General features: G+C 48.3%; 55 protein-coding genes (1 of these 55 only partly in view). 36 read left to right on the top strand and 19 right to left on the bottom strand.

Going from position 1 to position 57,671, the window contains the following annotated elements; all coding sequences use genetic code 11:
* The 3 genes in view from H6F51_25760 to H6F51_25750 are tightly spaced (at most 25 nt apart) and all read left to right on the top strand, a layout consistent with a single transcriptional unit that may run on beyond the window.
* Positions 1-33: the final stretch of a PAS domain S-box protein gene (locus H6F51_25760; protein ID MBD1825883.1), read on the top strand. 2,952 nt of this gene lie to the left of the window's left edge; the window shows 33 of its 2,985 coding nt (coding positions 2,953-2,985); its start codon lies off the left edge, out of view; its stop codon occupies positions 31-33.
* 25 nt (positions 34-58) lie between these two features.
* Positions 59-1,189: a response regulator gene (locus H6F51_25755; GenBank protein ID MBD1825882.1), complete on the top strand. Its 1,131-nt coding sequence runs from the start codon at positions 59-61 to the stop codon at positions 1,187-1,189.
* Entirely contained in the window at positions 1,167-1,892 is a 726-nt protein-coding gene (locus tag H6F51_25750) for a response regulator (GenBank protein ID MBD1825881.1), read from the top strand. Before H6F51_25755 ends, H6F51_25750 begins: the two co-directional genes overlap by 23 nt.
* A gap of 74 nt (positions 1,893-1,966) precedes the next feature.
* Here H6F51_25750 and H6F51_25745 read toward each other — a convergent pair whose 3' ends face one another.
* Positions 1,967-2,662, bottom strand: coding sequence for a ribulose-phosphate 3-epimerase (locus H6F51_25745; protein MBD1825880.1), 696 nt, complete (start codon positions 2,660-2,662; stop codon positions 1,967-1,969).
* Between the two features lie 128 nt (positions 2,663-2,790).
* Here H6F51_25745 and H6F51_25740 point away from each other — a divergent pair, with 128 nt between their 5' ends.
* Complete coding sequence (locus H6F51_25740) at positions 2,791-4,392, top strand: S8 family serine peptidase (GenBank protein MBD1825879.1); 1,602 nt, start codon at positions 2,791-2,793, stop codon at positions 4,390-4,392.
* A 145-nt stretch (positions 4,393-4,537) separates the two neighbouring features.
* Positions 4,538-5,836 (top strand): serpin family protein, encoded by a 1,299-nt coding sequence (locus H6F51_25735; protein MBD1825878.1) that lies wholly within the window; start codon positions 4,538-4,540, stop codon positions 5,834-5,836.
* 164 nt (positions 5,837-6,000) lie between these two features.
* Here the strand turns inward: H6F51_25735 and pntB are convergent, their stop codons facing one another.
* Positions 6,001-7,389, bottom strand: coding sequence for a Re/Si-specific NAD(P)(+) transhydrogenase subunit beta (pntB, locus tag H6F51_25730; GenBank protein ID MBD1825877.1), 1,389 nt, complete (start codon positions 7,387-7,389; stop codon positions 6,001-6,003).
* Positions 7,390-7,398: 9 nt separating this feature from the next.
* Positions 7,399-9,003, bottom strand: coding sequence for a Re/Si-specific NAD(P)(+) transhydrogenase subunit alpha (gene pntA, locus H6F51_25725; protein MBD1825876.1), 1,605 nt, complete (start codon positions 9,001-9,003; stop codon positions 7,399-7,401).
* Between the two features lie 555 nt (positions 9,004-9,558).
* On the opposite strand from pntA, the gene H6F51_25720 reads away from it, so the two are divergent.
* From H6F51_25720 to H6F51_25675, 10 genes are all read left to right on the top strand, one after another.
* Positions 9,559-10,071, top strand: a complete 513-nt coding sequence (locus tag H6F51_25720) for a DUF2808 domain-containing protein (protein ID MBD1825875.1) — start codon at positions 9,559-9,561, stop codon at positions 10,069-10,071.
* Between the two features lie 87 nt (positions 10,072-10,158).
* Complete coding sequence (rpmH, locus tag H6F51_25715) at positions 10,159-10,305, top strand: 50S ribosomal protein L34 (protein MBD1825874.1); 147 nt, start codon at positions 10,159-10,161, stop codon at positions 10,303-10,305.
* An 8-nt stretch (positions 10,306-10,313) separates the two neighbouring features.
* The gene (locus tag H6F51_25710) at positions 10,314-10,661 is read left to right on the top strand and encodes a ribonuclease P protein component (protein ID MBD1825873.1); all 348 of its coding nucleotides are present in this window, start codon (positions 10,314-10,316) and stop codon (positions 10,659-10,661) included.
* The gene (locus H6F51_25705) at positions 10,651-11,049 is read left to right on the top strand and encodes a PH domain-containing protein (protein MBD1825872.1); all 399 of its coding nucleotides are present in this window, start codon (positions 10,651-10,653) and stop codon (positions 11,047-11,049) included. Before H6F51_25710 ends, H6F51_25705 begins: the two co-directional genes overlap by 11 nt.
* A 91-nt stretch (positions 11,050-11,140) precedes the next feature.
* Positions 11,141-12,295, top strand: coding sequence for a membrane protein insertase YidC (yidC, locus tag H6F51_25700; protein MBD1825871.1), 1,155 nt, complete (start codon positions 11,141-11,143; stop codon positions 12,293-12,295).
* 9 nt (positions 12,296-12,304) lie between these two features.
* Positions 12,305-12,808, top strand: a complete 504-nt coding sequence (locus H6F51_25695; protein ID MBD1825870.1) for an RNA-binding protein — start codon at positions 12,305-12,307, stop codon at positions 12,806-12,808.
* A 110-nt stretch (positions 12,809-12,918) separates the two neighbouring features.
* Positions 12,919-13,419, top strand: coding sequence for a DUF177 domain-containing protein (locus H6F51_25690; protein MBD1825869.1), 501 nt, complete (start codon positions 12,919-12,921; stop codon positions 13,417-13,419).
* A 47-nt stretch (positions 13,420-13,466) separates the two neighbouring features.
* Positions 13,467-14,990 carry an AAA family ATPase gene (locus H6F51_25685; protein MBD1825868.1) on the top strand — a complete coding sequence of 508 codons (1,524 nt, stop codon included), beginning with the start codon at positions 13,467-13,469 and terminating at the stop codon, positions 14,988-14,990.
* 3 nt (positions 14,991-14,993) lie between these two features.
* The gene (locus H6F51_25680) at positions 14,994-15,440 is read left to right on the top strand and encodes a DUF29 domain-containing protein (GenBank protein MBD1825867.1); all 447 of its coding nucleotides are present in this window, start codon (positions 14,994-14,996) and stop codon (positions 15,438-15,440) included.
* An 81-nt stretch (positions 15,441-15,521) separates the two neighbouring features.
* Complete coding sequence (locus tag H6F51_25675) at positions 15,522-16,850, top strand: ATP-binding protein (protein ID MBD1825866.1); 1,329 nt, start codon at positions 15,522-15,524, stop codon at positions 16,848-16,850.
* A gap of 65 nt (positions 16,851-16,915) precedes the next feature.
* On the opposite strand, the gene H6F51_25670 is transcribed toward H6F51_25675, so the two are convergent.
* The 4 genes from H6F51_25670 to def all read right to left on the bottom strand — a co-directional run bounded on the left by H6F51_25670 (position 16,916) and on the right by def (position 20,402).
* Positions 16,916-17,926 (bottom strand): hypothetical protein, encoded by a 1,011-nt coding sequence (locus H6F51_25670; GenBank protein ID MBD1825865.1) that lies wholly within the window; start codon positions 17,924-17,926, stop codon positions 16,916-16,918.
* A 151-nt stretch (positions 17,927-18,077) separates the two neighbouring features.
* Positions 18,078-19,424 carry a PrsW family intramembrane metalloprotease gene (locus H6F51_25665; protein MBD1825864.1) on the bottom strand — a complete coding sequence of 449 codons (1,347 nt, stop codon included), beginning with the start codon at positions 19,422-19,424 and terminating at the stop codon, positions 18,078-18,080.
* Positions 19,425-19,575: 151 nt separating this feature from the next.
* A complete protein-coding gene (locus H6F51_25660) occupies positions 19,576-19,779 on the bottom strand; it encodes a hypothetical protein (protein MBD1825863.1) in 204 nt (67 codons plus the stop codon).
* A 59-nt stretch (positions 19,780-19,838) separates the two neighbouring features.
* On the bottom strand, positions 19,839-20,402 hold the full coding sequence (gene def / locus H6F51_25655; protein ID MBD1825862.1) for a peptide deformylase: 564 nt from the start codon (positions 20,400-20,402) through the stop codon (positions 19,839-19,841).
* A 164-nt stretch (positions 20,403-20,566) separates the two neighbouring features.
* Here def and H6F51_25650 point away from each other — a divergent pair, with 164 nt between their 5' ends.
* On the top strand, positions 20,567-21,466 hold the full coding sequence (locus H6F51_25650) for an ABC transporter permease (GenBank protein ID MBD1825861.1): 900 nt from the start codon (positions 20,567-20,569) through the stop codon (positions 21,464-21,466).
* An 8-nt stretch (positions 21,467-21,474) separates the two neighbouring features.
* On the opposite strand, the gene H6F51_25645 is transcribed toward H6F51_25650, so the two are convergent.
* A complete protein-coding gene (locus tag H6F51_25645; protein ID MBD1825860.1) occupies positions 21,475-21,612 on the bottom strand; it encodes a hypothetical protein in 138 nt (45 codons plus the stop codon).
* Positions 21,613-21,773: 161 nt separating this feature from the next.
* On the opposite strand from H6F51_25645, the gene H6F51_25640 reads away from it, so the two are divergent.
* Genes H6F51_25640 through H6F51_25630 form a run of 3 tightly spaced genes read left to right on the top strand, consistent with a single transcriptional unit; the run spans position 21,774 to position 25,169 of the window.
* On the top strand, positions 21,774-22,745 hold the full coding sequence (locus tag H6F51_25640; protein ID MBD1825859.1) for an ABC transporter ATP-binding protein: 972 nt from the start codon (positions 21,774-21,776) through the stop codon (positions 22,743-22,745).
* The gene (locus H6F51_25635) at positions 22,742-23,542 is read left to right on the top strand and encodes an ABC transporter permease (GenBank protein MBD1825858.1); all 801 of its coding nucleotides are present in this window, start codon (positions 22,742-22,744) and stop codon (positions 23,540-23,542) included. Before H6F51_25640 ends, H6F51_25635 begins: the two co-directional genes overlap by 4 nt.
* A gap of 4 nt (positions 23,543-23,546) precedes the next feature.
* Complete coding sequence (locus H6F51_25630; protein ID MBD1825857.1) at positions 23,547-25,169, top strand: Gldg family protein; 1,623 nt, start codon at positions 23,547-23,549, stop codon at positions 25,167-25,169.
* Positions 25,170-25,220: 51 nt separating this feature from the next.
* On the opposite strand, the gene H6F51_25625 is transcribed toward H6F51_25630, so the two are convergent.
* From H6F51_25625 to H6F51_25615, 3 genes are all read right to left on the bottom strand, one after another.
* Entirely contained in the window at positions 25,221-25,361 is a 141-nt protein-coding gene (locus H6F51_25625) for a high light inducible protein (GenBank protein ID MBD1825856.1), read from the bottom strand.
* A gap of 189 nt (positions 25,362-25,550) precedes the next feature.
* Positions 25,551-26,078 (bottom strand): FKBP-type peptidyl-prolyl cis-trans isomerase, encoded by a 528-nt coding sequence (locus H6F51_25620; GenBank protein ID MBD1825855.1) that lies wholly within the window; start codon positions 26,076-26,078, stop codon positions 25,551-25,553.
* A gap of 37 nt (positions 26,079-26,115) precedes the next feature.
* Positions 26,116-26,439, bottom strand: a complete 324-nt coding sequence (locus H6F51_25615) for a phasin family protein (protein MBD1825854.1) — start codon at positions 26,437-26,439, stop codon at positions 26,116-26,118.
* 142 nt (positions 26,440-26,581) lie between these two features.
* On the opposite strand from H6F51_25615, the gene H6F51_25610 reads away from it, so the two are divergent.
* Both H6F51_25610 and H6F51_25605 read left to right on the top strand, forming a co-directional pair.
* Complete coding sequence (locus H6F51_25610; protein ID MBD1825853.1) at positions 26,582-27,763, top strand: methyltransferase domain-containing protein; 1,182 nt, start codon at positions 26,582-26,584, stop codon at positions 27,761-27,763.
* A 622-nt stretch (positions 27,764-28,385) separates the two neighbouring features.
* Positions 28,386-31,094, top strand: a complete 2,709-nt coding sequence (locus tag H6F51_25605) for a GAF domain-containing protein (GenBank protein ID MBD1825852.1) — start codon at positions 28,386-28,388, stop codon at positions 31,092-31,094.
* Between the two features lie 101 nt (positions 31,095-31,195).
* On the opposite strand, the gene H6F51_25600 is transcribed toward H6F51_25605, so the two are convergent.
* A complete protein-coding gene (locus H6F51_25600; GenBank protein ID MBD1825851.1) occupies positions 31,196-32,089 on the bottom strand; it encodes a hypothetical protein in 894 nt (297 codons plus the stop codon).
* Positions 32,090-32,179: 90 nt separating this feature from the next.
* Positions 32,180-32,821: a repressor LexA gene (gene lexA / locus H6F51_25595; GenBank protein MBD1825850.1), complete on the bottom strand. Its 642-nt coding sequence runs from the start codon at positions 32,819-32,821 to the stop codon at positions 32,180-32,182.
* A gap of 129 nt (positions 32,822-32,950) precedes the next feature.
* On the opposite strand from lexA, the gene mnmG reads away from it, so the two are divergent.
* Positions 32,951-34,855: a tRNA uridine-5-carboxymethylaminomethyl(34) synthesis enzyme MnmG gene (gene mnmG, locus H6F51_25590; GenBank protein MBD1825849.1), complete on the top strand. Its 1,905-nt coding sequence runs from the start codon at positions 32,951-32,953 to the stop codon at positions 34,853-34,855.
* Positions 34,856-35,514: 659 nt separating this feature from the next.
* On the opposite strand, the gene H6F51_25585 is transcribed toward mnmG, so the two are convergent.
* Positions 35,515-35,775 (bottom strand): hypothetical protein, encoded by a 261-nt coding sequence (locus H6F51_25585; protein MBD1825848.1) that lies wholly within the window; start codon positions 35,773-35,775, stop codon positions 35,515-35,517.
* Positions 35,776-35,925: 150 nt separating this feature from the next.
* Here H6F51_25585 and H6F51_25580 point away from each other — a divergent pair, with 150 nt between their 5' ends.
* From H6F51_25580 to H6F51_25540, 9 genes are all read left to right on the top strand, one after another.
* On the top strand, positions 35,926-38,295 hold the full coding sequence (locus H6F51_25580; GenBank protein MBD1825847.1) for an NACHT domain-containing NTPase: 2,370 nt from the start codon (positions 35,926-35,928) through the stop codon (positions 38,293-38,295).
* 41 nt (positions 38,296-38,336) lie between these two features.
* Positions 38,337-38,537 (top strand): type II toxin-antitoxin system VapB family antitoxin, encoded by a 201-nt coding sequence (locus H6F51_25575; GenBank protein ID MBD1825846.1) that lies wholly within the window; start codon positions 38,337-38,339, stop codon positions 38,535-38,537.
* On the top strand, positions 38,534-38,929 hold the full coding sequence (locus tag H6F51_25570; GenBank protein MBD1825845.1) for a PIN domain-containing protein: 396 nt from the start codon (positions 38,534-38,536) through the stop codon (positions 38,927-38,929). Before H6F51_25575 ends, H6F51_25570 begins: the two co-directional genes overlap by 4 nt.
* Before the next feature lie 316 nt (positions 38,930-39,245).
* Positions 39,246-39,896 (top strand): uracil phosphoribosyltransferase, encoded by a 651-nt coding sequence (gene upp, locus H6F51_25565; protein MBD1825844.1) that lies wholly within the window; start codon positions 39,246-39,248, stop codon positions 39,894-39,896.
* A 47-nt stretch (positions 39,897-39,943) separates the two neighbouring features.
* Complete coding sequence (locus H6F51_25560; protein ID MBD1825843.1) at positions 39,944-40,273, top strand: hypothetical protein; 330 nt, start codon at positions 39,944-39,946, stop codon at positions 40,271-40,273.
* A 97-nt stretch (positions 40,274-40,370) separates the two neighbouring features.
* Positions 40,371-40,670: a YggT family protein gene (locus tag H6F51_25555; GenBank protein MBD1825842.1), complete on the top strand. Its 300-nt coding sequence runs from the start codon at positions 40,371-40,373 to the stop codon at positions 40,668-40,670.
* Between the two features lie 108 nt (positions 40,671-40,778).
* The gene (locus H6F51_25550; GenBank protein MBD1825841.1) at positions 40,779-42,299 is read left to right on the top strand and encodes a DASH family cryptochrome; all 1,521 of its coding nucleotides are present in this window, start codon (positions 40,779-40,781) and stop codon (positions 42,297-42,299) included.
* Between the two features lie 273 nt (positions 42,300-42,572).
* On the top strand, positions 42,573-43,922 hold the full coding sequence (locus H6F51_25545; protein MBD1825840.1) for an FAD-binding oxidoreductase: 1,350 nt from the start codon (positions 42,573-42,575) through the stop codon (positions 43,920-43,922).
* 306 nt (positions 43,923-44,228) lie between these two features.
* Complete coding sequence (locus H6F51_25540; protein ID MBD1825839.1) at positions 44,229-45,350, top strand: geranylgeranyl reductase family protein; 1,122 nt, start codon at positions 44,229-44,231, stop codon at positions 45,348-45,350.
* A gap of 44 nt (positions 45,351-45,394) precedes the next feature.
* Here H6F51_25540 and H6F51_25535 read toward each other — a convergent pair whose 3' ends face one another.
* Both H6F51_25535 and H6F51_25530 read right to left on the bottom strand, forming a co-directional pair.
* Positions 45,395-45,775, bottom strand: coding sequence for a hypothetical protein (locus tag H6F51_25535; GenBank protein MBD1825838.1), 381 nt, complete (start codon positions 45,773-45,775; stop codon positions 45,395-45,397).
* Positions 45,776-46,107: 332 nt separating this feature from the next.
* Complete coding sequence (locus H6F51_25530) at positions 46,108-46,707, bottom strand: peroxiredoxin (protein MBD1825837.1); 600 nt, start codon at positions 46,705-46,707, stop codon at positions 46,108-46,110.
* Positions 46,708-46,802: 95 nt separating this feature from the next.
* Between H6F51_25530 and H6F51_25525 the strand changes: the two genes are divergently transcribed.
* A complete protein-coding gene (locus H6F51_25525) occupies positions 46,803-48,374 on the top strand; it encodes an aldehyde dehydrogenase family protein (protein MBD1825836.1) in 1,572 nt (523 codons plus the stop codon).
* 2 nt (positions 48,375-48,376) lie between these two features.
* On the top strand, positions 48,377-48,700 hold the full coding sequence (locus tag H6F51_25520) for a cupin domain-containing protein (protein MBD1825835.1): 324 nt from the start codon (positions 48,377-48,379) through the stop codon (positions 48,698-48,700).
* Between the two features lie 3 nt (positions 48,701-48,703).
* Here H6F51_25520 and H6F51_25515 read toward each other — a convergent pair whose 3' ends face one another.
* Complete coding sequence (locus H6F51_25515; GenBank protein ID MBD1825834.1) at positions 48,704-50,032, bottom strand: HlyC/CorC family transporter; 1,329 nt, start codon at positions 50,030-50,032, stop codon at positions 48,704-48,706.
* Positions 50,033-50,175: 143 nt separating this feature from the next.
* Between H6F51_25515 and mfd the strand changes: the two genes are divergently transcribed.
* The 3 genes from mfd to H6F51_25500 all read left to right on the top strand — a co-directional run bounded on the left by mfd (position 50,176) and on the right by H6F51_25500 (position 55,430).
* The gene (mfd, locus tag H6F51_25510) at positions 50,176-53,622 is read left to right on the top strand and encodes a transcription-repair coupling factor (GenBank protein MBD1825833.1); all 3,447 of its coding nucleotides are present in this window, start codon (positions 50,176-50,178) and stop codon (positions 53,620-53,622) included.
* Positions 53,623-53,819: 197 nt separating this feature from the next.
* Positions 53,820-54,824 carry a hypothetical protein gene (locus tag H6F51_25505; protein ID MBD1825832.1) on the top strand — a complete coding sequence of 335 codons (1,005 nt, stop codon included), beginning with the start codon at positions 53,820-53,822 and terminating at the stop codon, positions 54,822-54,824.
* A gap of 39 nt (positions 54,825-54,863) precedes the next feature.
* Positions 54,864-55,430, top strand: coding sequence for a YtxH domain-containing protein (locus tag H6F51_25500; protein ID MBD1825831.1), 567 nt, complete (start codon positions 54,864-54,866; stop codon positions 55,428-55,430).
* A gap of 124 nt (positions 55,431-55,554) precedes the next feature.
* Here H6F51_25500 and H6F51_25495 read toward each other — a convergent pair whose 3' ends face one another.
* Positions 55,555-55,770 carry a hypothetical protein gene (locus tag H6F51_25495; GenBank protein MBD1825830.1) on the bottom strand — a complete coding sequence of 72 codons (216 nt, stop codon included), beginning with the start codon at positions 55,768-55,770 and terminating at the stop codon, positions 55,555-55,557.
* Entirely contained in the window at positions 55,767-57,602 is a 1,836-nt protein-coding gene (locus H6F51_25490; protein ID MBD1825829.1) for a S8 family serine peptidase, read from the bottom strand. Before H6F51_25490 ends, H6F51_25495 begins: the two co-directional genes overlap by 4 nt.
* Between the last annotated feature and the right edge of the window lie 69 nt (positions 57,603-57,671).

Here is a 57,671-nt window from a genome sequence, read left to right as displayed (position 1 = left end):
ATCTCTTTTACAGAACAAAAGCTCAAGGTTTAATCAAGATTCAATTCAGGGCTGAATTATGTCTACTGCTAAAATACTCATCGTTGAGGATGAAAGTATTATCGCCTTGGATATCCAAACAAGCTTACAGAATGCCGGATATCAAGTCGTTTCGATCGCAACCACCGCAGAAGAAGCGCTGAGTGATATCACTCACCTGCAACCCGACTTGGTATTAATGGATGTTCGCTTATCGGGTGAAATGGATGGAGTCGAGACAGCAGAGAAAATCCGTAAAAATTGGCAGTTGCCTGTAGTTTTTTTGACGGCTCATGCCGATGAACCAACCTTAGCGCGAGCTAAAAATGTTCAGCCTTTCGGCTATATTCTAAAGCCCTTTGAAGACCGAGAATTAGTCACAGCGGTTGAGATTGCTTTGTCGCGGCACAAAGCAGAGAGGATGATTCAATCTGCGCTGAAAAAAGAGAAAGAAATCAGCGAACTAAAATCGAGATTTGTGTCAGTTGTATCGCATGAATTTCGCAATCCATTGAATACAATTTTGTTTTCAACGGAACTGTTGCAACGCTACGGAACTCAAATTACTGAGCAAAAAAAGGCAACGTATCTCGAACGCATTCAAGACTCTGTTAAACGAATGCACCAGCTTTTGACGGATGTGTTAACGGTCGGAGAAACCGAGGCAGGAAAGCTACAGTTTATCCCGCAGTCGTTGGATCTCATTCGATTCTGTAAAGAGCTTGTTGACGAATTTCACCTCACCGACAAGCGCAAAAGTTCGATCGCGTTTTCTTACAATGAGACGAATGGGAGCCATTCCCGCCTTGATGAGCGGTTATTGCGCCACATTTTGACCAATTTATTATCGAATGCAGTGAAATACTCCCCTAGCGGTGAGTTGATTGACTTTAGATTGGAGCTGAGCGATCGTAGCGCTGTGTTTCAGATTCGCGATCGTGGCATTGGCATTCCAAAATCGGAGCAAACGGATTTGTTTCAATCGTTTCATCGTGCTAGCAATGCAAAATCGATTCCAGGGACGGGCTTAGGCTTGTCGATCGTGAAACAATGCGTTGATCTGCACGGCGGCACGATTACCGTTGAGAGCGAGGAAAATCAGGGAACTCTAGTTACAGTAACGCTACCGATAAATAGACAGTCCACGTATGAAAACGATCCTCGTGATTGAAGACGAACAAACCGTTCGAGAGTCGATTTTAGATTTGCTGGAAGCTGAGGGATTTCGGGGAATTGGCGGCGAGAATGGTCAGATTGGGGTGCAACTGGCACATGATCATCATCCAGATTTGATCTTGTGTGACGTGACGATGCCCGACTGTGATGGCTTCTCTGTGCTGACTCAACTCCGCACCTCGCCCGATACGTCTGGAATTCCGTTTATTTTTCTCTCTGCTCGCAGCGCCAAAACTGACCAGCGCCAAGGCATGGAACTCGGTGCGGACGACTATCTGACCAAGCCCTGCACGGCGACGGATTTGCTAGGGGCGGTCGTCGGTCGCTTGGCAAAATATGAGGCGTTAGCGGAGTGCTATTCGCGCCAGGTTAAGCCCGCCAAGCCAGAAAAAGCGAAAAGTCAGCCCGTTTCTTTGCCTGTAACTGCGCCACAGGTTTCTGGAACACGCGATGGTTTGCTGAACCATTTCTATCAGGAGCTTCGCAATCCGCTTTCTAATATCAATATGGCGCTGCATTTATTGAGATTAGGGCGAGTTGGACAGGAATCAGCGATCGACATCTTAGAGCGCGACTACGGACGGGAGTTGGCGGTGCTGCAAGCGGTGTATCAGCTTCAGGAGCATCTGATTCCAGAGAGCGCTGAACTGCTGCGGAACTGTAATTTAGCTCAAATTATGAGCGAAGACTCAGTTTGATCGAGGGATGGAATGCAAAAAAGCCGATCGCACTACTGCGATCGGCTTTTTTGGCTTAATCGAAATTGAATCAATTAAACGGTTGCAAGTTCCGGTGCGGGGCGCTTGCTGTTGCGAATGCCTTCGATCGCGGCTGCATAATCGGGAGCATTAAATACCGCAGAACCCGCAACGATCGCGTTTGCACCGGCTTCGATCACTTGCCAGGTGTTGTTCGCTTTTAAGCCACCATCGACTTCGATCCAAGGATCGAGTCCGCGCTCATCGCACATCTGACGCAGCTTACGAATTTTCGGCAACACACCGGGAATAAAGCTTTGTCCACCAAATCCAGGGTTAACGCTCATAATCAGAACCAGATCGCAGAGTTCCAGAACATAGTCGATCAGCTCCAAGGGGCTACCCGGATTGAGCACAACTCCTGCTTTCTTGCCGTACTCTTTGATCTGTCCCAGAGTGCGGTGCAGGTGCGGCGAGGCGTTGTGTTCCGCGTGAACGTAGATGTGATCCGCTCCAGCTTTAGCAAAATCACCAACGTATTTTTCTGGCTCTACAATCATCAAGTGGACATCCAGCGGCTTTTGGGTCACAGGACGGATTGCTTCAACGATCAGGGGGCCGATCGTAATGTTCGGCACAAACCGACCATCCATCACATCAACGTGAATCCAGTCGGCTCCGGCGGCATCAACCGCACGAATTTCGTCGCCTAACCGACTAAAATCAGCAGAGAGAATCGAAGGTGCAATGACGATCGGTTTATTGGACATGACGGTGTGTTCCCCTTGGAGAGCATGATTTTGTGATCAGTTTAACAAATTGTGAAGGCTTTCTCTCAGATTTTGGTCAGGGTTTGCACAAATCTTAGGAATAAATACTCAAAAACGGAGCGTGAAGGATGAAGTGGCTGGTGGGACTTGGTGGAATGTGGATTGCAGTTGCCGCACAAGCGATGCCTATAGCAGAAAGCTCGATCGGTGCCTCTGGCATTGATGCACTCCGGCTTCAGCAGGCTCCCTACAATCTCACTGGAAAGAAGATTGCGATCGGGCAAGTAGAAATCGGACGACCTCCTCGATTTGGTGTGGATAAGGCCAGTACAACGAATCAGACGATCGGCTTAACGCGAGTGTTTTTCCGCAATCAGCCCGCAAAAACGAATACAAACTTAGATACTCATGCGGCTCAGGTTGCGAGTGTGATGATCGGGGATAGTAAAGCGGTGCGAGGAGTTGCGCCAGAGGCTCGGCTTTATTCTTCTGCCGCAGCCACTCCACAGCGCAGCGGACAAGCCGAGGAATGTCTTTCAGCTCAGCAGGTCACCTTGCAGAATGGGGGGGATGTGAGAGCAATTAACTTTAGCTTTGGGGAAGCATTGCAGCAAGATCCGCGCCCGAATGCTCGATTAGACGGAAATGCACTTCTAACCCAATGTATTGATTGGTTATCACTGAAGCATAATTCTTTGTTCATTGTGGCAGGGAATCAAGGAAAAGGCGGCATTCCGATTCCAACGGATAGCTATAACGGCATGACAGTTTCGTTCACACGGCGAGTCGGAGCGGAGTATGCAAAAATTGATTTTTCAAATATTGGAGATACTTATCCGCGCATTTTTAAGCGCAACGATGGCGTTGAGACGAGCTTAGGAGGTCGTCGATCGCTCTCGCTCACGGCTCCCGGAAGTAAGATCAACGTCGCGAATCTCAGAGGCAAACAAACGACTGCCGTTGGTTCAAGCTTTGCGGCTCCGCACGTGACTGCAACAGTCGCATTGTTGCAGGAATTCGGCGATCGACAACTCCGCGCTGGTTGTAAAGGGGGCTGTAAATTACCTTGGACAACGGATGCTCGTCGTCATGAAGTGATGAAAGCGGTACTGATGAATTCTGCTGACAAAATCAAAGACAAAGGCGATGGGCGATTGCTCGGAATGACGCGCACGATCGTAGAGAAAGACAATAAAACTTGGCTAGATTCTGATGCGTATAAAGACCGCAAAATTCCCTTAAACATTCAGATGGGCGCGGGACAATTGAATGCGTTTCGAGCGTATCAGCAGTTTAGTGCCGGACAATGGGCACCGAATCGAGCAGTACCCGCGATCGGCTGGAACTACGGCAAAATCGAAACAAAGAAGTCAGTACAAGACTATCTGATTGAGAAGCCTTTGCTGCAAGGAAGCTATGTTTCTGCAACCTTAGCCTGGAATCGATTGGTGGAGCTAAACGATCGCAATCGCAACGGTGAATTTGAGATTGGGGAGAGCTTTCGCGATCGGGGACTGAATAGGCTGGATCTTTACCTGATGCGGGCGGAAGACAATGATATTCGTCGGGCTATCTGGTCATCGGTCAGCGACATTGATAGTGTGCAGCATATTTTCTATCCAGTGCCAGCAACCGGACGTTATAAAATTCGGGTCGTTTTCCGTCAACAAGTGAATCAGCCCGTACAATCCTATGCGTTGGCATGGTGGACGGCTCCGTCTCAAAAATAGTAACGCGCTCTCTACGCAATTGTGGAATTGGTTAATGTAGCCATAGATAGCGGATTCATCGAGGCGCTACACAATTAAGGTCTACACAATTGAGGTCTATTGGAATTGGTCGATCGATCAATTCCAAATTTTCTTGGAGAGGAGTATGGTCATCACTCAACGCTTGAAATCTCTTAAAGTTGGAGTTGCACTGATCGCTACACTGATTGCGATTAGCGCGATTTCTTGTTCTGGTTCAGCAAGCTCACAAAATCCTAAACTAGAGATTAGTCAGGGTACGCGAGCACGTACCCGTGTAGCAGAGCTATCGAAACCCGTTCAAGCAGTCAATCCGAAAATTGTGGAAGCCAATACAAAGTTTGGGTTTAAGTTGTTTTCTGAGGTTCTGAAGCAAGATCGCAACAAGAATGTGTTTGTCTCGCCTTCGAGTGTGGCGATCGCGCTTTCGATGGCGTACAACGGTGCTAACGGTGAAACAAAAGCAGCAATGGCAAAAGCGCTAGAGTTTCAAGGCATGACGCTTGAACAAGTTAACCAGGCGCATCGTGATTTAAGAGCGGCTCTCGAAAAAGCTGATCCAAAAGTTCAACTGTCGATCGCGAATTCACTTTGGGCAAAACAAGGAGTTGCCTTTAATTCAAGCTTCTTAGAGAGAAATGCAAAATTCTACGATGCGAAGGTTAAATCTTTAGATTTCGATCAGCCTAGTGCGTCTGATGAGATTAATGGCTGGGTGAAGGAAAGTACACGCGGCAAAATTCCGAAGATTATCGATCGCATTAATCCAAATGATGTGATGTTTTTGATCAATGCGATTTACTTCAAAGGTCAATGGACAGATGAGTTTGATAAAAGCAATACACAAACCCGACCCTTTTCGCTAACGAATGGCTCAAAAAAACAAGTGCCTTTGATGAAGCGGCAAGGCAAGTATCGCTATGCTGAAACAGATCAATTTCAGGCGATTAGCTTACCTTACGGCGATCGACGCTTAAGCATGTATGTATTTCTGCCCAAGTCGAACTTAGCTGAATTTCAGAAGACTTTAACGGTTCAGAATTGGCAAACTTGGATGAGGCAATTTAGCAGCCGTGATGGAGAGATTCAACTGCCCCGCTTCAAGATGGATTATGAGGTCGAGCTAAAAACGGCGCTATCAGCGATCGGCATGGGTGTTGCGTTTGATGATGCTGCGGATTTCTCTGGTCTAAGTAAAGCAACCACTAAAATTGACCAAGTCAAACATAAGACGTTTGTTGAAGTGAACGAGGAAGGAACGGAGGCGGCCGCAGTGACTTCGATTGGGATTGTTACAACTTCGCTTCCGATCGAACAAGCGCCGTTTAAGATGACTGTCGATCGACCATTCTTCTGTGCAATTCGGGACAATCGAACCGGTGAAATTTTGTTTATGGGGTCGATCGTCAATCCAGAGTCCAAGTAGTTGAACGTGCGATCGTGATTCAAAGAGGAATAGCGATCGCTTTGCAACCCATTGCAAACAAAAAATCGCCCATTGAATGACTCCAATGAGGCGATTACCATGACGTTTGACCTTGAAAAGACGTAGAAGCGCTAAGCTTCTACGGTTGCGAGCTGCAACGGGGTTTAGGCGACGACCAATGCGTTAAGTTGATTCAGAATCGCATCCGTGTTCTTCTTCGCATCGCCAAAAAGCATATGAGTGTTTTCCTTGTAAAACAGTGGGTTCTCAACGCCTGCATATCCACTTCCAAGACTGCGCTTCAGCACGATCGTAGTCTTCGCCTTCCATACTTCTAGAACGGGCATTCCTGCGATCGAGCAGCTTGGATCTTCCACAGCGCTAGGGTTGACGGTATCATTCGCGCCAATCACTAGCACAACATCCGTTTCAGCAAAATCATCATTGATCTCATCCATTTCTAGAACAATGTCATAGGGTACTTTCGCCTCAGCAAGTAACACATTCATGTGTCCTGGAAGCCTTCCGGCGACGGGATGAATGCCGAATCGAACATGAATACCACGACTTCGCAAGATTTTTGTAATCTCAGAAATCGGGTGCTGTGCTTGCGCCACCGCCATGCCGTAGCCTGGAACAATGATCACACTGTTAGCATTCTCTAATTGCTCAACGGCTTCCTCAATTGAAATCGATTTAGCTTCTCCGGTGATCTCCCTAGCGTTAGAACGATTGCCTGTTCCAAATCCACCTAAAATTACACTGATAAACGATCGATTCATCGCCTTACACATGATGTAGCTCAGAATCGCACCACTACTTCCGACTAATGCACCGGTGATGATCAAGAGATCATTCGACAACATAAATCCAGCCGCCGCCGCAGCCCAGCCAGAGTAGCTATTCAACATGGAAATCACAACGGGCATATCTGCACCGCCGATCGCCATAACTAGATGCACACCCAAAACACCCGCCAGTACACACATGATTAACAGTGCTGTGATTGATTGATGAGCTAAGAACTGTGCTCCTAATCCTACACAAGCCGCTAACAATCCAATGTTTAATAGATGCCGGCCTGGAAGCAATAGCGACTGAGTGCTGATTAATCCTCGCAGCTTTCCAAACGCTACGATCGATCCCGTAAATGTTACCGCTCCAATAAACGCACCGATAAAAATTTCAGCTTGATGAATGGTTGCTTCTGCCCCAATTAAAGTTTGCGGTTGTAGATGGTTAGCAATTCCCACCAGTACCGCAGCCATTCCAACAAAGCTATGCAGCATTGCAACTAGCTCAGGCATCTCAGTCATGGCAACTCGACTCGCCAATATTGCACCAATGATTGCACCCGGTAGAATGACGGCTGCCAAAACTCCGTATCCGGTCACATCACTGCGAAGCACGGTTGCGAGAAATGCGATCGACATTCCTGCAATCCCATACCAATTTCCTTTGGTTGCGGTTTCTTGATTGGAAAGCCCGCTCAAGCTTAAAATAAACAATGCGCTGGCGGCAATGTAAGCCACATTAGAAAGACTGTCAAACATTGCACACCTCTATTGTTTTTGAAACATCTTAAGCATTCGCTGAGTTACTAAAAAGCCTCCAGCAATGTTAATCGTGCCGATCAGAACTGCGATCGCGCCTAAAATTGTTGTGGCGGAAGTTGGAGTTCCCGAAATTTGCAGCATTCCACCCAGGATGATGATGCCGCTAATGGCATTCGTCACACTCATCAAAGGAGTATGCAATGCAGGTTTCACATTCCAGATCACCTGCCATCCCACAAAGCAAGCTAAGACAAACACGGTGAAGTGACTGAGAAATGTGGAAGGCGCGATCGTTCCAATCCCCAGCAGTCCTACTCCTAAAAGCATTGTCCAAATCCAAGAGGGGATCGATCTCTGTTGAACAGTTGAAGCTTCAGCGGTGGGCGCTTCAGGCTTCTGTGATACAGGCGTAACCACTTTCGGTAAGGGCGCAACCGTTTCGCCCTGATGCAGCACCAATGCCCCTCGAATCACTTCATCTTCTAAATCAACGCGATAGTTATCATTTCTACCCATATCATCGAGCAGATGGCACAGATTCTTGCCATAAAGCTGGCTTGCCTGCGCTGCCATTCGACTGGGTAAATCCGTTAGACCAATGACAGTTACGCCGTGATGTTGAGCAATCTCTCCAGGGTGTGTCACCTCACAGTTGCCGCCTTGCTCTGCTGCTAGATCGACAATGACAGAACCTTGTTTCATGCTCTCAACCATTGCTTTAGTGATTAAAGTTGGAGCCTTCTTACCTGGAATCAATGCCGTCGTAATGATGATATCGACTTCTTTCGCCTGAGCGGCGAAGAGTTCCAGTTCGGCTTTGATGAACTCAGGACTCATGGTTTTTGCATAGCCACCCTGCCCCGTACCGTCCTCCTCAAACGCTAACTCTAAGAACTCGGCTCCCAAGCTTTGCACCTGCTCTTTTACCGCCGGACGAGTATCAAATGCGCGAACAATTGCACCGAGCGATCGTGCGGTTCCCACTGCCGCCAGTCCTGCAACTCCAGCCCCAATCACCAGCACTTTCGCAGGGGGAACCTTGCCCGCTGCGGTGATTTGTCCTGTAAAAAACCGTCCAAACTGATGCGCTGCCTCGATCACGGCTCGATATCCAGCGATATTTGCCATCGAACTCAAAGCATCTAATTTCTGAGCGCGACTAATTCGAGGAACAGCATCCATCGCTAATACAGTCGCCTTACGATTCGCTAGATGTTCGACTAATTCTGGATGCTGTGCTGCCCAGATAAAACTAATCAGCGTCGTGCCTTCGTGTAACAAATCCGCTTCATGTTTGTTAAGGTGCGAATTCCAGATGGGGGGTCGAACTTTTAGAATTAAATCGGCATGAGACCAAAGCGTTTCAGTATCGACAATGATTCGACATCCAGCTTGTAAATAGGCTTCATCTGAAAAATTTGCAGCTTCTCCGGCTCCAGATTCAATCAATATCTCAAAGCCGTATTTTTGCAAAATTTTTACAGTGTCCGGCGTGGCAGCAACTCGACATTCTCCAGCATAAATTTCTTTTGGAATTCCAATTTTTCTATAAAGAGCGGGAGACTGTTCAGGTTGTCCCGCCTCTGATTCCTTGTCGATCGCGATCGTCATGCTGTCTCCTCATTATGGCGTTTTGTAACAGCGATTCACTACGGTCTAAGCTTTTCTCAGTCATACTCGAAAACACAAGACAACAAACCCCTTGTGTTTCAAAAAGTAATCAAACAAGCAGATTTTCAAAAATTATAGATTCAGGAAATATCAATGAAATAAAGATTTTTGTAAGTTTAGTTTCTCAAAGATTTAGTTAAAAAATGCTATGAAAATCGACAGATTTTATAATTTGAAATCTAAATTCAATCTGTTTAACATTCTTGCGAATCTTAATAGAACAAAGGCTCTGTTAAACTTGACTTGAATTGATCGGTACAGAACCCGCTGTGACCTAAGCGCTCCAAAAGCTACACTTCTGGCTGGCGGCACCCTTCCTTTACCACTGCTCGGTTTATTAGAAATTGACCCGGAGCAAATTTCTTAATCAGGAACAAAATGATCGACGATCGCGTCTTCACACCGTATCCCCCCTATGCAGGTTCCTGCTACTCTCAGTATTAATTCACTTAACCCTTACTCATCTTTTTCTTTATGCTACTGAAAAGAAATTCAATGCGTCGCGCCGTTTCAGCCCTTGCGATCGCAGGTAGCCTCCTCGCAAGTGTACCCTTGGGTGCGATCGCTCAAGGTTTACCGGGTCTGACGCTCTTCAGTGGCGTTGGAGCAGGCAAGCAACTCAACTATCGACTCGACTTTGGCGGAAACACAGGCTCCTGGGATCGGTACCGCTTCCGGGTTCCCCGTGACAAAGTGAAAGTCGCGATCGCACAGTTCTCGATCGACTATCCCAACTACTTCAAAGGCACATTCGACCCGAAAGAAGTCGAACTGTTAGTCAACGACAAAAAAGTTGCGATTCAAGAAGTGAAGTGGGAAAAAGACAACTATGTGATCGAAATTTTCCCCCAAGAACCGGTTCCGGCGGGTTCTAACGTTGAAATGATTTTCTCAAACGTTCGCAACCCCAACAGCGGCGGTATGTTCTACTTCAACTGTCGCGTTCTGTCGCCTGGAGATGTCCCCTTGCTGCGTGACATCGGCACCTGGATTGTGACGATTCAGTAACCGAAAATCGTGATACGCTAGTAGACTGTGACTTTTCCCACGGTCTACTTATTTTTTGCTTGGGATTAATTTACTGGAGCCACAACTATGACAAAGCGCACTTTAGGCGGAACAAGCCGCAAGCGGAGACGGGTATCAGGATTTCGCGCCCGGATGCGGACGAAAAATGGACAAAAAGTGATTCAAGCACGCCGTAAAAAAGGACGCTTGCGCCTCTCTGTTTCAAGTTCCTGATCCCGGTTTTGCTGCCCCAAGAAAATCGCCTGAAACATCGACGAGATTTTGATGCCGTTTATCAGCGAGGATTTCGTCGAGGTTCACGTTGTTTCACCCTAAGAGCGCTGAAATGCCCTGAACAGCCGACCCGTATCGGTATCTCAATTAGTAAAAAGGTGAGTAAACGCGCAGTGATTCGCAACCGGATTAAACGCCAGGTTCGATCGATTTTGCGAAGTTTTCTCCCTCGTACGAAACCGGGATATGCGATCGTCATCGGCGTGCGAATCGAAGCGACCGAGTGTGATTATTCTCAATATCTGCAAGAATTAGAGCAGCTATTGGTTAAAGCTGAGGTGCTGAATGGCAATTAAAGAAGAAGTCTTCTACGAAGGTGGGCCGCATATTGGGGACTTGATTATCAACGTTCTTCTAGGTTTTACCGTGATTTGTTTGCCGCTCACGGTCGGTTCGATCGTCCGGGCGCTTTGGTTGCGCTATCGCATTACTAATCGCCGCATTAGTGTCGTTGGTGGCTGGCAAGGGCGCGATCGGGCGGATGTTATTTATTCAGAAATCACGAAAGTCGTCACTGTCCCGCGCGGGATTGGAGCGTATGGCGATATGGTGTTAACTCTCCGCGACGGAAGCCGCATCGAATTACGAGCGATTCCCAAGTTCCGGGAAGTGTATGACTTTATCAACGAGCGGCTTTCAGACCGAGCCAAAAAAGTTAGTGGCAGTCTCGGAAGTCAACCTTAAAGTTGCCGCCCTGAGCGCTACACTGGATTTGGCATTTTTGATTCTGAAATGCCTTGATCACTTTAGACCCTATTAGGTAGACGTAAAGCGAATGGACTTTGGTGTAGGCTTCTTATCCAATAACGTGATGCTACCGATCCTGGATTTTTTCTACGGGATCGTACCGAGCTATGGGTTGGCGATCGTAGCGTTGACTCTAGTCATTCGCTTTGCCCTCTATCCGCTTAGCGCAGGTTCAATCCGCAGTATGCGCCGCATGAAGGTGACTCAACCTGTGATGCAAAAGCGCGTTAAAGAAATTCAGGAACGATATAAAAATGATCCTGCAAAACAGCAGGAAGAAATGAGCGCAATCTACAAGGAGTTTGGCAATCCGTTAGCGGGGTGCTTCCCGGTAGTCTTGCAGATGCCAATTCTGTTTGCGCTGTTTGCGACGCTCAGAGGCTCACCCTTTTCAGATGTGCCTTACACGGTGAACTTCCAGATTGCGCCTCAAGCTCAAGTTGAGCAAGTTGCACCCCAAGCGTTTGTCACTCCGCCACAAAACATTTACGTGGCAGATGGTATTCACGCGAAAATTAGCGCGATCGCGCCGAGTGGTACGAAGTTGGCTGTCGGTGAGAAAACCAAGATTGAATTTCAAACTTTAGACGGCAAGCCATTTACGGAACTGGAAGCGCAATATAGCAGCAGCCTAACGCCGAGACTGAAAGCTACGACTGGCGCTGAGCGCATCAAGATTAACGAAGACGGCACGATCGAAGCGCTTCAGCCGGGAGATGCGACGGTTCAGGCATTTATCCCTGGATTGGCTGCGGACAAAGGCTTCTTGTTTATCGATCAGCTTGGGCGAGTCGGTGCAGTTGATCCAGATGGCACCTTCCACTGGGACATCATCGGTATGGTGGTTTTCTTTGGGCTCAGCCTTTATATCAGCCAGTTGATTTCGGGACAGGGTTCGACAGGCAATCCTCAGCAAGACACCATCAACAAAGTTACGCCTGTGATTTTCTCTGGAATGTTCTTGTTCTTCCCCTTGCCCGCAGGTGTGCTGATGTACATGGTAATCGCGAACATTTTCCAGACGGCTCAAACCTTCCTTCTGTCGCGTGAACCGTTACCTGAAAATCTTCAGAAGTTAGTCGAAGCGGAAGCTGGGGCAACTGCGAAAGCTAGCGGTGGAAGTGCAAAGTCGGATGGCGATGATCCGCTCCCGTTTGAACCTGGCCGTAAGAAGAAGGCATAGTGGGGACGTATGGCTGAAACTCAATTGCAGCAGCGGGGACAGCAGTGGCTCGAAACTTTTCTGAAGCTGGCTGCTTTTCCCGCAACCGTAACCCCGGAAGTGCGAAATACCTTTGCTGAGAAAAGTTGCTGGTTGACGATCGACCATACTTCCCTGCAGCCTGCTCAGATCGAAGCGCTACTCGGTAGCAATGGCGCGGTTCTTGATTCGATTCAATATTTGGCAAGTGCGATTCTGAATATTGGGCAAGAAGAGCAGATTGCTTACACGATCGAAATCGATGGCTATCGTGATCGGCGACTGAAGGAACTGACTGCGATCGCTGAATCTGCCGCGAATCAAGTGCGAGAAACCGGTGAAGAGTACGAAATTAAAGCGCTTTCTTCAGCCGAGCGTCGTCAGGTGCATTCGATTCTTCAAAGCAGCGATGACATTGAAACTTACAGTCGGGGTCAAGAACCCGATCGGCGATTGGTGGTTCGTCTCGCTGGCTCTGGTTCAGACGAAGTATAGTTCGGATAAAATTCGTTAGACTAAGAAAGCGGGGGATTTGTACAAGCAAGTTTTCCGCTTTTTCCTTGTGGATCGCTCATTTGCGATCGTTCCCTTCAGCATTAAGCCGTATGGAAGCTATTCATATTCCCCGCCTGATTCATTGCCCTGAGCACACGCAGACGATCGAGTTCAAGACACTCCTCGAAAATCTGAAAACTCTGACTCCGGTTCAAGGCTGGATTAAAATTACGCATCAAGGCAATTTTCTCGAGGTTTCCGCCAAAGCAGAAACGATCGTCACTTTGACCTGTCATCGCTGTTTGCAGCAGTTTAATCATCGATTAGCGATCGAGTCGAGCGAGATGATTTGGCTCGATGAGACGGCTGATCAACTGGAGGAATTGCCGCTCGATCGCGATCTTTCAATGGACGATCTGGTTGAAACGCTGCCGCCGAACGGTTACTTTGATCCAGAAGCTTGGCTGTATGAGCAGCTTTCGCTCGAAATTCCCCAGCGCCAACTCTGTGAGCAAGACTGTAAGGGCATTGAAGTAGTGGACGAGATTAAAAATCCAGGGATTGATAGCCGTTGGGCAGCCTTACAAACGTTGAAGGGTCATCTCAATTAGCCTGATGTTGTACGGTAGAAGAAAGACCGTACAACATCAAGCTATTTATGAGTTTTAGCGACGAATTCAACCTGCTAATCCGGGCGCGGTATCCGATTATCTATATTCCAACTCGTGAGGAAGAACGAGTCGAAGCCGCGATCGCTCAAACTGCGAAAGCACAGGGCGATCGTGCCGTCTATATCTGGGATTTTGTCGATGGCTATCAAGGCAATCCCAACGATGTCGGATTTGGAAAACGCAATCCCCTGCAAGCGCTTGAATTTGTTGAAAAACTGCCGATGAGTGCGCCCGCAGTTTTCATTTTGCGGGACTTTCACCGATTTTTAGAAGATATTTCGATTTCGCGGAAACTGAGAAATCTAGCTCGATTGCTGAAATCTCAGCCCAAAAATCTGGTGCTGTTATCGTCTCAAATTTCGATTCCTGATGATTTGAGCGAAGTGCTGACCGTGTTAGAGTTTCCGCTTCCGGGTGCAACGGAGATCAAAACTGAGATTGAACGGCTTCTCAGTGCAACAGGTCAGCGACTTGAGAATAAGACATTGGATGAATTGGTGCGATCGTGCCAGGGATTGTCGATCGAGCGAATTCGGCGCGTTCTGGCACGGGCGTTCGCGCTCCACGGTGAACTGCGCCCGGATGATGTTGAACTGATTCTTGAGGAAAAGCGCCAAACCATCCGCCAAACTCAAATTCTCGATTTCTATCCAGCCAAAGAAGATATTTCAGATATTGGAGGATTGGATAACTTAAAAGATTGGCTACTCAGACGAGGCGGATCATTTAGCGATCGCGCTCGACAATACGGTCTGCCGCATCCGAAAGGCTTGATGCTAGTTGGAATTCAGGGAACGGGCAAATCGCTGACGGCAAAAGCGATCGCGCATCATTGGCATTTACCGTTACTGCGCTTAGATGTAGGACGATTGTTCGGTGGCTTGGTTGGGGAGTCAGAATCGCGCACTCGCCAAATGATTCAGCTTGCCGAAGCGCTTGCCCCCTGTGTGCTGTGGATCGATGAAATTGATAAAGCCTTTTCTGGCGTGGATGGTCGCAGCGATTCTGGTACGACCAGCCGAGTGTTCGGAACTTTTATTACCTGGATGGCGGAGAAGAAATCGCCGGTGTTCGTGGTTGCAACCGCCAACAATATTCAAGCGCTTCCGCCAGAGATGCTAAGAAAAGGGCGATTTGATGAGATTTTCTTTGTGGGACTGCCGACGCAGGAAGAACGCCGATCGATCTTTTCCGTTCATCTTTCTCGCCTGCGTCCGCACAATTTGAAGCAATATGATCTCGATCGACTAGCCTACGAAACACCAGATTTCTCAGGAGCTGAAATCGAGCAGACTTTAATCGAAGCGATGCACATTGGCTTTAGTCAGAATCGCGACTTTATGACCGATGACATTCTGGAAGCGGCAAGTCAGATCGTGCCACTAGCACGGACTGCCAAAGAACAGATTGATTTCCTGCAAGACTGGGCAGCCGCTGGAAAAGCACGGCTTGCTTCAAAGCATAGTCAGTTAAGCGATCGTATTCAACGCCAACTTCAACAACCGGAATAGATTATGACTCAGGCAACACAACGGCTGCTTTATGAAACAGATTACGTACAGTGGATTGAGACGACCGTTGAACGTCTGCGAAATGGCGACTATGACAGTGTTGATTGGGAGAACTTGCTCGATGAGATTGAAGACATGGCGCGAAGTCAGCGACGCAGTTTGAAAAGCAATTTAATTGTTGTGTTGCTGCATCTGCTGAAATGGCAGTATCAGTCTGAGAAACGCAGTGGTTGCTGGGAATCAAGCTTGTTAGAACATCGACATCGGCTTCAAGATGACATTCAAGACTCTCCCAGTCTCAAGCCTTATCTTGAAACGATTCTTGCCGAGTCGTACATCAGAGCAACAAAACAGGCAAAAGCTGAAACAGGTTTACCATTACAAACCTTTCCTAGTGAATGCCCTTATGATGTTGCCTCGATTCTTGATGATGATTTTTTGCCCAATTGAATCCAGAGGAGCATTAGGACAAGGTTCATCGATCGTAAGCTTTAGTGCTACTCTAAGACTCTGAATTCCTATCCTAGTCTTATGTCTCAGCCTAAACTTACAAAGCGTGTTTCAACTGCCTTAGTCAATGCTCTAAGTGCAGGCGTTGTGCCGCGAGTGGGTTTAGAGCATATTGCTGTGGGACGCGAAAAGGAAATTGCCGCAATTCGCCAAGATTTTGAGCATATCGCGAATGGCGGTGCGGCGTTTCGATTTGTGATTGGGCGGTATGGAGCCGGGAAAAGTTTCACGCTGCAACTGATTCGCAATTTGGCGATGGAAAGCGGATTTGTGGTTGCAGATGCGGACATCACACCTGATCGACGCTTAACGGGAAGCCAAGGGGCAGGAGTCGCAACTTACCGTGAACTGATGCGAAATTTGGCGACTAAAAGCCGTCCTGAAGGCGGGGCATTGACGATTATTCTGGAACGCTGGATTGCGGCAATTCAAGCGCAAGTGGCACAAGAAACCGGAATGAAGCCGAATGAAGAAGGCTTTGATCAGCAAGTCGAAGCGCGGATTCGATTGGTGACTCAGGATGTTGCGGATTTAGTCAATGGGTTTGATTTCGCGACGGTGATTATTGCGTATTGGACGGGATATCGATCGGATGATGACACGAAAAAAGAATCGGCACTGCGTTGGCTACGAGGAGAGTTTTCAACCAAAACCGAAGCAAAAGCAGCGTTAGGGGTTCGGGTAATCATTGATGACGATTCTTGGTATGACTACATTAAATTAATCGCTCGATTTGCGGCAGATATTGATTACAAAGGCTTGATTGTGATTCTTGATGAAGTGGTGCATTTATCGAAGATTCCAACTGCGATCGCACGTCAAAACAATTACGATAAGCTCCTTGCAATGTTCAACGATGCGATGCAAGGTAAAGTCAGCCACTTAGGAACGTTGATTGGTGGAACACCGCAGTTTTTAGAAGATCCGCGACGGGGATTGTATAGCGATCCGGCTTGGCAGCGTCGAACGGCGCAAAGTCGCGTGGTGCAATCGGATGCGATCGACACTAGTGCTCCAGTGATTCATCTTGACCCGCTGAATGATTCTGAACTTCAGGGGTTATTGCAGCGAATTGCGATCGTCTTTTTTACTCACTATGAGTTGAACAAGCAGTTAACTTCGGATGAAATTTCTCGATTTATCGCAGCAGTACGGAGTGGCAGAGTCGGAACTGAAACGCGACTCACTCCAGGCGAAATTATTCGCGATTTTATGACCGCATTGAATCTGATACAACAAAATCCGCAGCTCAAATTCAATGAACTAATTAATACTCAGCAATACCAATCTGCAACAGTCAGAACAACACAACCCGCAACAGATGACGAATTTGCTGAATTCACGCTTTAAATAAAAAATTCGCTCTCTAAATTTTAAGGAAAATCTAGAGAGCGATCGAGCATTAACCTTTGCGACTAGAAGCCTGCAAAGTTATAGCCAATTCCCAGAAGAACGCCCACTGCGGCTTGACCCGTCACAGAAGCATTCACCGAAGCCGTTGCCGTAAATTGCGACGAAATGGGCACATCAATTCCACCTGTCAGCAGCAGACCGACATCACCGCCGCGACCTGTCGAAATGGCTGCACCAATTCCCAAAAAGGGAGCCGCCGTAAATCCTAAATCACCTGTTACACTTTCACCGAAGCTAAAGTCATAAGTGATAGGCAGAAGAATCGCCACATCGTCAGCAAACAACACAGATGGGCGAACCGAGAAATTCCGCGTTAAGCCGATTTTGCTTAATAACGCAAAGCTGCCTTCACCTAGAGCAATGTCGCCGTCGCCAATTCCAATGTTGCCGCCGACTCCGACGTAGCTAGAACCGGAACGGGTCGCACGACCAGGCGCAAACTCGCTAGCTGGCGTCGTTCCAGGGGTCGTGCCCGGCGTTGTGGTGTCAGGCGTGGTGGTCGTGCCCGGCGTTGTCGGTGTACCAGAAGGCGTGGTGGTCGTGCCAGAAGGCGTTGTTTCAGGCGTGGTGGTCGTGCCGCCCGGTGTTGTGGTCGTACCAGAAGGCGTGGTGGCGGGTGCAACGGGTGTTGCATCTTGTGTCGTGCTCGGAGTGGTATTGCTCGGTGTCGTATCTGCGGGGTTTGTCGGATTGCCCGCAGGAGTGTTTCCCGGAACCGATCGACCCGGAGCAATTTCGCTCGGTGTAGAAGGTGTTGTTTGTGCCACCGTAAAGCGAGCGTCAGCGGCAAATCCTTGGTTTACAGGAGGCTGATTGATGCTGATCGCAGGTTGACCCAATGATGCTGCACCATTTGAAGCAACAGAACGGGTAGCAGCTTTAACTGTGCTGGGTTCTTGTGCATTCGCCTTGAGTTCACCTGCAACGAGCGCGATTGAAATAAGTGACAGCGGTAAAAAGAGTTTTAGCGCTGCTTTTGGCGCACTTGCGCCAAGGCGTGGATTCAAAGTCATAGTCGAATGATTATCGTTTGAGTTTAATGGCGATGCAGGCGTGGAAATACCTGTAATTCGAGCCTAATGCTCAAACTTGTAAACAACTTCTTACTTAAGTTCAAGTCAGAAGTTGTTCGGTGTATATCGCAGGATAGAGTTTTTCGTCGCGCTAGGATTTTAGGCGAGTAGCGAAGTTCTGCGATCGCGTGGGTGATATGCTCCGGGCTTTAAGGATTGCGGCAGCCAGAAAGGCGTAAGACACCATTCCCACTAATGCCAAAAGAATTTCGCTGACGCTTCCCATAACGTTCCAGAGAGCGTGAAGTCCAGACGCGGTTAAATAACCGATCAACAGGATCAGCCAGCTTTGGCGCGATTTTAGGACTGCCAGCCCTATGAAGTATCCAAAGTAACCGCTATACGCCATGTGTCCTGCAGTTGCGCCTAATAACCGCGGGATCAGCACTTGTAAGCCACGCAGTTGATCCCATCCGGTTCCGAGTTGCAGCGATGTTGTTTGAATCATGTCGGGAACGTATTGCCCCAAAGTTTCTATTAGGGTAAAGCCAACGGCGGATGCTGCTCCTAGAAGGATGCCGTCCAGAGGTTCCCGGATGCCGACACGATCGTTCCACGGAGCAGGCAGAACGCGCCCAATTAGAAACAACGCACCTAACGGCAGTGCTTTTAGCAGTTCTTCCATGAGTCCCGCGCCAAAGAACATCCGAATGAATAACATCAACGGATTGATTGGTTCTCCGGGGGTTGGAACTTGTCCAGGCAGCACTTCTCGAAACAGTGCGACAAATAGCGGTAAGACGGGACTCCGGAGTAAGAAATAGGTTCCCATGGCCGAGAGAGCCATTACCCACCAGGGCTTGCGCTTTCCGCACAGTCGATAGACGAAGTAAAATCCGACTAGGGCAATGTAACCTGCTAATAGACGGTTAAATAATAAAGGCTGTCCGACCGCAACGAATAAGCCCACGACAAAGACGATCGTCACCACGCTCGGAACGAGGAAGGCTTTGTGCGTCAGTTCTCGTCCGGTGGAAACGATCGGAAACAGTTGCGTCAAGGTGACGGGATCGGCTGGAGTTAGAGACGGAGAAATTGCTTCTTGCTGAGTCGCCACGGCGACCTCGCGATTGAACTCTACCAGATACTCAAAAATATATTCAGGTCCATCATTGCCCAAAGACACGCGATCGCCCGGCTGCAAAAGCTGACATCCTCGCAATTGCTGTCCATTTAGATAGGTGCCATTAGAACTGTTGAGGTCACAAATCCACCAGGCTGGGCGTTCTCCGGCATTTGGTTCACTGGGTCGCACTTCAGCATGACGACGCGAAACCGAGGCAAACCGCAGCGGATCGACGACAATTTGACAGCGAGGATCACGCCCGATCGCGATTACTGCGTCGATGGGTAGGGAATGTACCAGTAATTTGGGATTTGCAGGATCGTCGATCGACAGTTGCCGCAGGCAAGCGATCGGACTAATTTCGCCCGTCATGGAAGAAGTTCAAGCAGTGAGCGTTTGCTAGAACCATACAGTAAAACCAGGGAAATGATGATAATTTCCAGCACGTTATTGAAGATAGGGCTTCAGTCTTCCGATCGCGCTTGAGCTTGAGCAATCGGCAGGTTCTAGGTTTTTTATCGGCTTATTGATTATTGGCTCTTGCATCGGCAACTGCGGCAATAAAGCTAACGATCGTCAACGGGGCGCTAATCGCCAAAATCGCTCCGGTGACTACAGTTCCATATTCAGGATTTCCGGATGTGAGTTCAAACACGCACCCGACTGCGGCGATCGCGGCAACACAGGACACGCCCAGAAATAAACCGCTTTTCGGTGTCATTATCATAATTCTTGCCTCTAAGACTGAAAAACCGTCAGGGGTGCTGACGGTTTGTTTAGTCTTTATTATCCGACGGGACGGACATCATTTGCTGAGAAGCCGCGTTTTTTCAGTTCTTGGTTCAGTGCCAGTTTGTTTTCGACGCGATCGACGAACAAAACACCATTCAGGTGATCGATTTCGTGCTGAATACAGCGCGACAATAATCCATCAGCCGCCAAGGTTCTCATCCGTCCGGTTTCGTCTTTGAAAGAAACTTCAATTTCTTCTGGGCGCTCGACATCGAGATATACACCGGGAATGCTGAGGCAGCCTTCTTGGCCGCTACAGGTTGTCGTGCCTGATTTTTTAATCACGGGATTAATCAGCACCAGCGGCGAAACTTCGGGTTTATCTGGCTCGATGTCTACGACGATGATTTGCTTGTGGATGCCGACTTGAGGAGCCGCAAGCCCGATGCCGTCTTCGCTGTACATGGTTTGCAGCATTTGCCGGACGATTTCGCGCACTTCATCATCCACCTTCGCCACTCGTTTTGCAGGCTGACGCAACACGCGATCGCCCATGTGGTGCATCTGTAACGGTGGATTGTCTAATTTCTTCTTCTCAACCAAAACTGAGGAGGGCATGGGATGTGTCACCTAAAACTGAGGTTCAAAGGTCGGAGTGATTCCGTGTTGGTTCTATTTTAGCGAATGGGTGACGAATTCAGTGGGTAATCCGGATGCTGGTTTTAATTCTGAATGTTACAAGGGGGGTCGCACTGTGAAAATTGTTTTGTGGGAGGAGGAGGATGTTTCGGTTCTTCACCAAGTTCGATTATTTGTGGCGTGAGACGTGGCTGGGCTTGCGGCGTGGCGGCTGGATGAATTGGGCAGCGGTGAGTATGGTGACGGTGCTGCTGTTTTTGTTTGGCATGAGTTTACAGGCTTCTTGGCAGTTGGAGAGCTTGCTGACTCAGTTTGGCAGTCAGCTTGAGGTTTCTGCTTATTTAGAAACTGGGGTGGCGGCGGATGTGCTGCGATCTGTGGTGGAAAAATTGCCGGAAGTGGCTTCGGTGCAGGATGTTTCTAAAGAGCAAGCCTGGAGTGGTTTGGTGCAAGAGTTGGGTTTGTCAAACTTAAAAGATGCAACGCAGCAGCTTCAAGGCAATCCGCTGGTGGATGAGTTACGGGTGAAGGCGCGATCGTCGGAGGCGGTTCCGGCTTTAGCGGAGAAATTAAAGAACATTCGCGGGGTCGAAGAGGTTCAGTATGTGAGCGAAGCGGTTCAGAGAATGGCTCAACTGAGTCGGGGATTTAATTCGATGAGCACCGCCATTATTGGGTTGCTGACGGCAACGGCGATCGCGGTGATCAATACGACGATTCGATTGATTGTGTTGGCGCGTCGCAAAGAGATTGAAGTGATGCAGCTTGTCGGCGCAACTCGAAGCTGGATCTATTTGCCGTTTCTGACTCAGGGTGTGGTGTTTGGGATTGCAGGATCGGCGATCGCTTTTATGCTGATTCAGGCGATCGGAAAATTTATCCGGCATCAATTGAGCGGACAAGCGGAGTTTGTGCAGTTTTTGACGACTGGGGCAGTTAGACCAATCGAGGCGATCGCGCTGCCGTTGATTCTATTGGCGTTTGGCGCAATGGTTGGATTTGTGGGTAGTGTGTTGGCAGTGCGGCGATTTGCCAGGATTTGAGAAGAAGTTTAGGAAGGAGCGCGAGCACTGAAATAGCGATCGTGAGCACTGAAATAGCTCTCCGGAGCGCTGAAATAGCGATCGTGAGCACTGAAATAGCTCTCCGGATCACTGGAATTGCGATCGCGACCACTAAAACAGTGCATCCGATCACTGCAATAGAGATCGCACTCATCGCCTGCTCGCTGTTCTCAAGTTAAAGCTGAGAAAGGCTGGGAGCAAATCGTATCGGTTTGCGTCAAAATGCAGGCAGTCGCGGCAAAACTTTGCTACTCTACGAGACTGCGACCCTAGTTCTCTCAGGTTTATGATCGAAGTTGAGCATCTCAGCAAAGTTTATGGTTCAACCGCAGCGATCGAGGATGTAACTTTTTCGGTCGCGGCAGGCGAAATTCTCGGTTTTTTAGGGCCTAACGGTGCTGGAAAAACCACCACGATGCGAATTCTGTCGGGCTATCTGCCAGCGAGCCGAGGAACGGCAAAAGTTGCAGGGTTTGAGGTGCATGAGAATTTGATGGCGGTGCGGCAGAAGATCGGATATTTGCCGGAAACGCCGCCGCTTTACCCTGAGATGACAGTTCAGGGATTTCTCAACTTTGTCGCGCAGATTAAGGGCGTGAGTGCGGGCGATCGTCCGACTCGAATTCAAACCGCATTGGAAAAAACCGGATTAGTAGACAAACGCAAAACGCTGATTCGTAAGCTGTCTAAAGGGTACCGGCAACGGGTCGGAATTGCTCAAGCGATCGTGCATGATCCCCCTGTAATTATTCTCGACGAACCCACGGTCGGACTTGATCCACGCCAAATTATCGAAGTGCGGAATTTAATCAAGCAACTCGCGGGCGATCACACCGTTATTCTCTCAACGCACATTCTCCCAGAAGTGAGTATGACCTGCGATCGCGTCACGATTATTAATCGCGGTCAAGTCGTCGCAACCAATACGCCGGATCAGTTAATGGCGCAACTCAATCGCGGTTTGGGCTACGAGTTAGATGTGGAGGGCAATTGGAACGCGATCGAGCAGTGCTTAAACTTAGTTGAAAATGTGCAATCGATCGAGCAACTCTCAGGTTCAGATCAACGTTATCGCATTCGTGTAATATCGCAATCCGAAACAGAACCAGGACGGGAGATTGCCGGTGTCTTAGTGCGAAATGGGGTTGGACTGTATGAGATGCGACGAATGCAAGCCAGCTTAGAAGATGTGTTTTTAGAGCTAACGACCGAAGAGAAACCTGTAGAAGACGCGATTGAGGGAGAGCCAGAAGCATGAAGACAGTTCTATTCAACACTTTGGCGATCTATCGGCGAGAATTGCTCAGCTACTTCACGTCGCCCTTAGCGTATACGATCGCAGCCGTGTTCTGGCTGATTTCTGGCTTTCTGTTTACAGTAACGCTCGATGGAGTGATCCAACAGGCAGCCCAGTACGATCAAGCCGCCGCCGCAGGAATTAGAACGGCTCCGATCGACATCCCTTATGAATTCATCCGCACGATCTTAGGAGTGATTGGTTCACTATCACTGTTTGTATTACCCGTTCTATCGATGGGGCTATATGCAGAAGAGCGCAAGCGCGGCACCTTAGAATTGCTAGCGACATCACCCTTAACGAATTGGGCGGTTGCAGTGGGGAAATTACTGGGTGTGATGACGTTTTTCTTTACGATGTCATTACCGTTACTGCTATATGAAGCGATCGCGCTCTCAAATATTAATCCACCGATTCAACTTAATGTTCTATTGCTGGGTCATGCTGGGTTGCTTCTACTGGCTGGAGCAGTCTTGTCGTTAGGAATGTTTATGTCATCTTTAACAGATAGTACGATCGTTGCTGCAATTTTCACATTCGCGTTAGTCATGGCGTTGTGGGTTGTGGATTTAGTGGCAAAAAATTTTGGGGGTGCGATTGGAGAAGCGATCGGACATTTATCCTTACTAAAACACTATACAAACCTGATCCAAGGCATTGTTGATACCAGTAGTCTTGTGGTGTTTGCAAGCTACATTTTTCTTGGAATTTTTCTGACGGCTCAATCGATCGATACCTTCCGTTTCCAGCGTTCCTAGTGTTATGAAAAGACGCTTAAATTTCGTAAAATTTCTGATTCTACCGGGCGCAATGCTAATTCTTGCAGGCATTTCCGCTGGGATTATCTCTGGAGCTTGGGGAGCGATTCCAACCGGATTGATCATCGCAGGAATTGTAGTAATCGGCTTGTGGATGTTACTAATTGGACGCTTCAAAGATCCATTAGAGCCAAGCTTTTGGAGAAGACGATCGACGCAAGCCAGCACCAATGCGATCGTGAGTACGATCGCGGTTCTCGTGATTCTTGGTTTGATTAACTTCCTCGCAGTCCGATCGGCACAACGAATTGATTTAACCGAATCTCGACTGTTCACGCTGTCGCCCGAATCTCAGCAAGTTTTGCGAGAAATGCAGCAAGGCGTAAAAGTTTGGGTGTTCTCCAGCGATCGCAATCCTCAAGATGTCGATTTACTGGAAAACTATCAGCGCAGAACGCCGAAATTTACCTTTGAGTACATTGATCCTCAGACAAATCCAGGTCTAGCGCAAGCGTTTGGGATTAAGAATGCAGGCGATAATCGCGATGTGTTTATCGAACTGCAATCGAGCAAGCGCCGCCAATTTCTGCAAAGCATTTCCTCGCAAGCTAGACTTTCTGAAAATCGTGTCACGAATGGAATTTTGCAGATTACCAGCGATCGACGGTCTAAAGCCTATTTCCTTCAAGGTCACGGAGAAAAATCGCTCACCGATGGAGAAGGGGCAATTTCTAACTCGGTCAAAGCTTTAGAAGAAAAGAACTTTACCAGCGCACCGCTCAATCTGGCTCAACTGGGGAAAGTGCCAGCGGATGCTTCTGTGGTTCTCGTTGTCGGTGCGACTCGCGCCCTGGCAGAAGGTGAAGTGAAAGCCCTCCAAGATTACTCAAATCAGGGTGGAAATTTGCTCATTGCGATCGACCCCAACATTAAATCGGGTCTCGATGCGCTGCTTGGAACTTGGGGAGTCAAACTCGACGATCGCATTGCCATTAACGCACCCGATCAGCGATTAACCAACGCAGGCCCTGCTGTGTCTGTCGTCACGCAATACGGTGCTCACCCTATCACCAAAGACTTTGGCAACGGTATTTCGTTCTACCCGATCGCACGTCCGATCGACATTACGCAAACCCCAGGCATTCAAGCGACCCCACTTCTGCTAACCGATCCCCAAAGCTGGGCAGAATCCAACATCAAGCAGCAACCCCTTAAGCTAGACGGCGGCGATCGACCAGGACCTTTAGCGATTGGAGTTGCTTTAGAGCGCATCGTTACGCCGACTGTTTCCCCGTCTCCCTCCCCTAGTCCAAGCCCGACTGCCTCCCCTTCTCCAAGCCCCACAGCCTCACCTGCCAAACCCGCGAGAATGATCATTTTCGGCAATTCCACCTTTGTCGTCAACGGCTTTTTCAATCAGCAGCTTAATGGCGATGTTTTTCTCAATTCCGTTACCTGGCTGAGTCAAGACCAACTCCAGCCGCTCTCCATTCGTCCCAAAGAAGTGAGAAATCGCCGCATTGTTCTCACCAATGAACAAGCTGTGCTGATTGGATTTTTAGCGTTAGGACTTGTGCCCTTATTCGGCTTTGTGAGTGCTGGTGTGGTTTGGTGGCAAAGGCGCTAAAAAACCTGGGGTAACGTTACCCCAGGCGCATAACGATAAACCCAGTGAGAATTACATCAAGCCCAACTGAGCGAGAATGCCTTTTCCGGTCATTAGCTCAGTCGCAAGACCGATCGCCAAGCCAAGCATAGCCAAGCGACCATTCCAGCTTTCAGCGAAATTGGTAAACCCAAACTTTGCCTTTTTCTCCATGTCCATTCCCTCTTTCAAAAGAAAGATTACGATACATAAGTTAACACTTCTTAAAAGATTTGACCATCATCAGATGTGAAGACGAACGATTAAAGCGCTTCGATGGCTCTGTGTCATCAAGCATTTCGCCATAAAAATAAGCCCTCCAGCACTAACACTGAAGAGCCTGAAAAATCACTAAATTGCGACTTAGCCAACCTTAAGCAATTCCACATCAAAGAGCAGCGTCGCATTCGGTGGAATCGGGCCAATGCCGCGACTGCCATAACCTAAGTCTGGTGGAATCTCCAGCATTCTTCGTCCGCCGACTTTCATCGTGCCGACTCCTTCATCCCAGCCCTTGATCACCTGACCTACGCCGATTTTGAACTTAAACGGCTGACCCCGATCGCGAGAGCTATCAAACTTCGTACCGTCGGTTAACGTGCCCGTATAATGCACCGTTACGACTTGGCCTTCTTGGGGCGTTGCGCCCGTTCCTTCAACAACCTCGGTGTATTTCAGTCCAGAAGCTGTTGTGACCGTTTCTTTATTCTCTGCGTTAGGAGTTGTCATAGGTTTAAGATCAGCAGCTTGAGCCACTTGAACAACAGGAGCAGTCTCGGTTTCGGTTAGGTTTGCCGCGATCGCACTGTCCCGCGAACCCGTTACTTGTGCCACAATCAGCAGCACTACGCAAACCACCATTACACCAAAACTGATCAAAATCTCTCTCATCGATCAGTCCTCTCGAATGTGCTTTCTAATTCTGACACTATTTCCAGAGCTTATTTTCTAAATCGCGCAGTTGGCGTTCTAAGCGATCGAGTCGTCCCCGCAATTCATCCATCTCGGCTTGACGCGGTACACCGAGATCCATCAGCATATTGCGAAGCTGACGCTGCATCTGAGCTTCAAATCCGCCCTGCTCGGTTTTCAATTGAGTCATCAAATCATCAACAAAGCCCTTTGCTTGCTCAGGGTCTAGCTTGCCGTCTTTTACCCACTGATCACCCACTTGTTTGAGTCTTTCGGTAACCAGAGAAGTTGTCCCCACACCCAACATCAGAAGCTGCGTGATCCAATTATTGTTATCCATGATTTTTTGTGTAGCCTGATCGGTTCCGCTTACGTCCATTGTGGCAAATCTCGATCGATTCGCAACAGGACGGTTTCCCGTCACAGGGGCGCATCGAATGAGAGACTAGATCTATATCGGCTTGCTGTGATTTTTCCTAACTATGTCAGACTCTCAAACGATTAGTGCTGCGGTTGCTGCGCTTTATAATACGTATCCTTTTCCCCCAGAGCCTTTATTAGATGAGCCACCGCCCGGATATAACTGGCGCTGGAATTGGCTTGCTGCTTACAGTTTTTGCACCGGACAAAAACCAACTCGCCAAGATGTCCGAATTTTAGACGCAGGCTGTGGAACAGGTGTAGGGACTGAATATCTCGTTCACTTAAATCCCCAGGCTCATGTCACTGGAATTGATCTGAGTTCGGGAGCTTTGTCGGTTGCACAAGAACGCTGTCAACGATCGGGAGCCGATCGTGTCGAGTTCCATCACCTCAGCCTTTACGATGCGGATCAATTGTCAGGACAGTTTGACTTAATCAACTGCGTTGGAGTTCTGCACCATTTACCCGATCCGATTCGGGGGATTCGATCGCTCTCTGCCAAACTTGCGCCCGGTGGATTGATGCACATCTTTGTGTATTCAGAATTGGGACGACATGAAATTCAACTAATGCAAGAAGCGATCGCGCTGTTGCAGTCTGATCGCTCGAATTACCGGGAAGGAGTCGCGATCGGGCGACAACTTTTCGCGTCGTTGCCTCCGAATAATCGTCTGGTGCGCCGGGAGCAGGAGCGCTGGTCGATGGAAAACACGCGAGATGAATGTTTTGCCGATATGTATGTGCATCCGCAAGAAGTCGATTACAACATTCATACATTGTTTGAGTTGATTGATGCTTCGGGCTTAGAATTCCTGGGCTTTTCTAATCCGCGTCAGTGGGAAGCGTCGCGATTGTTCAATCATCCCGAATTATTAGAACGGGCAGAACACCTGAGCGATCGAGAACGATACCGCTTGATTGAACTGCTCGATCCAGAGTCCGTGACTCACTATGAATTCTTTCTGAGTAAAGGAGAGTTACCGCGATCGGACTGGAGTTCCGACGAAGCGCTGTTGAATGCTATTCCTGAGCGGAGCCCTTGTATGGATGGTTGGGAAAGTCGCTGTTTGTTTAACTACGACTACCAAATCATTAACTTGTCCGAGGATGAGTTTGCATTTCTCAAGGCTTGCGACGGCAATCAAACGCGATCTGTGAAAGACATTCTCTCTGAAGTTTCGCTTTCATTGGAGTTGGTACGATCGCTGCAATCACAGCAATTGATCTTACTCAGTCCATAAGATGCTTTGATCCGGGTGAAGCTAAGTAGACAAGCCTCACTAAACTTGACACTCCCTACCGCATGGCGGACTACGGTGTATACACATCTTCTTCTCACTTCGTTGTCATCGGCCTCAGCCCCCTAAATCCCCCATTCTGGGGGACTTCGATCCGAAGCTTTGACTTCAAAGCCCCCCACGAGTGGGGGATTTAGGGAGCTGACTCAAACGCAGCGAGAAAGAGATGTGTATACACCGTAGCGGGAGAAGGGTTGGGAATGAGGGCAAATCGGTTAGAACGCAGATGAGAAAATCATTTGAGGAGAATGAAACAGGTCTGCTGGGGAGAAGGGAGCTAGACTCCTGTTTCCCCCTCCTGCAGGAGAGAGCTAGGGTGAGGGTAGATCCAGGGTTTGTTTAATCTGCGATCCCAAGACGATCGAAGTCGCATAACAGTTTTTTTCTAAATTGTCTATAGAGTGAAGTTGGAAAAAGAATGCGCTAAAAACTCTCGACAGAGTAAGGCATTAGTGACACAATCTCTGCTAACGAATGGAAACCGTAGAAATACTGAATTCAATTCGTCACTTCAGACCCCAGCGTGGATTCTGTTCCTGAATTCGTTCTAAGGAATGCCTGTACTATGTTCAAAATTGATTCGCTCCAGCGCTTTGTTCCTGCTGCGTCAGCTGATGCAGCAGAAGGAACTGCCCAATCCTCAAAGTCATCCAACCCGCTGTCATCCCGCTTTAGCCCCCTGAGCTTTAGACATCAAGTCGCTGCGATCGCGATCGCGCTTGGAATGCTGCCGACTTTAGCGGTGGGGGTTGTGAGCTATCGATTAAACGATCATGCTGTCAATCAAGCGATCGAGCTTCAGCAACTCAGCGCCAGAATGACGAGCGATGCCGTCCGATACTATATTAAGCAGCGACAGGCAGAAATTAGCACGATCGCAACGCTTCCCATGCTGAATGATGCGAAAGTTTGGGATAGCTTGCTTCCCGCCGATCGCGCCATTGCGCTCGATCGAGCAACTCAGGCTTATAGCGCTTATAGCAACATTGTGATATTCGATCTAAACGGAACTGCTCTGCTGCAAACTCAGCCGCAGATCATCCCTAACCAAGCGCAAGAGTCTTACTTTCAGGCAGCACTCAAAGCGAATCGAGTGAGCGTGAGTGCTGCGACCGAAAATGAAAACCAGACGGTGCTGTATTTCAGCCAACCTATCCAAGAGAGTACGACCGGAAAAACTATTGCGATCGTCCGAGCCACTCTACCCACTCGTAACCTTGCAGACCTCGTTTCCATAGCGCCGCAGTCCTATAGCATTGCTGATGGTGCCAATCGCTTTGTAATTGCTTCCAACTCAAATTCAAGCGCCCTAAACAGCTTTGCCGATTCACGCACTCTACAAAGTAAGTTCTGGACAAACGACCAAACACAGCGCCGTTTGTTTCTGACTCAAGCCCCGATCGCCCCAATCGAGCAGCTACCGGAGCTGAACTGGCGCATTATTCTCAGCGCTCCTGCCGAGCAGATTTCGGAACCTTCGCGCCTGTGGGTGTTGCTCATGAGTAGCGGAACCGCGATCGCCTCTGGATTCATCGCCATCCTGCTTGCCAATGCTTTAACTCGTCGCATCAGTCTGATGAAAAATCGGGTGCGGAAACTTTCAGACGGCGATTTCAGCACCCGACTAAATGTCAAAGGCAGCGACGAGATTGCAGCGTTTGGTCAAGTGATTGATCACATGGCAGAAACGATCGAACACTCGATGCGCGAACAATCGAAAAACGTAGATCAGCTACAGCAGCTTAATCAGGCCGCCTTCAACATTCGCAAATCGATTGATTTTGATCAGATTGTCCAAACCGGAGTTCAAGAGGTTCGGTATCTGCTGAATGTCGATCGTGCGATCGTCTACCTCTTTGACGAGAACTGGCAAGGCAGCGTGATTGCTGAATCGGTCGCAATGCAGTTTCCAGCAGCGCTCGGCGCGAGAATTGCTGATCCTTGTTTTGCAGAACACTATGTCGAAAAGTATCGCGCCGGTCGGGTTCATGCAATTCCAAACATTGCTGAAGCGGATCTTGATCCATGTTACCGGGGACAGTTAGAACCCTTCGAGGTGAAAGCGAATATCGTTGCGCCAATGGTGGTGGAAGGCAACTTAATCGGATTGCTGGTCGTGCATCAATGCAGCGCGCCGCGTCAGTGGCAACCCTCGGAGATCAGTTTATTTATGCAAATTGCTTTGCATCTGGCATACGCGATCGAGCAAGTCAAGTTAGCGGCTGAGCGTGAAGCAGCGCAAGCCCAAGCCGCTCTAGCTCAAGACCGTCAAGCGCAGCGAGAAGTTTTGCAAGCGCAACTGCTCGAACTGATGCAGCAAGCAGAACAAGCGGCACACGGCGATTTAACCGTCCGGGCAACCGTGAGCGGTGCAGAGATTGGTACCGTGGCCGACTTTTTTAATACGATCGTCGAAAGCCTCCAACGCATTGTGAAACAAGTCAAACATAGTGCTTTAGAAGTCAATGCTTCGTTGAGCCAGCATGAGGTTGCGGTGCGATCGCTGTCTGAAGATGCGCTCAAGCAAGCGGAAGAAACTCAAGTGACGCTGAGATGTCTTGATCAGATGGTGCGATCGATTCACACGGTTGCAGAACGCGCCAAGCAGGCTGCCGAAGTGAGTCATACCGCAGCGCTGACGGCACAAGCGGGTAAGTTCGCCGTGAATCAAACGGCTGAGAGCATGGACGAGCTAAAGCAATCGATTAGCGAAGCGGCGAAAAAGGTGAAACGGCTGGGAGAATCTGCTCAGCAAATCTCAAAAGCTGTGTTGTTAATCAATCAGATCGAAACGCAGACGAATGTGTTGGCGGTAAATGCTGGAATTGAAGCGAGCCGTACCGAGGAACATCAGGGATTTGCCACGATCGCAGAAGAAGTGAGCGCTCTTGCGGGTCGGGCTTCTGCGGCAACGCATGAGATTTCGCAGTTGGTGACGACGATTCAGCAAGAAACGGTCGAGATGGTAAACGCGATGGAGAAGAGTACCGCTCAGGTGTTGACGGGGAGTCATTCCGTGGAATCGGCGAAACAGAGCTTAGAGCAGATTATGCAGGTGTCGCAACAGATTGATCAGATTGTGCAATCGATTTCGGAAGCAACCGTGTCACAGGTAAGTACCTCAGATACGGTGTCGCAGTTGATGACTACGATCGCTCAAGTGGCGAAACATACCTCAAGTTCATCGCTTGACGTTTCAAGTTCACTCAGAGAAACGGTCAGCGTTGCGAAATCACTGGAACAATCGGTGCAAATGTTTAAGGTGAGCACTTGAATTTGCAGCTAGTAATGTTTGGGTAAAAAATGCGATCGCATCAATTCCGATGCGATCGCACAAGGGCACTTCAAGAAAGGCAGAGATTAACGCCAGCTCGATTAATCGCGAAGCCGTGCTGCTTCTGGGAGCGGTCTTCCTTTCGGCTCTGGCAAGGAAGGACGGCGCTCATACGGTAGCGGAATGTATTGCACCGAAGGGCGACCGCCTTGAGGCTGCGGATACAGTTCCATCAGATCGTAGATTTCGCGATCGAGTCCGACGGTGATCGGCAATCCAAGCTCTGAAGCCTCTTCCACGGTAATCGGATAATCGTGTGTAACTCTTCCGGTGGTGAGCGCATCGATCACCGCTTCTACCTTCTCAGACGCAATCTTTGGATTCGGAACTGTGTCGTTAAGTAAGGTACGAACAAAGCGCTGAACTTGCGCGATCGCTTTGCGCGACAAGTCCGCCATGATTAACGTTTGATCGTCGATGTCTCCGATCGGCTTATCTTCTACAACTTTCAAAACGCTGGCTGCGGGGAAGTTGCCCAACTGCGGATCAACGGGGCCTAACACCGCATTAGCATCCATCACAATTTCGTCTGCTGCCAACGCTAACATCGTTCCACCGCTCATTGCATAGTGCGGCACGTACACGGTGACTTTTGCAGGGTGGCGAATCAGAGCGCGTGCGATCTGTTCGGTTGCAAGTACCAGTCCACCGGGCGTATGCAGAATCAGATCGATCGGTACATCCGCCGGCGTGAGGCGAATTGCCCGCAGGATTTGTTCAGAGTCTTCGATCGTGATGTAGCGAGAGAGCGGAATTCCCAACAGGCTAATCGACTCTTGACGATGCACCAGCAGAATCACACGGCTATTGCGCTTACGTTCGATGTCTTTGAGCGTGTTGTACCGTCTCGTTTCAGTTTGCCGCCGTTGCCATAGCGGTTGCAGTGAAGAAAAAATGAAGAATACCCAGATTAAATCAAAGAAACTGAAAGTCATAGAATTCACTTTGAGACAGATGGTTCTATTGTTTCAGTTTCAAATTAGGGGAATCTCTACCCTGGGGGCTAAACAGAAGGTGATTTCCAGTTAAACCAAACCGCGTACCAAGCCGACGAATACGCCTTCGATCGTCACTTCGTCCGCTTGTTTCTCAATGACGGGATAGCTTGGATTTGCAGGTTGCAAGAAGATCTGATCACCGCTCCAAAACAAATGCTTTAAGGTCGTTTGTGTTTCAAATCGGGCTGCGACAATATCGCCGTTTTTGATTGTGCGGGGTTCCGGTTCTTTTCTCAGAATTACCACATCGTTATCTGCGATCGCGGCTCCGATCATGCTGTCTCCTCGAACCCGTAGCGCAAAATACTGACTCATCTGCTGCCGGCGTTTTCCAGCGAAATGCGGCAAGGTAGAAACATCGACATATTCTTCAATTTCTGACTCTGCAAAAGTTTCGACCAGTCCGCCTGCTGCAATTACACCCAGAATCGGAATGTTGCGCGATCGTGGCTTGCAAATGATCAGTGACTTTACGGCTCCTTCTCTCCAAGCCACGTAGCCTGCATCTCTCAAATCCGCTAGATGGTAGCGGATTGTGTCTTTTGACTTGTAGCCTAATGCGACTGCCATTTCATCGTAAGACGGTACAGAGTGATAGCGATCGATGTGGTCTTCGAGCCAATCTAACAGCTTCTGTTTAGGAGGAGAGAGGTCAGCCATCATATTCATAGGACGCTTGTACTTATACGGTATCTTATTTTTATGCCTAATTCTAGATTTCCCTAAGATTTCCGGTATCCTGCTTGAGTTTCAACTTGCCCTCTAGAATAGAGATTGCACCGATCGTCCGAGAGAGTTATGAGCGTAGAGTTTCTTGATGCGTATGATGTTGTCGTTGTGGGAGCCGGACACGCGGGCTGCGAGGCGGCGCTTGCGACTGCACGCTTAGGCTGTCGGACATTGCTGCTCACTTTGAATCTCGACAAAATCGCTTGGCAACCTTGTAATCCAGCAGTTGGCGGCCCGGCAAAATCTCAGCTTGTCCATGAAGCAGATGCCCTCGGCGGCGAGATTGGCAAAATCGCCGATCGCACGTATCTGCAAAAGCGAATTCTCAATTCGTCGCGTGGCCCTGCGGTGTGGGCATTACGAGCGCAAACCGACAAGCGCGAATATGCCTCCGTGATGAAGAATATCGTTGAGAATGAGGAAAATCTGACGATCCGAGAAGGCATGGCGACGGATCTGGTATTGAACGCAAACGATGAAGTGATCGGCGTTGAGACTTACTTCGGTGTGGCGTTTGAGTGCAAAGCGGTTGTGCTGACGACCGGAACGTTTCTCGGCGGCAAGATTTGGGTCGGCAACAAGTCGATGGACGCGGGACGTGCGGGAGAGTTTGCGGCGATCGGCTTAACCGAGACGCTGAATCGCTTCGGCTTTGAAACCGGACGGTTAAAAACAGGCACACCTGCGCGGGTCGATCGCCGATCGGTAAACTTCGATGTCCTAGAACGCCAACCGAGCGATCCAGAAGTGCGCTGGTTTAGCTTCGATCCAGAAGTTTGGGTCGAACGCGAACCGATGGATTGTCATTTGACGCGCACCACTGCCGAAACTCACCGGATTATCCGCGAGAATTTGCATCTATCACCTGTGTATGGAGGTTGGGTGGATGCGAAGGGGCCTCGATACTGTCCCAGTATTGAAGATAAGATCGTGCGATTTGCCGACAAAGAGAGCCATCAAATCTTTATCGAGCCAGAAGGACGCGACATTCCAGAACTGTATATTCAAGGCTTTTCAACCGGACTGCCTGAGAAAATTCAACTGCAAATGCTGCGATCGCTCCCCGGTTTAGAAAACTGCGCGATGCTGCGTCCTGCTTATGCAGTGGAGTATGACTATCTTCCAGCAACGCAGTGTTACCCAACTTTGATGACGAAGAAGATCAACGGTCTATTTTGTGCAGGTCAAATCAACGGCACAACGGGTTATGAAGAGGCAGCGACTCAAGGGTTAGTGGCTGGAATTAATGCCGCACGATTCTGCCGCAATCAAGAAATGGTGATCTTCCCGCGTGAACAGAGCTATATCGGAACCCTGATCGATGATCTTTGCACCAAGGATCTGCGTGAGCCTTATCGGATGTTGACTTCCCGATCGGAGTATCGATTGATCTTACGCTCAGACAACGCCGATCAACGCCTAACCCCGTTAGGGCGCGAAATAGGATTAATCGACGATCGACGCTGGGCATTGTTTACTCAAAAGCAAGAAAACATCGCCGCAGAGAAAGAGCGATTGCACGAAACGCGAGTCAAAGAACATGACGAAATCGGGAAAGCGATCGCACAAAATACACAACAAGCAATTAAAGGATCAATCACGCTTGCCGATCTTTTGCGTCGTCCTGGGTTTCACTATGCTGATCTCCATCGTTATGGTTTAGGGAATGCGAACTTAAACGAGTTTGAGAAAGAAGGCGCTGAAATTGATATCAAATATTCAGGCTATATTCAACGCCAGCAACATCAGATCGAACAAATCAGCCGACAAGAAAATCGCAAACTTCCAGAAACGCTAAATTACAACGAGATTGAAACGCTTTCCAAGGAGGCGCGAGAAAAGCTGTCTAAAGTGCGCCCTCTGACGATCGGGCAAGCCTCCCGAATTGGAGGCGTGAATCCGGCTGATGTGAATGCCCTGCTTGTTTATCTGGAAGTGCAAGCGCGTCGATCGGCTGAGGTCGTAACGGGCTAGAAGCGTCAGGATGAGAGCGAGAGTTAAGTAATGAGAGAGGTTCTCACTTTTTGTCCTGGACTCAGTAATGCTTCACATTGTTCAAGACATCGATTTGTCATTGCCGCAACATCTCATCCCTCTTTCCTCCGCGAAGCAGCTACCGTGTACACACAAGTTGATTGATCTGTTACCGCAGAAATCCTCTGCCCCCTAAATCCCCCATGAATGGGGGACTTCGATCCAAAACTCCGAGCTCAAAGTCCCCCATTTTGGGGGATTTAGGGGGCTAAAGCCGACTCAAACGAAGCGAGTTACGACTTGTGTGTACACGGTAGCCGCGAAGCAGGGAGGGGATTTCCGTCTCATCCGTTAACACCTGCCGCCGTAATGGGATTCAAGGCTCGAATACAGATTTTCTAACTAATTTGTGCTGTTGTCCATCGCCGCAACAGTTCTATTTCTAAAACGGATCAGGATTTCAGAATCTCTCAAACCTGTCTCCTGATCGTGCGGCTAGAGTAGCGGCTCATCTCACAAACTGATTAACAATTCGACTCCAATTCCTGGAAACTAAGCGCTATTCGCCCTTCGTCTCTTGTTCATAGATAAAAAATCGGACGCAAAACTCATCGTTCTTGCGCCCGTCGATCCTCTAGAGAGGAGGGTACACAGCCCTACTAAGAATGTGATTCATCTGCTTCATCCCCATCTGTCTCAAGTTTTGGGTTGAGTAATGTCGGTGTTTGACTGCCAAGAAGCCCAAAAATTGTGCCGATGCCAATCTTCCAGGTGGTATCAAGCGTTTCGAGAATACGAGATTGTTCTGGAGTGAGTTCGGATTGACTTGCGAGGCTAATCGCTCCACCACCGGATAGCAGCGTGAATGCAACGACGGTGAAGAAGACCTGTTGAAAGAGAGAAGGTGTCGATTTGTGCATAACCATCAGGCTGTAATTGACACTCTTACTATCAGGGAGATGAAGCTAAAGTTCAGGCTCTACAAGGGTTCTCACCTGGATGAGTTTGGGTTGACTTGGGGATAACTTTGAATGAGATGGTAAAATTGGGCATTGTGCTGGTCAGAGAGTATGGCAAGTCGATCGCTGCAAGCGTGTTGCGTGGGCGTTGAGCAAATTGCTCATGCACTGACTCATCAAAAATTAAGTCAAGAAGAATTGGGCGGCGATATTTGTCAACCAGCAACGTCAAAGAAGTTTTGCCGAGGAGAAAAGGTTGATCGACGGATTTTCGTCAAACTTTGCGAGAAGCTTGGCTTAAATTGGGAAGAAATTACAGGAATCGCTGCTCAATCGATTGCTCCAGATGGAATGAGCGACACTTCAATGGGTATGGTTCAGAAGTTTCGCGATCACATCAGACCACATTTGCAAAAGCGTTGTGGCACGATGCGCGTATTGGATATGTCGCAACCGATCGGTTTGGATGACATTTATACGAACGTTAACATCCTGGAGAAAATCACTGGACGCAGACGGTTAGAGCTATCAGAACTGTTGCAAACTGTCTCAGCCGAGAACGTAGAAAGGTTTAGCTTGGGAGCAGTGAAAGGTAAACCAATTCCGGGGTTAAAAGCGGTTGAGCAATATAGCAAACTGATGATTTTAGGAAAGCCTGGGGCGGGCAAAACTACGTTTCTCAAACATCTGGCAATTCAGTGTATCGGTGGAAGGTTTCAACCGCAGCAAGTCCCAATCTTCATCACCTTAAAAGAGTTTGCTGAGATTGAAGAACGTCCTGATCTCCTTAAATATATTGGTTTGTATCTCGAATGTGATGAGCCAGAGACAATTCGTGAATTGCTCGATCGTGGAAATGCGCTGATTCTTCTTGATGGCTTGGATGAGGTTCGAGAAACTGATGTTTCTCATGTTCTGCGACAGATTCAGAGGCTTTCAGAGCGTTACCATCGCAATCAATTTGTTGTGACTTGTCGAATTGCTGCCCGTGAATATACGTTTGAGCAATTTACAGAAATCGAAGTGGCTGATTTTGATAATGAGCAGATTGCATATTTTACTAATAGATGGTTTCAGACTAGAGAAGATGAGGTGAAAGCAGACCGCTTTCTTGAGCAGCTAAAAGCTCATCCACCAATCCAGGAACTCGCTACCAGCCCACTCTTGTTAACACTTTTGTGCTTAGTATTTGAAGATTCAGGAGATTTTTCAGCGAATCGATCAGAACTTTATCAAGACGGCGTAGACGTTTTGATGAAAAAATGGGATGTCAAGCGCAACATTGAACGGAAGCAAGTCTATAAGAAATTATCCTTACATGTTAAGCAGAATCTTCTGGGTGAGATTGCACTAAAAGCCTTCGAGAAGAAGGAGTATTTTCTTAAGAAGAAGACAATTGAGGCATACATTGCAAGTTTCATTCGTAACTTACCAAACGCTGCCGATAATGAGGAGATGTTGCGCTTGGATAGTGAAGTGGTTTTAAATTCAATTGAAGCGCAGCATGGTTTATTAATAGAGCGAGCGAAAGGAATTTATTCTTTCTCGCACCTCACATTTCAAGAGTATTTTGCTGCAAGGGAAATCAAAGAGAAAACTGCCTATTCAAAATTAGTTGATCATGTTTTTGATCGACGTTGGAGAGAAGTATTTTTGTTAACCGCAGGGATGATACGGCAGGCAGATGAATTGCTCCTGATGATGAAGAAAAAGATTGATACAAGCGCATCTAAAGATGAAAAGCTTCAACAATTTTTAGCTTGGGTTGCACAAAAAGCTAACTCAGTGGCAGCACCATACAAACTGCCAGCTATTCGCGCCTTCTATTTCGCACTTGGTGATGCGGAGCTTCACTCCATTGATCGATTGCTTTCTATCGCTATGGATGAAAACATCCTCGAAATTGGAAGACTTATTGACCATCGATTATTTGATGTGCCATGCCCAGATGCAGAGTCTATTGCTCATAGTGAACTTCTTCTTGATAACTTGCTGGATGGTTGCGTTTACTGGGCATCTTGTAGTGACTTTCAGAACACTGATATACAAGTTAGAAGGGATGACGAGTCCCAAAATGTTCTTTCTCCAGCAGTTATCTTTGTAAAACAAGCCAATTTTATCAGCCTGCTGTCTCCACAACTTCACCAAAAACTTCAACCATTTCTACAACAAATAATTGAACTGCATGGTAGTGATGAAGCGAAATATAGAGAAAGACTAGTAGTTGTTGATCAGATGAGATCTGTGATTGTTCAGGAGCGTAATATCGCTCTTTACTGGCGATTTGACTTTCAAAATTTGAAAATGCAGGGAGAGCAGATTAAGATGAAGAAAAAGTATAATGATGCCAATAAATTATTAATTGATTGCCTTAATAGCGATTGCTATGTTAGTCGCGGTGTGCGTGAGAAAATTGAAAGCACTTTGTTGTTACCATTCACCGAAATTCAAAACCTCCAATCATCCGAATCTCAGTCTTGAAACACAGATAAGATAGAGCAATCACAACATCGCTAGTAGCAATGACTCACTCGCTCAATCTGGATGAATCTCTAATTCAGGAAGCATTGGCACTCGATGAACAGCAGAACCTAGAATCTGTCATCGAAACCGCTCTACGCGAGTACATTCAACGCCGCCAACGTCGCAAAATCGTCGAGTTATTTGGAACGATCGACTACGAAGAAAGTTATGACTACAAAGCTCAACGCCAAACTCCATGAGCGTAATTGTTGATACTTCTGTTTGGTCACTGGCTTTGCGTCGTAATGCTCCTGATTCCGAAATCGTCGATCGACTTCGCACACTCATCACTGAAGATGAGGTCAGCATTCTCGGAGCCATTCGCCAAGAAATTCTCTCCGGGCTTCGCACAATTGAACAGTTCAGGCGACTACGCGACTATCTTCGAGCTTTTCCAGACGTAATGGTTCTCCGAGACGACTACGAAACCGCTGCTGAATTTTTCAACACCTGCCGCCGCAATGGAATTCAAGGCTCGAATACGGATTTTCTAATTTGTGCTGTTGCCTATCGTCGCAACGATTCTATCTTTACAACAGATCAGGATTTTAGAACCTTTCAGACCTGTCTACCGATCGTGCTGCTAGAGTAGCGGCTCATCTCACAAACTGATTAACAATTTGACTCCAATTTCTGGAAGCTAAGTGCTATTCGCCCTGCGCGTCTTGTTAATAAATTTAATAGATAAAAAAATCGGACGCAAAACTCATCGTTGTTTGCGCCCGCCGATCCTCTAGAGAGGAGAACACTGAAAATTACTATACGGCTTGTTGAAAAACTTTGTCAACACTAATGAGAAAGTATTTCAATAAAATCGACAGCGACGATCGCGCAATTTTTCAACCTATCACCGAAAATATTGAAGCAGTAAGGAGTATGATGATTCAGATTATTCAAGATGAGCGCTTATGAGTCCGCAACTGCGTGTATACGTTCCACCCCATCCCCTGATCAAACATTGGCTTGGTGTCGCTCGGAATGCTGAAACACCCTCAACGATATTTCGCAGTGCAATCACAGAATTAGGACGGTGGCTCACGTATGAAGCCGTGCGCGAATGGTTGCCAACGATCGACACCACGATCGAAACTCCTCTCGCTCCCTGTCCGGCAACCTTTGTCAATTCTGAAGTTCCGATCGTGATCGTACCGATTCTGCGGGCTGGACTCGGTTTGCTGAATGGCGCACAGTCGTTGTTACCCTTAGCATCGATCTACCATCTGGGACTGGTGCGAAATGAAGAAACGCTCGAAGCGAGTTGCTACTTGAATAAATTGCCCGATCGCTTTGATCCGCAAACGCGAGTTTTGATCGTTGATCCGATGCTGGCAACGGGTGGAAGCTCAATTCGAGCGATGGAAGAATTAACTCAGCGTGGAATTGATCCGGCATTTGTGCGAATTGTTGCAGTCGTTGCAGCTCCACCTGCCCTGCAAAAATTAGGTGCGGCTTATCCAAGTTTGAGCATTTACACGGCGGGGATTGATGAAGTGCTGAACGATCGCGGGTTTATTGTCCCTGGCTTGGGAGATGCGGGCGATCGGATCTTTGGGACTTGAGGATCGATACAATAGAAGTCTTATAGAGTTTGAGGAACGATCGCCGTATGAGTCAACAAGATAATTTTTCTGGTGGATTTGTTCTGGGTGCGATCGTCGGTGGCATTGTTGGCGGGATTATCGGCTCGGTCGTAACCGCGCAACGATTTGCAGAAGAAACCGAAGACACTCAAGCCAAATCAGAACTCCCCAAGCCAAAACGCCGGATGCGTCCCTCAACCGAGCAAAATATTGAATTAGCGCGTCGAGGTTTAGAGGATAAGATTGCTCAACTGAATGATGCGATCGACGATGTGCGTCAGCAGTTAGGCAACGTGAATGGACGTGCGATTGAGAACGATTTGCCCGGAGCGCGAGAAACCACCCGCGAAGAATGACGTGCCTCCGCAGCAAGAGTACAAGAACAAAAAAGATCGCTTAAACTGTTCTGAGAGCGAATCGTAGATCCCTACATTAGAAGGAAACGGAAAGGATATGAATCCAGCCATTTTGCTTATTACAACGATCAATCAATTTCTGGGAATTTACTTTGCATTGCTGATTATCCGCATCTTGCTCAGTTGGTTCCCAAATATCGACTGGTATAAACAGCCCTTCGCAGTGTTAAGCCAGTTGACTGATCCGTATTTGAACCTCTTTCGTCGCATTATTCCACCGTTAGGTGGGATTGATTTTTCGGCAATCTTGGCGATTTTTGTGCTTCAGTTTGCAATGCAATTGATTCCGAGTCTTTTGGCTTCAGTGTTAGCCAGTATTCCTGTGTTTGTCAGCTAAAACTTCGGTCAGTAGGGAGCCGATATTTAGAGCGCGATCGTCCACTTGGCGGTCGCGCTCTTGTTTAGAAACGTTACGATCGACGTGAAGCGTTTACAAGACTCGATCGTGGCAGAGAAGCGGATTATTATTTGGTATCGCAATGATCTACGGATTCATGATCATGAACCGTTAGTCAAAGCAGTTCGATCCGGTGCAAGTGTTATTCCAGTTTATTGTTTTGAGCCGAGACAGTTTGGCACGACTCCGTATGGATTTCCCAAAACTGGGGCAATCCGAGCGCAGTTTCTGCTCGAAAGCGTTGCGGACTTGCGTGAGAATTTACGATCGCTCGGCAGCGATTTGATTGTGCGGCAAGGGAAAGCCGAAGAAGTGATTCCGGCGATCGCCAAAGAATTGAACGTTGAATTGGTTTATTACTATCACGAAGTTACTTCCGAAGAAACGGAGGTTGAAAAGACATTAAGTGAGGCGTTGAGAGCGATCGGTGTCTCAACCCAAGAATTTTGGGGACAGACGCTTTATCATCGTGATGATTTGCCATTCGAGATTAGCGAGACTCCAGAACTGTTTACGAGTTTCCGCAAGCAGGTTGAGAAGTCTTCGACTGTGTACGAAGTGTTTCCGACTCCAGAGCGACTGCCGCAATTGCCGGAGATTAGTTCAGGTGAGATTCCAGCGTTGAGTGTGTTTGGACTCGAAGCACCAGAACCAGATCCGAGAGACATGATTCCGTACAAGGGCGGTGAAACAGCGGGAAAGGCTCGGCTTCAGGAGTATTTCTGGAATCAAGATGCACTCAAGGCTTACAAAGAAACGCGCAACGGAATGCTGGGAGTCGATTACTCTTCTAAGTTCTCAGCATGGTTAGCCTTGGGATGTTTGTCGCCGCGCTACATCTATTCGCAAGTTCAAGACTATGAATCGAAGCGGGTGCGGAACGACTCAACTTACTGGCTGATTTTTGAATTGCTGTGGCGCGATTACTTTCGGTTTATTGTGGCGAAACATGGCGATCGTATCTTTTATCGATCGGGCTTGCAACGGATTCCGATCGCGTGGAAAGAAGATGTCGAGCGGTTTGAACTTTGGCGCGAAGGGAAAACAGGTTTTCCGCTTGTAGATGCGAATATGCAGGAAATTGCCGCGACCGGATTTATGTCGAATCGAGGACGGCAAAATGTCGCCAGCTTTCTCACAAAAAATTTGGGAATCAATTGGCAGTGGGGCGCAGAATGGTTCGAGTCTCAACTGATTGATTACGATGTCTGTAGCAATTGGGGCAACTGGAACTACACCGCAGGAGTCGGAAATGATGCGCGGGGATTTCGGTTTTTCAACATCATCAAGCAATCGAAGGACTACGACCCAGACGGCTCTTATGTGAAACACTGGCTCCCAGCGCTGAAAGAGGTTCCCGCTGCTAAAGTTCATGAGCCTTGGAAACTTTTGCCTGTGGAGCAGCAGCGATTTAACGTGCGCTTAGGCGTGGATTATCCGAATCCAATCGTTGATCTATTCAAATCTGCCGAGGCAAACGAGAAAATCTACAACGCTGCATTCGGTAAATCGTCTCAGGCTCCTCAAAGAGAGCGAGATCGTCGATTTAAATCTCAAAAACGTCGCTAATTCTTCCGGATAGCTCTCCCACTTTGGGAATAGTGGAGTGGTAGATGCACCCTGATTATTTGCCCTGGTCTTCGGATCAGGGTTTTTTATTAGAAATTTTGCGAATCCTCCGGATAGCTCTCCCACTTTGGGAATAGTGGAGTGGTAGATGCACCCTGATTATTTACCCTGGTCTTCGGATCAGGGTTTTTTATTAGAAATTTTGCGATCGCAAGTACAGTTGAAAGCGAAAAATCCCTTTATAGTCAGAAACAAGACTATGAGGACAGCGGCATGACCACAACCACTTCTAACGCGATCGCATCGGTTTTAGCAGATTTGGCAGGACTTGATCTCATCACCGAGCCAAGCCAAGTCGCAAAACTCTCGCAGGATTACTATCATTTCAGCCCAGTTTTGCAGCCTCAATTGCAGGACAAATTCGGCGATGTGGTAGTGCGTCCAGTGAATGAAGCAGAAGTGTTACAAGTGGCGCAGGCGTGTGTTCGATATCGCGTTCCCCTCACCGTGCGGGGTGCGGGAACCGGAAACTACGGGCAATGTATTCCACTCGAAGGCGGCGTGATTCTGGATTTAACTCGAATGACCGCAGTGAAATGGATGAAGCCTGGTTTGCTGCGAGTCGAGGCAGGTGCGAAACTAGCGGCGATCGACAAACAAACCCGCGAGATCGGCTGGGAAATTCGCATGGCTCCGTCCACCTATCGCACCGCCACGATCGGCGGGTTTATCGGTGGCGGTAGCGGCGGAATTGGCTCGGTGACTTATGGACAACTGCGCGATCGGGGCAATCTTCTGGCGGTGCGAGTAGTGACGATGGAAGATCAGCCAAGAGTGCTGGACTTACGCGGGGATGATGTGTACCAAGTCGCTCATGCGTATGGCACGAATGGAATTATCACGGAACTAGAGATTCCGCTTGCGCCTGCTTATCCTTGGGCAGAAGTGATTGTGACCTTTTCGAATTTTATGAGCGCGGCTCGATTTGGGCAATCTCTCAGCGATGCGGACGGCATGATCAAAAAATTGGTGTGCATTTGCGCTGATCCCATTCCGAACTATTTCGCGGCATTGAAAAGCTATATTCCGAGCAGAAAAAGTTGTGCGCTTTTGATTGTTTCTGAGACTTGTTTAGAGCCGCTCAATGAATTTGTAAAAGAATTCGGTGGTGAGATTTCTTATCAAAAAAATGCTGAAGATGCAGGAAAAGGATTTGCTTTAGCTGAGTACAGTTGGAATCATACAACGCTTCATGCTCGCAGCGTTGATTCGTCGATTACTTATCTACAAACGCTATTTCCAGATGACAAGAATCTGACGCTTTTAGAAGAGATGTATCATCACTATGGTGATGAAGTGATGATGCACTTGGAGTTTTTGAGGGTCGGGGGAACGGCGCGTCCGGCTTCGCTACAATTGGTGCGGTATTCGACTGAAGAACGATTAAATGAAATCATCGCTCATCATGAATCAAATGGCGCGTTTATTTTCAATCCTCATACTTATCTGATCGAAGATGGTGGGATGAAAATGGTGGATCTGGCGCAACTTCAATTCAAAGAAAAAGTTGATCCCTACGGATTATTAAATCCGGGTAAAATGCGGGCTTGGCTAGAGCGATAATTCGCACTCTTTTAGCTTGCTCGTTCAAATCATTCGGCAACTTAGATGATGTTTGAAACATCTAGAAAGTCTCTTCGCTTCGAGATAACGATCGAAGACTTTTCAAGCATCCCCTTACAGAGTTCATCGGGAAATTTGTAAATACTTGATGATGATTGCTCTCCTAAGCTGAGGAAACGCCGGAATTTTTTTAGAATCTAACGTACACTAGCAGAGCATTTCTGTGAATTACCGAAACAGTTCGGATCACGAGCTGAACGTTTGAATAATCTACATAGCGTTGACGTAGGAGTGAGGTTCCAGCATATGTTTGATTGTATTGTTGTCGGAGCAGGCCCCGCCGGAGGAACTGCTGCCTATCATCTTGCCAAACGTGGGCGCTCTGTTTTAGTGCTGGAAAAAGAAGCCCTCCCCCGCTATAAACCCTGTAGCGGTGGGGTATCTCCTGCGATCGCTCAATGGTTCGATTTCGATTTCAGCCCCGTGATCTCGCGTAAAGTGAATTCGATTCGCTATACCTGGAAGCTTGGCGATCCAGTGAATGCAACGCTAAACACACCTGAGCCGATGTGGATGGTGCAGCGCGATCGGTTTGATGAGTATTTGATGCAGCAGGCACAGCAAGCAGGCGCGAAACTCCAAGATGCAACCGCAGTCACAGGCATCGAATTTAAAGGCAATCACTGGCAAGTCAACACAACGGCTGGGACCTTAGAAGCTAAATATCTCATTGCTGCCGACGGTGCAAAAGGATCGATGGCAAAATGGCTCGGATTCAAAGAGCGCAAAACCCGCATGGGTGCGGTAATGGAAGCGCCTCAAGCGATCGGCAATACTGCTCAGTTCGACTTCGGAATGCTGAAAAACGGCTTTATCTGGAATTTGCCGAAAGCAGAAGGATTCTCTGCTGGAACCGCCTCATTTCGAGGGGACGATCGCACGGATTTCAACGCTGCTTTGTCGAAGTATGCAAAGGAAGCAGGCTTTAATACCAGTGGCGCACAGATTTACACGCATCCGATCGTATTTTGGGATGGCGATCAAACACTGCATACTCAGAATGCAGTGTTGGCAGGAGAAACGGCTGCGATCGTTGATCCAATGACGGCTGAAGGGATTCGTCCTTCGATGTATAGCGGTATGAAAGCTGCAGAAGCGATCGATCAATCGTTGAATGGAGATCAATCTGCCTTGGCGCAATACACCGAAACGATTCAGCGCGACTGGGGTAGCGATATGGTTTGGGCACAACGGCTGGCGAATCTGTTTTATCGTGTGCCGGGAATTGGCTACAAAGTGGGTGTGAAGCGTCCGACTGCGACCGATCGACTCGGCAAGATTATGTGCGGTGAAATGCGATATGCAGATGTAGCAAATCGGGCGCTGAAACGGCTAGGCGGCGGGTTGATTCCGGGTATGGGCGGTTAGAAGTTGGGGAGTAGAGGATAAGACTCCTCACTCCCAACAAGTAGCTAAGCCTTATGCGCGTAGTAGCTTGAGATATGTTCGTAAACGTGCTGCGGAAACTCTAAATCGCGGTAAACATTACAAGCATCTGGGTCATCGGAATTCGGGCAGATGGGAAAGTCCTGCTGCTGTTGCCATTCGAGAATACGATCGCGCTTCGGCGGGTTGTAATCTTTGCCCTGAACTTGCTCATAGAGTGATTTTGCTTCGGTTTCGTCGCAGTCTTTGTCCTTCAGGAGATATTCAATCACTTCTTCTTTCGACAAGAAATGCCGCGCAATCATCGCAAACACTAACCGCCCATAATGTCCGATGTCTTCCCCTGCATCTAGCGCATCCAGTAAATGCGCCATCATGTCGCTTTTTCTTAAAACTTCTACAGTCATTGCTATCGGTTTGATCTCATCACAACTGTTATAGAACTCCTGATCTAGCCATGCCGTCTATCAAAAGAAGGCTATTTGATACCGAATCAATTTATTAATGCGACAGATCCTTCGCCCCCTAAATCCCCCATACTGGGGGACTTTGAGAATCCGAAACAGATTGGGCTTGAAGTCCCCCACGCGTGGGGGATTTAGGGGGCTTCCGAGATCTGTCGCACTCAAAAATCAATTTGGTATGAGACGATCGCACGATTGCAATAAACAATAAAACTGGCAAAATAAAACCCCCAAGACCTTAATCTTAGGGGCAATACTCAGCCTGTCTAGAATGCTTAAACCGCTGCGAAGTATTCCTTCGACTTCACCGGATCAGGATTCATCGTTTGATCACCGGGTTTCCAACCTGCGGGGCAAACTTCATCCGGGTGCGATTGTACGTATTGGATCGCTTGTAGCGTCCGCAGCGTTTCATCCACACTGCGACCGAACGACAAGTTGTTGATTGTCGAGTGTTGAATCACACCATCTTTGTCGATGATGAACAGACCGCGCAGTGCAATTCCTTGTTCAGGATCAAGCACATTGTAAGCGGTGCTGATTTCTTTCTTGATGTCTGAAACCAATGGATAGTTCAAGTCGCCCACACCACCCGATTTACGATCGGTTTGAATCCAAGCGAGGTGCGAGAACGCGCTATCGACTGATACTCCAAGGATTTCGGTGCCGATCGCTTTGAACTCTTCGTGGCGATCGCTAAAGGCGGTAATTTCGGTCGGACAAACAAAGGTAAAATCGAGCGGGTAGAAGAACAGCACCACGTATTTGCCACGATAGTCAGACAGTTTAATGTCTTTGAATTCTTGATCGATGACGGCGGTAGCAGCAAAATCGGGTGCGCTCTGACCGACACGCAAGCATCCTTCTTGGGTCATGGGATTTAATTCTCCTTGCAAGAGTAGCAGGTTTCGTATTAGGATCACGAAACTTTAACAACTATATCATAGTCATTACGATTTTGACCTACGAAATGTTTACCCAAACCGAATGTGCGATCGATTTACTAAATTCCCGGAAATCTGCGTGGCTCCAGGTCAAAACGGCAGCGCGGATTGATTATCTGAAGCGGTGTATGCATGGTGTGATGGCGGTTGCAGAGCCGTGGGCGATCGCGGCGTGTGAGGCGAAGGGATTTGATCCAAAGTGGGTAGGTGAAGAATATCTGACCGGAGCAGTAGCGACCTTGACGATGCTGCGGGCGATCGTCAGAACACTCGAAGGACGAACTGCAAAAATCGAAAATAATATTGCGCGGGCGTTCCCCGATAATTGGTTCGATCGATTGCTTTGGCTTGGGTTTCGGGGGGAAGTTTGGCTCGATCGAGGTGCGGCTGAAGACTCAGAAAGCCCCCTAAACTCCCCACGAGTGGGGGACTTTGAATCTCGTCAGGTTTCTCAAACTGGAGGGATTGCGCTGGTTTTGGGAGCGGGGAATGTCGGAGCAACGCCGCCGCTCGATGCAATTCACAAGCTATTTGCTGAAAATCAAGTCGTTTTGCTGAAGATGAATCCGGTCAACGCTTATGTAGGGAAATTTTTAGAGCAAGCGTTTGAGCCGTTAATCGCGGATGGTTTTCTGCAAATTGTCTATGGTGGCGCTGATGTCGGCGCATTTCTTTGTCAGCATCCAAAAATTGACACCATTCACATCACGGGGTCGCATCATACTTATGAAGCGATCGTTCAATCACTCCCTCAGCCGAAGCCGATCACCTCTGAGCTAGGCTGTGTCACTCCGGTTTTGATTGTTCCCGGCGATTGGTCTGAGTCGGAGTTAAGATATCAAGCTCGTCATGTCGCGAGTATGGTAGTCAACAATGCCAGTTTTAACTGTGTGGCTGCACAGGTGATTGTGACGGCAAGCGGGTGGAAACTGCGCGATCGTTTCCTCGATCTAATCCGAGAAGAACTCGCCAAAACTCCCAGTCGCAACGCTTACTATCCAGGGGCGCAACAGCGCTATCAGGCATTTCTCGATCGTTATCCCCAAGCTGAAATCTTCGGCACTCGCACGGAAGCGATTGTACCGTGGACATTCATTCCGAATATTGAGGATGATTATGCGCTACAAAACGAAGCTTTTTGTGGAGTGCTGGCTGAGGTGAGTTTAGACGCGACGACCGCAGAAGAATTTCTTGATCGTGTCGTTCCCTTTGCTAATGAGAAAATTTGGGGCAATTTGTCCTGCGTAATTTTGTCGAAGTCAAACGTAGAAGATGCGGTTGCGAATTTGAAGTATGGCGCGATCGGCGTGAATGCTTGGTCGGCTGCCAATTTCGGCGTGCCTCAACTGACTTGGGGGGCTTATCCAGGCAATGATGCGAACGATATTCAATCCGGTCAAGGCTTTGTGCATAACGCTTGCTTTCTCGATCGACCCCAAAAATCTGTCTTGTATGCACCGTTCCGAATGCCGCTGACTCCGGTTTGGTTTGCGGATCATCGGAATTTGCTCAATTGTTCGCGATGTTTTGCAAGACTTCAGATTAAACCCACGTGGGGCAACTTTGCTCAGGTCGTAATCGCAGCAATTCAAGGGTAGGTATGATTGGAAACATCTTTGAGATTGGGGAGCGATCGCTCGATCGAGAACTATTTGAGCCATTAATTGAAACCGATCAGCTATTAGTTGAACGCATTATTTCAACTGGACAAACCACGCCGGAGGGTGAATGGTACGATCAACCCCGCGATGAATGGGTGTTGCTATTGCAGGGTGAGGCGCAGTTAATGTATGAGGATGGGAGAACGATCGATCTCAAAGCAGGAAATTATCTATTGATTCCAGCCCACCAAAAACATCGGGTGAGCTATACCAGCAACAATCCTGCTTGTATTTGGTTAGCGATTCATGCGCTGTTCGCTTAAGTGTTACATCTCTTGGATTGTTCCGTAGGACTTAGCAGCCTCAACTAAAACTTTATCCACGCGATTGCCGTCCATATCCATCACTTCAAACCGGAGTGTTTCCCACTCGAAAGCATCCGAAGCGGTGGGAATGCGTCCCAAATACATCACCACAAAACCGCCCAACGTCTGATAGCTACCTCGCTGTTCTCCGGGAAGCTCTTGGTCTTCAAGGTCTAAAATCTCTTTGAATTGATAAATGGGCAGCATTCCATCCAGTAGCCAAGAACCATCCTCGCGCTGAATCGCTTGCGGTTCTGCTAACTCCTCAACTGTGGGAATGTCTCCGACGATCGCCTGCAACACATCCGTCAGCGTCACCAGTCCCTGAATCACCCCATACTCATCGACCACAAATGCAATCTGAGTTCCGGTTTGCTTAAACAATTCCAATACTTTCAGGGCGCGGGTACTTTCTGGCACAAACACCGGAGTCTGGAGCGAACTGGTAAACTCAAGCGACTGCCCCGACATGAGATTAACCAACAGATCATAAGTTTGCACCACACCGAGCAAGTGATCTAATCCACCCTGACAAACGGGAAATCGAGCATGGGCGCTTTCTGTTATCTGGCGACGAATCTCGTCGATCGAATCCTCCAGATCAATCCAGGTAATCTCTAAGCGGGGAGTCATCAACGAACTAATACGACGATCGCCCAGCCGAAACACCCGCTTCATAATGTCTTCTTCTGCCTGCTCGAACATTCCCGCTTCGGTGCCTTGCTCGATCATCACGCGGATTTCTTCTTCGGTGACAGGCGGATCATCCGACGGACGAATGCCCAAAAATCGAACCGCAATATTGGTAGACGTGCTGAGTAAATAGACGATCGGGGCTGCGATTTTTGCCATCAAACTCATCGGAACGGCTGCCCAAGTTGCAATTACTTCTGGCGAGTTGAGTGCGAGTCGTTTTGGTACGAGTTCACCGACAATCAGCGTCAGATAAGTCAGGCTCAAAATGGCAATTCCAAACGCCAGCGCTTGACTGTACGGCGCAAGAAAGGGCACGGATTGAAAGAATGGTTCTAATCGACGAGTTAAGGCTTGTTCCCCGAATGCACCGGACGCAATTCCAATTAAAGTAATGCCGACCTGAACGATTGCTAAAAAATTATTCGGCTGCTCTGCTAGACGTAGGGCGACTCTCGCTTTAGCGTCGCCTTGATTCGCGCTTTGCAGAAGGCGGACTTTGCGGGCAGACACGATCGCCAGTTCAGACATGACAAATAACCCGTTTGCCAGCGTCAGAAACAGAATAATCAGCAGGTCGGAGGTGAACGAATTCATCCAGAAATTGGCACTTTGCCGAGAGAACGGACTGTAATAGTTTATCTTCCAATGGTGAATACTTTCGGGCATTTGGTCTTCCGTCTGTCAGCAGAAACTCAATTCGATAGAATGTAAAGACCCATTAAGATCTTCTGTCCGACATGGCTTTTTCTTCGATTACCCGCGCACTCGGTCGATCGCCGCTCACCACCGAACTGCTCAGCAAACTCAAGCAACATTCGACGCTGCATCTCAGTGGCTTATCTCGTTTAGCCAAAGGGATTGTCGCGTCAACGTTGGCACAGGCAAGCGATCGACCACTCTTAGTGATTACGGCAACACTGGAGGAGGCCGGGCGCTGGAGCGCTCAGATGGATGCGATGGGCTGGGATACGGTGCATTTTTATCCAACTTCAGAATCGTCTCCCTATGAGCCGTTTGATCCTGAAGCTGAGATGACTTGGGGACAGTTGCAAACGCTGGCGGATTTGGTGAAGGGAACGGGAAAAACAGCGATCGTCGCGACCGAACGCGCCCTTCAACCGCATTTGCCGCCGCCTGAAGCGTTTACGCCCTACTTCGTGACGCTGGAGAAGGGCAAAGAAATCAACCTCGGACAGTTGAGCGATACGTTAGCGAAGTTGGGCTATGAACGATCGAACTTAGTTGAAACCGAAGGACAATGGAGCCGACGCGGAGACATTATTGATGTGTTTCCGGTTGCAGCAGAATTACCGGTGCGAATAGAGCTATTCGGGGATGAGTTAGATCAGATTCGCGAGTTTGATCCAGGAACACAACGATCGCTCGATCGCGTTACGCAAGTCACTTTAACACCAACTAGCTTTAGTCCGATCATTCAATCTGCATTAGATGAGACTGTTCTTGAATATCTTTCGCCCGAAGATCAAGAGCGCTTTGCAGAGGGCGTAGCCATTGAGGGAATGCGTCGCTTTTTAGGGTTAGCGTTCGATCGTCCTGCATCTTTATTAGATTATCTATCTAGCAATACAATCATCGCGATCGATGAACCTGAAATGACTCAGGCACATAGCGATCGTTGGGTTGAACACGTTGAGGAACAATGGCAAGAAGTCAAACCCACCTTGCCGAAAATTCACCGAACTTTAGACTCTGCTTTGATTGAGGTTGAACGGTTCGATCGCATGACTCTTAATGAGCTTTCTGAAGAAAAGAATGGCTTAAATCTGGCTTGTCGTCCGGTTCCCGCGATTCCCCATCAGTTTGCGCGACTGGCAGAAACCCTGCGGCAAGAGCGCGATCGTAACTTTGCAATTTGGCTCGTTTCGGCGCAACCGTCGCGATCGGTCGCATTGCTGCAAGAGCATGATTGTCCCGCGCAGTTTGTGCCGAATCAGAAGGACTTTCTGGCGATCGACAAGCTCCAAACACAGCATATTCCAGTTGCTCTTAAATACTCTGGCTTAGCGGAACTTGAAGGATTTGTCTTACCAACCTTCCGCATTGTTATTGTTACTGATAAAGAGTTCTTCGGACAGCAAACCTTAGCAACACCGACTTATGTTCGTAAGCGTCGTCGTGCTGCATCGAAACAAGTTGATCCCAATAAGTTACAGCCTGGAGACTTCGTTGTTCATAAAAGTCATGGAATTGGACAGTTTCTCAAGCTTGAAAGCTTAACAATTAACAATGAAACTCGTGAATACTTAGTTCTGAAGTATGCAGATGGATTGTTAAGAGTTGCAGCCGATCAGTTAGGGTCACTCTCCCGTTTTCGCGGTGTGGGAGATGCGAAACCTGAACTAAACAAGATGTCGAGCAAAGCTTGGGAAAAAACCAAGAGCAAAGTTCGCAAAGCGGTTAAAAAGGTTGCGGTTGATCTCTTGCAGCTTTACGCACAACGGGCACAGCAGCAAGGATTTACCTATCCGTTGGATATGCCGTGGCAGCAGGAAATGGAAGATTCTTTCCCGTATCAGCCCACACCGGATCAGTTAAAAGCAGTTCAGGATGTCAAGGTGGATATGGAAAGCGATCGACCAATGGATCGCTTAGTTTGCGGTGATGTGGGCTTTGGTAAAACTGAAGTCGCCATTCGAGCTATTTTCAAAGCAGTCACCGCCGGAAAGCAAGTTGCATTACTTGCACCGACAACAATTCTGACCCAACAGCACTATCACACTCTGAAAGAACGCTTTGCACCTTACCCGATCCAAGTTGGATTGCTCAACCGATTCCGCACGGCTGAAGAGCGCAAAGACATTCAGCGCCGCATGATTACTGGAGAATTAGATATTGTCGTCGGAACACACCAACTCTTAGGGAAAGGCGTTGCATTCAAAGATTTAGGATTGTTGGTGGTGGATGAAGAACAACGATTCGGGGTCAATCAAAAAGAGAAAATCAAATCCCTTAAGACTCAAGTTGATGTTTTAACGCTCAGCGCAACTCCGATTCCAAGAACCTTGTACATGGCGCTCTCGGGGGTGCGGGAAATGAGCTTAATCACTACGCCGCCGCCTTCTCGTCGTCCGATTAAAACGCATCTATCACCTTACGACGGTGAAATGGTGCGATCGGCGATTCGGCAAGAACTCGACCGCGGCGGTCAAGTCTTCTATGTGGTTCCGCGTGTTGAAGGCATCGAAGAAATCTCCGCTCGAATTCGGGAAATGATTTCGGGTGTGAGAATTGCGATCGCGCATGGTCAAATGCCTGAATCTGAACTGGAGGCAGTGATGCTAACCTTCGGCGCAGGTGAAGCCGATGTGTTACTGTGTACAACCATCATCGAATCCGGCTTAGATATTCCGAGAGTGAATACCATTTTGATCGAAGATGCTCAGAAATTCGGCTTATCGCAGCTTTATCAGTTGCGAGGTCGAGTTGGACGTGCAGGCATTCAAGCCCACGCGTGGTTGTTCTATCCGAAACAACATCAACTTTCAGATGCAGCCCGTCAACGGCTCCGCGCTCTGCAAGAGTTTACTCAACTTGGATCGGGTTATCAGTTAGCCATGCGAGACATGGAAATCCGAGGAGTGGGTAACTTACTCGGTGCAGAACAATCTGGACAGATGGATGCGATCGGCTTTGATCTATATATGGAGATGCTGCAAGAAGCAATCCAGGAAATCCGCGGTCAAGAAATCCCGCAAGTCGATGATACGCAGATTGATCTCAGTCTCACAGCATTTATTCCTGCCGATTATATTCCAGACTTAGATCAGAAAATGGGTGCTTATCGTGCGGTCGCGGCGGCACAATCAAAAGCTGAATTGGTGCAAGTCGCAGCCGACTGGAATGATCTTTATGGTCAAATCCCGATCGCGGCTCAACAGCTTCTTAGAGTCATGGAACTGAAGCAAATCGCTAAAAAGCTTGGTTTCTCTCGCATCAAGCCCGAAGGCAAGCAGCACGTTATTTTGGAAACTCCGATGGAAGAACCGGCTTGGAATTTGCTGAAGGAGAATCTACCGGAGCATCTACGATCGCGCTTTGTCTTCATGGCTGGAAAAGTTACGGTTCGCGGTTTAGGTGCGCTCAGTGCCGATCAACAGCTCACGAACTTAATTGACTGGTTAAGCCGGATGCAAGGTGCTTTACCGGAACCCGCATTGGTGTAATGCAATAGCTTCGCTCTAAAATTCCTATCGTTCTTCGGAGATTAGATTGCGACTAATCTCCGAAGTTTTGTTTGATTGCAATTTGCTGTAAGTCTGTCTTTGGGGGCATTTAGTCCTAAAGTGAACTCGTTAGCTTTGCTGTAGATGACTATTTAATCACTCATCAGTCAACAAACTTTTAACCAGGGAAAAGAGCCATGCTTCAAGAAGATCAGTTTAATACCAATCAAACGAACTATCCACAGCAATCGACCTCAACCCCCCAATCACAGAGCTATCCGACCTCAACCCCTCAATCACAAAGCTATCCGACCTCAACCCCTCAATCACAAAGCTATCCGACCTCAGCTAACATGGAGGCTAAAACACCCGCTTCGACTGACTACAAGCCAGAAGTGAAATCTGATAGCTCTAGCCTAGGTTCACCCCTCTCAAGAGCGTTAGTTGGTGCGCTAATTGGAGCATCGATCGGACTGTTAGCTGGTCGAAAAGTATCTGAAGGCTTTAACCGCGCCTCTAAAGGCTTTGGTAAAGCACTGGGTACGATCGGGGAAGGCTTGGGAACCACTGCAAAAGGCATCGGAGAAGCAGCACAAAGTATTGGAGACGGTGTGAGCTATGCAGTTGTAGGAGGAACATCTGAGGCTGCACATAACGTGGCACATGGCGTTCAACAAGTTGCATCTGGAACGGCGGATGTGATTCAGCAAACCGGACACGCCGTAAGCCAAGGGGCGCAACAAGCTGTTTCAACGACTGCTGATGTGATTCAGCAAACCGGACAAGCCGTGAGCCAAGGAGTACAGCAAGCCGCTTCGACCACTGCAAATGCTGTCTCTCAGACCGGACAAGCGGTAAGCAAAGGAACACAACAAGCCGCTTCAACCACTGCCAATGCGATCGACCAAACTGGACAAGCGGTAAGCCAAGGAACGCAACAAGCGGCTTCGACCACTGCCAATGCGATCGACCAAACCGGACAAGCAACAAGCCAAACGATCGATAATGCTGCTTATGCTACACAGTCTTCAACTGGAGAATCTGTGATCGATCGCGAAATGTCTGCAAAATCAGTCGAGATGGATGTCGATCAGCCAGTGGACATTCAAACAGAACAGTCCTACACTTACCCGACGATGGAACAAAACGCAGAAGTCGATCCGGTTGACGCTTTCTACGAATCTTTTGAGCGGAGAGAGTAAGCAGAAGATCGAAGTCAGTCAATCAGGAGACATGCGACCGTGACGAATAGCAATCAGTTTTTAACAACAGAAACTCCTCCGGTTAATAGTTCTAGCTATTCATCAGCTAGCCCACCAGGGAGCGGAAATGGCTTGACGAAGATTGTGATTGGAGCATCGATCGGAGCAATCTTGGGTGGTTTTGCAGCATCGCTTCTGACCCCAGAAGTGACAGAGCGATTCAATCGCAGCATCCGTAACGTAGGTGGAACTGCAAAATCAACTGCTGATACTCTCAATGATGCCGTTCAGCAGATTGGAGATTCGGTCAACAGTGTCGCTGAGAATATCGATGGTTCTACCAAAGATGTGAACGAGGCGGTTAACAGTGTGACAACCAATGTAAGTCATACTGTGAGAAGCACTGTGAGTACAGTGAGGCAGACAGCAGATGGTGTCAACGAAACTGTGAGAACTGTGATCAATGCGGTTAACGCGGTAAAAGCGATCGCCAATGATGTTCAAGCTCCAGCACAACGAGTCGTCAATATGCCCACTGCTTCACCCACTGCCCCCACGGGTGACACGCTTTATAAGCTAGTTCCGGTGAATGAAGATCCGAAATAGCTTGCAAAACCACTTAACTAACTTAACTAAATAGGGTAGCTGGGCTAGACTTCGCTGGCTCAGCTACCCTATTTACTTGAATTAAAGCTGCCTTAAGTGTTTCTGTGTTTGCGCTAAAACAGCATTAGAGAATCTGAAACTGTTTCACTTCAAGAATTTGTCCGATCATTGCAAAGCTCATCACATCATCGCGGATATCTCCTTCAACGGTGACTTTTAGCCCTGCGTGCTGCAATTCTTCCGGGGGCTTGTGTAATTCGTAAGACTTGCCATTGTCGGCATCGATCGCCCAAGCTCCTGTCCCAAATCCTTTACGCTGAATCACTCCGGTCACGGTCATACTGTTCTTTCTCCCGCTTTCAAAGCCAATCGCGCTAGCCCATAGCAGAGTAGTGCATTCACAATCAAATACGCTCTCCCGATGAAACCCTCACCGAGCCACATGACTTGTGGATCAACGATCGCGCTAATTCCCAGGAAAGTCGTCACGCCGATCGTCGTGCCGATCGCAAACAATCTTCCCTGAGAATGTCCTAACAATAACGCAAGCAGCATAAACGGAATCAGCACACTGGCAGAAATCGGATTGAGCGCTCCACTCGCTTGAATTGCGCTTCCCAGTTCAGGCAGCGAACTTCCCAGGATGCGGAACGGAAATTGCGGCATATCAAATCGGTACAGTCCCCGGAGAAAGAACAGTCCAGAACTTCCAGCGACTAAACCTGAAGACATCGCCCAACCCCAGTTGAACGGGAAGTACACTTTCAAGAACCATGCCAATAGATAAGAACCGAGTACCATTGCCAGTTTTGGCAGTAGTCCTACGACTCCACCATCGATCCAGAAGCGCGGATTTAGATAGCCATTATCCCGCAGCCAGCGCCAAAAATCGTTAAACGTAATCTTGCCGTGTAGCGCGAGTTTGACTGCTGCTGAGGCATCCAGCTTTCCGGCTCCAAAATGATTTAGTTCATCAGCTTCAACTTTGCGAGCGGATTGCTTCAGAACAGTTAACACTTCATCAGGTTCGGTGACTCCTGCGGCTTTGATCAAAGCTGCCACTCCCGCAACGTGCGGAGCCGCCATGCTCGTTCCTTGAAAGGCTGCAAACACAGATTCACCCGTTTGGGGATTCAGTGTATTTTGCAGAATGCCGCCTGCTTCACCTTGAGCCGTTGAGCCACCCGGAGCAGCAATATCCACCCCGGCACCAAAGTTAGAATAAGGCGCTTTTTCTCCAGAGGCATCTAATGCTGCCACCGCGATCGCATGAGGATACCGTGCTGGATAATCTGCCGCATTGCTGCTGGAATTTCCCGCCGCTGCGACGACCACGACCCCTTTACCGTGAGCATAGTCGATCGCATCTTTCAGCACTGAACTTTCACCACCGCCACCCAAACTGAGGTTGATCACATCAGCTTTGTTATCTGCTGCAAATCGAATGGCTTCCGCAATGTCTGCAACGGTTCCACCGCCAAAAGAACTCAGAACCTTGAGCGGCATAATGTTTGCTTCGTAAGCAATTCCGGCAACGCCAAAGTTATTGTTTGTGGACTGTGCGATCGTGCCTGCAACGTGAGTTCCATGTCCGTTGTCGTCTTCGGCATTGTCGCTATCGTTCACAAAATCGTAGCCTGTAACAAAGTTAGTCTGCTCTAAATCGGGAACCTTCGAGACTCCGGTATCAATCACTGCAACCGTTACACCCCGTCCTTTCGTTTCTGTCCAGCCTGATTCGATGCCAATGTTGTGCAAGTTCCATTGTTGGCTGTACATCGGATCGTTGGGCGCTAGAGCGGAGAGCTTTGGTTCAGAGTTTGAACGAACCGCTTTCGGCGTTTCACCTTGGGGAATGCGATAGATATAATCCGGCTCGATCGCTTCGGTGTATCGCTTCAAATTGGATTTTTTCAGTTGGTCTAACAGCGATTTGTCGCCTTCAACCGTATAAAGATGTTCGAGTTGTGAAAATTGACTATTTAACTGAGGGCGGACATGATAATTTTGCGCGATCGCATCAATCTGAGATTGAATCTCAGCGTTGGCGAGGTCATCGCGGAAATCGAGAATGATGCGATCGTAAGTGCCTTGAGTGGCTAAACCGGGAAACTGCACGATCGCCCAACCCAATCCCACAAGACAGAGGGCGATGATCAGGAGCTTTCTCATAATAGAAGCCAAAATCCTACTTGCACTCCAACCATAGCCGATACTGCTGTTCTCGTGTGTTTAGAACAA

The organism is Cyanobacteria bacterium FACHB-DQ100, from assembly GCA_014695195.1.
GTDB lineage: Bacteria > Cyanobacteriota > Cyanobacteriia > Leptolyngbyales > Leptolyngbyaceae > Leptolyngbya.
Note: the sequence above shows the minus strand (reverse complement) of the source record. Positions and strands in the feature narration are given on the sequence as shown.

Excerpts from the sequence above, each read along its gene's own strand:
- H6F51_25755 (MBD1825882.1), top strand. The coding sequence starts at position 59 with ATGTCTACTGCTAAAATACTCATCGTTGAGGATGAAAGTATTATCGCC.
- H6F51_25750 (MBD1825881.1), top strand. The coding sequence starts at position 1,167 with ATGAAAACGATCCTCGTGATTGAAGACGAACAAACCGTTCGAGAGTCG.
- H6F51_25745 (MBD1825880.1), bottom strand. The coding sequence starts at position 2,662 with ATGTCCAATAAACCGATCGTCATTGCACCTTCGATTCTCTCTGCTGAT.
- H6F51_25740 (MBD1825879.1), top strand. The coding sequence starts at position 2,791 with ATGAAGTGGCTGGTGGGACTTGGTGGAATGTGGATTGCAGTTGCCGCA.
- H6F51_25735 (MBD1825878.1), top strand. The coding sequence starts at position 4,538 with ATGGTCATCACTCAACGCTTGAAATCTCTTAAAGTTGGAGTTGCACTG.
- pntB (MBD1825877.1), bottom strand. The coding sequence starts at position 7,389 with ATGTTTGACAGTCTTTCTAATGTGGCTTACATTGCCGCCAGCGCATTG.
- pntA (MBD1825876.1), bottom strand. The coding sequence starts at position 9,003 with ATGACGATCGCGATCGACAAGGAATCAGAGGCGGGACAACCTGAACAG.
- H6F51_25720 (MBD1825875.1), top strand. The coding sequence starts at position 9,559 with ATGCGTCGCGCCGTTTCAGCCCTTGCGATCGCAGGTAGCCTCCTCGCA.
- rpmH (MBD1825874.1), top strand. The coding sequence starts at position 10,159 with ATGACAAAGCGCACTTTAGGCGGAACAAGCCGCAAGCGGAGACGGGTA.
- H6F51_25705 (MBD1825872.1), top strand. The coding sequence starts at position 10,651 with ATGGCAATTAAAGAAGAAGTCTTCTACGAAGGTGGGCCGCATATTGGG.
- yidC (MBD1825871.1), top strand. The coding sequence starts at position 11,141 with ATGGACTTTGGTGTAGGCTTCTTATCCAATAACGTGATGCTACCGATC.
- H6F51_25695 (MBD1825870.1), top strand. The coding sequence starts at position 12,305 with ATGGCTGAAACTCAATTGCAGCAGCGGGGACAGCAGTGGCTCGAAACT.
- H6F51_25690 (MBD1825869.1), top strand. The coding sequence starts at position 12,919 with ATGGAAGCTATTCATATTCCCCGCCTGATTCATTGCCCTGAGCACACG.
- H6F51_25685 (MBD1825868.1), top strand. The coding sequence starts at position 13,467 with ATGAGTTTTAGCGACGAATTCAACCTGCTAATCCGGGCGCGGTATCCG.
- H6F51_25680 (MBD1825867.1), top strand. The coding sequence starts at position 14,994 with ATGACTCAGGCAACACAACGGCTGCTTTATGAAACAGATTACGTACAG.
- H6F51_25675 (MBD1825866.1), top strand. The coding sequence starts at position 15,522 with ATGTCTCAGCCTAAACTTACAAAGCGTGTTTCAACTGCCTTAGTCAAT.
- H6F51_25670 (MBD1825865.1), bottom strand. The coding sequence starts at position 17,926 with ATGACTTTGAATCCACGCCTTGGCGCAAGTGCGCCAAAAGCAGCGCTA.
- H6F51_25665 (MBD1825864.1), bottom strand. The coding sequence starts at position 19,424 with ATGACGGGCGAAATTAGTCCGATCGCTTGCCTGCGGCAACTGTCGATC.
- H6F51_25660 (MBD1825863.1), bottom strand. The coding sequence starts at position 19,779 with ATGATAATGACACCGAAAAGCGGTTTATTTCTGGGCGTGTCCTGTGTT.
- def (MBD1825862.1), bottom strand. The coding sequence starts at position 20,402 with ATGCCCTCCTCAGTTTTGGTTGAGAAGAAGAAATTAGACAATCCACCG.
- H6F51_25650 (MBD1825861.1), top strand. The coding sequence starts at position 20,567 with ATGTTTCGGTTCTTCACCAAGTTCGATTATTTGTGGCGTGAGACGTGG.
- H6F51_25645 (MBD1825860.1), bottom strand. The coding sequence starts at position 21,612 with ATGCACTGTTTTAGTGGTCGCGATCGCAATTCCAGTGATCCGGAGAGC.
- H6F51_25640 (MBD1825859.1), top strand. The coding sequence starts at position 21,774 with ATGATCGAAGTTGAGCATCTCAGCAAAGTTTATGGTTCAACCGCAGCG.
- H6F51_25635 (MBD1825858.1), top strand. The coding sequence starts at position 22,742 with ATGAAGACAGTTCTATTCAACACTTTGGCGATCTATCGGCGAGAATTG.
- H6F51_25630 (MBD1825857.1), top strand. The coding sequence starts at position 23,547 with ATGAAAAGACGCTTAAATTTCGTAAAATTTCTGATTCTACCGGGCGCA.
- H6F51_25625 (MBD1825856.1), bottom strand. The coding sequence starts at position 25,361 with ATGGAGAAAAAGGCAAAGTTTGGGTTTACCAATTTCGCTGAAAGCTGG.
- H6F51_25620 (MBD1825855.1), bottom strand. The coding sequence starts at position 26,078 with ATGAGAGAGATTTTGATCAGTTTTGGTGTAATGGTGGTTTGCGTAGTG.
- H6F51_25615 (MBD1825854.1), bottom strand. The coding sequence starts at position 26,439 with ATGGATAACAATAATTGGATCACGCAGCTTCTGATGTTGGGTGTGGGG.
- H6F51_25610 (MBD1825853.1), top strand. The coding sequence starts at position 26,582 with ATGTCAGACTCTCAAACGATTAGTGCTGCGGTTGCTGCGCTTTATAAT.
- H6F51_25605 (MBD1825852.1), top strand. The coding sequence starts at position 28,386 with ATGTTCAAAATTGATTCGCTCCAGCGCTTTGTTCCTGCTGCGTCAGCT.
- H6F51_25600 (MBD1825851.1), bottom strand. The coding sequence starts at position 32,089 with ATGACTTTCAGTTTCTTTGATTTAATCTGGGTATTCTTCATTTTTTCT.
- lexA (MBD1825850.1), bottom strand. The coding sequence starts at position 32,821 with ATGAATATGATGGCTGACCTCTCTCCTCCTAAACAGAAGCTGTTAGAT.
- mnmG (MBD1825849.1), top strand. The coding sequence starts at position 32,951 with ATGAGCGTAGAGTTTCTTGATGCGTATGATGTTGTCGTTGTGGGAGCC.
- H6F51_25585 (MBD1825848.1), bottom strand. The coding sequence starts at position 35,775 with ATGCACAAATCGACACCTTCTCTCTTTCAACAGGTCTTCTTCACCGTC.
- H6F51_25580 (MBD1825847.1), top strand. The coding sequence starts at position 35,926 with ATGGCAAGTCGATCGCTGCAAGCGTGTTGCGTGGGCGTTGAGCAAATT.
- H6F51_25575 (MBD1825846.1), top strand. The coding sequence starts at position 38,337 with ATGACTCACTCGCTCAATCTGGATGAATCTCTAATTCAGGAAGCATTG.
- H6F51_25570 (MBD1825845.1), top strand. The coding sequence starts at position 38,534 with ATGAGCGTAATTGTTGATACTTCTGTTTGGTCACTGGCTTTGCGTCGT.
- upp (MBD1825844.1), top strand. The coding sequence starts at position 39,246 with ATGAGTCCGCAACTGCGTGTATACGTTCCACCCCATCCCCTGATCAAA.
- H6F51_25560 (MBD1825843.1), top strand. The coding sequence starts at position 39,944 with ATGAGTCAACAAGATAATTTTTCTGGTGGATTTGTTCTGGGTGCGATC.
- H6F51_25555 (MBD1825842.1), top strand. The coding sequence starts at position 40,371 with ATGAATCCAGCCATTTTGCTTATTACAACGATCAATCAATTTCTGGGA.
- H6F51_25545 (MBD1825840.1), top strand. The coding sequence starts at position 42,573 with ATGACCACAACCACTTCTAACGCGATCGCATCGGTTTTAGCAGATTTG.
- H6F51_25540 (MBD1825839.1), top strand. The coding sequence starts at position 44,229 with ATGTTTGATTGTATTGTTGTCGGAGCAGGCCCCGCCGGAGGAACTGCT.
- H6F51_25535 (MBD1825838.1), bottom strand. The coding sequence starts at position 45,775 with ATGACTGTAGAAGTTTTAAGAAAAAGCGACATGATGGCGCATTTACTG.
- H6F51_25530 (MBD1825837.1), bottom strand. The coding sequence starts at position 46,707 with ATGACCCAAGAAGGATGCTTGCGTGTCGGTCAGAGCGCACCCGATTTT.
- H6F51_25525 (MBD1825836.1), top strand. The coding sequence starts at position 46,803 with ATGTTTACCCAAACCGAATGTGCGATCGATTTACTAAATTCCCGGAAA.
- H6F51_25520 (MBD1825835.1), top strand. The coding sequence starts at position 48,377 with ATGATTGGAAACATCTTTGAGATTGGGGAGCGATCGCTCGATCGAGAA.
- H6F51_25515 (MBD1825834.1), bottom strand. The coding sequence starts at position 50,032 with ATGAATTCGTTCACCTCCGACCTGCTGATTATTCTGTTTCTGACGCTG.
- mfd (MBD1825833.1), top strand. The coding sequence starts at position 50,176 with ATGGCTTTTTCTTCGATTACCCGCGCACTCGGTCGATCGCCGCTCACC.
- H6F51_25505 (MBD1825832.1), top strand. The coding sequence starts at position 53,820 with ATGCTTCAAGAAGATCAGTTTAATACCAATCAAACGAACTATCCACAG.
- H6F51_25495 (MBD1825830.1), bottom strand. The coding sequence starts at position 55,770 with ATGACCGTGACCGGAGTGATTCAGCGTAAAGGATTTGGGACAGGAGCT.
- H6F51_25490 (MBD1825829.1), bottom strand. The coding sequence starts at position 57,602 with ATGAGAAAGCTCCTGATCATCGCCCTCTGTCTTGTGGGATTGGGTTGG.